The 55,258-nt window shown below is 61.1% G+C and carries 57 protein-coding genes (2 of these 57 cut by a window edge); 37 read left to right on the forward strand and 20 right to left on the reverse strand.

The genetic code is table 11. The annotated features are described in order from the left end of the window. Both V7714_RS01980 and V7714_RS01985 read left to right on the forward strand, forming a co-directional pair. On the forward strand, positions 1-1,378 hold the 3' portion of the coding sequence (locus tag V7714_RS01980) for an HDOD domain-containing protein (RefSeq protein ID WP_335387590.1). Its footprint begins 860 nt before the window's first position; 1,378 of the gene's 2,238 nt are visible here — the last part of the coding sequence; its start codon lies beyond the left edge, outside the window; its stop codon occupies positions 1,376-1,378. A gap of 285 nt (positions 1,379-1,663) precedes the next feature. Then, the gene (locus tag V7714_RS01985) at positions 1,664-2,233 is read left to right on the forward strand and encodes a phasin family protein (RefSeq protein ID WP_284196474.1); all 570 of its coding nucleotides are present in this window, start codon (positions 1,664-1,666) and stop codon (positions 2,231-2,233) included. A gap of 153 nt (positions 2,234-2,386) precedes the next feature. On the opposite strand, the gene V7714_RS01990 is transcribed toward V7714_RS01985, so the two are convergent. Beyond that, positions 2,387-3,112: a hypothetical protein gene (locus V7714_RS01990; protein WP_335387592.1), complete on the reverse strand. Its 726-nt coding sequence runs from the start codon at positions 3,110-3,112 to the stop codon at positions 2,387-2,389. Continuing rightward, positions 3,088-4,005 carry a LysR family transcriptional regulator gene (locus tag V7714_RS01995; RefSeq protein ID WP_335387594.1) on the reverse strand — a complete coding sequence of 306 codons (918 nt, stop codon included), beginning with the start codon at positions 4,003-4,005 and terminating at the stop codon, positions 3,088-3,090. Before V7714_RS01995 ends, V7714_RS01990 begins: the two co-directional genes overlap by 25 nt. A 242-nt stretch (positions 4,006-4,247) precedes the next feature. On the opposite strand from V7714_RS01995, the gene V7714_RS02000 reads away from it, so the two are divergent. From V7714_RS02000 to V7714_RS02015, 4 genes are all read left to right on the forward strand, one after another. Further along, positions 4,248-4,541 carry a hypothetical protein gene (locus V7714_RS02000; RefSeq protein WP_335387596.1) on the forward strand — a complete coding sequence of 98 codons (294 nt, stop codon included), beginning with the start codon at positions 4,248-4,250 and terminating at the stop codon, positions 4,539-4,541. A gap of 119 nt (positions 4,542-4,660) precedes the next feature. After that, positions 4,661-5,341 carry a sulfite exporter TauE/SafE family protein gene (locus V7714_RS02005; protein WP_335387598.1) on the forward strand — a complete coding sequence of 227 codons (681 nt, stop codon included), beginning with the start codon at positions 4,661-4,663 and terminating at the stop codon, positions 5,339-5,341. 23 nt (positions 5,342-5,364) lie between these two features. Then, a complete protein-coding gene (locus tag V7714_RS02010) occupies positions 5,365-5,835 on the forward strand; it encodes a DUF7931 domain-containing protein (protein ID WP_335387599.1) in 471 nt (156 codons plus the stop codon). Positions 5,836-6,278: 443 nt separating this feature from the next. Then, a complete protein-coding gene (locus V7714_RS02015; protein ID WP_284196468.1) occupies positions 6,279-6,551 on the forward strand; it encodes a hypothetical protein in 273 nt (90 codons plus the stop codon). Positions 6,552-6,718: 167 nt separating this feature from the next. Here the strand turns inward: V7714_RS02015 and aroC are convergent, their stop codons facing one another. Next, positions 6,719-7,819 carry a chorismate synthase gene (gene aroC, locus V7714_RS02020; protein WP_335387600.1) on the reverse strand — a complete coding sequence of 367 codons (1,101 nt, stop codon included), beginning with the start codon at positions 7,817-7,819 and terminating at the stop codon, positions 6,719-6,721. 263 nt (positions 7,820-8,082) lie between these two features. Here aroC and V7714_RS02025 point away from each other — a divergent pair, with 263 nt between their 5' ends. Together V7714_RS02025 and V7714_RS02030 are read left to right on the forward strand one after the other, a co-directional pair. After that, on the forward strand, positions 8,083-8,784 hold the full coding sequence (locus tag V7714_RS02025; RefSeq protein WP_284196466.1) for a CoA transferase subunit A: 702 nt from the start codon (positions 8,083-8,085) through the stop codon (positions 8,782-8,784). A 10-nt stretch (positions 8,785-8,794) separates the two neighbouring features. Continuing rightward, entirely contained in the window at positions 8,795-9,451 is a 657-nt protein-coding gene (locus V7714_RS02030; RefSeq protein ID WP_335387602.1) for a CoA transferase subunit B, read from the forward strand. A gap of 88 nt (positions 9,452-9,539) precedes the next feature. On the opposite strand, the gene V7714_RS02035 is transcribed toward V7714_RS02030, so the two are convergent. After that, positions 9,540-10,658: an ABC transporter substrate-binding protein gene (locus tag V7714_RS02035; RefSeq protein WP_335387604.1), complete on the reverse strand. Its 1,119-nt coding sequence runs from the start codon at positions 10,656-10,658 to the stop codon at positions 9,540-9,542. A 234-nt stretch (positions 10,659-10,892) separates the two neighbouring features. After that, positions 10,893-11,507, reverse strand: a complete 615-nt coding sequence (locus tag V7714_RS02040) for an FMN-dependent NADH-azoreductase (RefSeq protein ID WP_335387605.1) — start codon at positions 11,505-11,507, stop codon at positions 10,893-10,895. Between the two features lie 123 nt (positions 11,508-11,630). Here V7714_RS02040 and V7714_RS02045 point away from each other — a divergent pair, with 123 nt between their 5' ends. Further along, complete coding sequence (locus V7714_RS02045; protein ID WP_335387606.1) at positions 11,631-12,539, forward strand: LysR substrate-binding domain-containing protein; 909 nt, start codon at positions 11,631-11,633, stop codon at positions 12,537-12,539. Positions 12,540-12,694: 155 nt separating this feature from the next. Beyond that, on the forward strand, positions 12,695-13,366 hold the full coding sequence (locus V7714_RS02050) for a glutathione S-transferase (RefSeq protein WP_335387754.1): 672 nt from the start codon (positions 12,695-12,697) through the stop codon (positions 13,364-13,366). A 33-nt stretch (positions 13,367-13,399) separates the two neighbouring features. Here the strand turns inward: V7714_RS02050 and alr are convergent, their stop codons facing one another. Continuing rightward, the gene (gene alr, locus V7714_RS02055) at positions 13,400-14,467 is read right to left on the reverse strand and encodes an alanine racemase (RefSeq protein ID WP_335387607.1); all 1,068 of its coding nucleotides are present in this window, start codon (positions 14,465-14,467) and stop codon (positions 13,400-13,402) included. A gap of 109 nt (positions 14,468-14,576) precedes the next feature. After that, positions 14,577-15,881: a D-amino acid dehydrogenase gene (locus V7714_RS02060; protein WP_335387609.1), complete on the reverse strand. Its 1,305-nt coding sequence runs from the start codon at positions 15,879-15,881 to the stop codon at positions 14,577-14,579. Positions 15,882-16,024: 143 nt separating this feature from the next. On the opposite strand from V7714_RS02060, the gene V7714_RS02065 reads away from it, so the two are divergent. Further along, a complete protein-coding gene (locus V7714_RS02065; RefSeq protein WP_284196458.1) occupies positions 16,025-16,495 on the forward strand; it encodes an Lrp/AsnC ligand binding domain-containing protein in 471 nt (156 codons plus the stop codon). Between the two features lie 125 nt (positions 16,496-16,620). On the opposite strand, the gene V7714_RS02070 is transcribed toward V7714_RS02065, so the two are convergent. Next, positions 16,621-17,355, reverse strand: coding sequence for a substrate-binding periplasmic protein (locus V7714_RS02070; RefSeq protein ID WP_335387612.1), 735 nt, complete (start codon positions 17,353-17,355; stop codon positions 16,621-16,623). Between the two features lie 102 nt (positions 17,356-17,457). After that, entirely contained in the window at positions 17,458-18,714 is a 1,257-nt protein-coding gene (locus V7714_RS02075; RefSeq protein ID WP_335387614.1) for a mechanosensitive ion channel family protein, read from the reverse strand. A gap of 70 nt (positions 18,715-18,784) precedes the next feature. Here V7714_RS02075 and pcaC point away from each other — a divergent pair, with 70 nt between their 5' ends. From pcaC to V7714_RS02095, 4 genes are read left to right on the forward strand one after another with little or no spacing between them, the layout of a single operon-like run. Next, on the forward strand, positions 18,785-19,162 hold the full coding sequence (gene pcaC, locus V7714_RS02080) for a 4-carboxymuconolactone decarboxylase (protein ID WP_335387616.1): 378 nt from the start codon (positions 18,785-18,787) through the stop codon (positions 19,160-19,162). After that, positions 19,155-19,739 carry an adenylate/guanylate cyclase domain-containing protein gene (locus V7714_RS02085; protein WP_335387619.1) on the forward strand — a complete coding sequence of 195 codons (585 nt, stop codon included), beginning with the start codon at positions 19,155-19,157 and terminating at the stop codon, positions 19,737-19,739. The genes pcaC and V7714_RS02085 overlap by 8 nt, the downstream gene beginning before the upstream one ends. Positions 19,740-19,789: 50 nt before the next feature. Next, entirely contained in the window at positions 19,790-20,683 is an 894-nt protein-coding gene (locus tag V7714_RS02090) for a methylated-DNA--[protein]-cysteine S-methyltransferase (RefSeq protein ID WP_335387622.1), read from the forward strand. Continuing rightward, positions 20,676-21,566: a DMT family transporter gene (locus tag V7714_RS02095; protein ID WP_335387625.1), complete on the forward strand. Its 891-nt coding sequence runs from the start codon at positions 20,676-20,678 to the stop codon at positions 21,564-21,566. The genes V7714_RS02090 and V7714_RS02095 overlap by 8 nt, the downstream gene beginning before the upstream one ends. Here V7714_RS02095 and V7714_RS02100 read toward each other — a convergent pair. From V7714_RS02100 to V7714_RS02120, 5 genes are all read right to left on the reverse strand, one after another. After that, positions 21,563-22,540: a GlxA family transcriptional regulator gene (locus V7714_RS02100; RefSeq protein WP_335387628.1), complete on the reverse strand. Its 978-nt coding sequence runs from the start codon at positions 22,538-22,540 to the stop codon at positions 21,563-21,565. The two genes, V7714_RS02095 and V7714_RS02100, sit on opposite strands and share 4 nt — an antisense overlap. A gap of 9 nt (positions 22,541-22,549) precedes the next feature. Beyond that, positions 22,550-22,783, reverse strand: coding sequence for a DUF1272 domain-containing protein (locus V7714_RS02105; RefSeq protein ID WP_335387631.1), 234 nt, complete (start codon positions 22,781-22,783; stop codon positions 22,550-22,552). Between the two features lie 15 nt (positions 22,784-22,798). After that, the gene (locus tag V7714_RS02110; protein ID WP_335387634.1) at positions 22,799-23,356 is read right to left on the reverse strand and encodes a cysteine hydrolase family protein; all 558 of its coding nucleotides are present in this window, start codon (positions 23,354-23,356) and stop codon (positions 22,799-22,801) included. 122 nt (positions 23,357-23,478) lie between these two features. Then, positions 23,479-24,174 carry a hypothetical protein gene (locus tag V7714_RS02115; protein WP_335387637.1) on the reverse strand — a complete coding sequence of 232 codons (696 nt, stop codon included), beginning with the start codon at positions 24,172-24,174 and terminating at the stop codon, positions 23,479-23,481. 280 nt (positions 24,175-24,454) lie between these two features. Beyond that, positions 24,455-25,015, reverse strand: coding sequence for a GNAT family N-acetyltransferase (locus tag V7714_RS02120; protein ID WP_335387639.1), 561 nt, complete (start codon positions 25,013-25,015; stop codon positions 24,455-24,457). 284 nt (positions 25,016-25,299) lie between these two features. Between V7714_RS02120 and prpR the strand changes: the two genes are divergently transcribed. Continuing rightward, positions 25,300-27,201 carry a propionate catabolism operon regulatory protein PrpR gene (prpR, locus tag V7714_RS02125; RefSeq protein WP_335387642.1) on the forward strand — a complete coding sequence of 634 codons (1,902 nt, stop codon included), beginning with the start codon at positions 25,300-25,302 and terminating at the stop codon, positions 27,199-27,201. Between the two features lie 106 nt (positions 27,202-27,307). Here the strand turns inward: prpR and fdxA are convergent, their stop codons facing one another. After that, on the reverse strand, positions 27,308-27,646 hold the full coding sequence (gene fdxA / locus V7714_RS02130; RefSeq protein ID WP_284196445.1) for a ferredoxin FdxA: 339 nt from the start codon (positions 27,644-27,646) through the stop codon (positions 27,308-27,310). Between the two features lie 78 nt (positions 27,647-27,724). On the opposite strand from fdxA, the gene gluQRS reads away from it, so the two are divergent. The 12 genes from gluQRS (at position 27,725) to V7714_RS02190 (ending at position 41,550) form a co-directional block, all read left to right on the forward strand. Beyond that, positions 27,725-28,675: a tRNA glutamyl-Q(34) synthetase GluQRS gene (gene gluQRS / locus V7714_RS02135; protein WP_335387645.1), complete on the forward strand. Its 951-nt coding sequence runs from the start codon at positions 27,725-27,727 to the stop codon at positions 28,673-28,675. Positions 28,676-28,836: 161 nt separating this feature from the next. Continuing rightward, complete coding sequence (locus V7714_RS02140; RefSeq protein ID WP_442890259.1) at positions 28,837-31,590, forward strand: FimV/HubP family polar landmark protein; 2,754 nt, start codon at positions 28,837-28,839, stop codon at positions 31,588-31,590. Positions 31,591-31,688: 98 nt separating this feature from the next. After that, positions 31,689-32,471 carry a tRNA pseudouridine(38-40) synthase TruA gene (truA, locus tag V7714_RS02145; RefSeq protein ID WP_335387648.1) on the forward strand — a complete coding sequence of 261 codons (783 nt, stop codon included), beginning with the start codon at positions 31,689-31,691 and terminating at the stop codon, positions 32,469-32,471. A gap of 23 nt (positions 32,472-32,494) precedes the next feature. Beyond that, positions 32,495-33,115 (forward strand): phosphoribosylanthranilate isomerase, encoded by a 621-nt coding sequence (locus V7714_RS02150; RefSeq protein ID WP_335387651.1) that lies wholly within the window; start codon positions 32,495-32,497, stop codon positions 33,113-33,115. A gap of 23 nt (positions 33,116-33,138) precedes the next feature. Next, positions 33,139-34,362 carry a tryptophan synthase subunit beta gene (gene trpB / locus V7714_RS02155; RefSeq protein ID WP_284196441.1) on the forward strand — a complete coding sequence of 408 codons (1,224 nt, stop codon included), beginning with the start codon at positions 33,139-33,141 and terminating at the stop codon, positions 34,360-34,362. Positions 34,363-34,413: 51 nt separating this feature from the next. Continuing rightward, a complete protein-coding gene (gene trpA, locus V7714_RS02160; RefSeq protein WP_335387653.1) occupies positions 34,414-35,217 on the forward strand; it encodes a tryptophan synthase subunit alpha in 804 nt (267 codons plus the stop codon). Between the two features lie 79 nt (positions 35,218-35,296). Then, entirely contained in the window at positions 35,297-36,166 is an 870-nt protein-coding gene (accD, locus tag V7714_RS02165; RefSeq protein WP_335387655.1) for an acetyl-CoA carboxylase, carboxyltransferase subunit beta, read from the forward strand. A gap of 69 nt (positions 36,167-36,235) precedes the next feature. Beyond that, a complete protein-coding gene (folC, locus tag V7714_RS02170; protein ID WP_335387658.1) occupies positions 36,236-37,504 on the forward strand; it encodes a bifunctional tetrahydrofolate synthase/dihydrofolate synthase in 1,269 nt (422 codons plus the stop codon). Between the two features lie 8 nt (positions 37,505-37,512). Then, positions 37,513-38,220 carry an SPOR domain-containing protein gene (locus V7714_RS02175; RefSeq protein WP_335387661.1) on the forward strand — a complete coding sequence of 236 codons (708 nt, stop codon included), beginning with the start codon at positions 37,513-37,515 and terminating at the stop codon, positions 38,218-38,220. Next, positions 38,217-38,708: a CvpA family protein gene (locus tag V7714_RS02180; RefSeq protein ID WP_335387663.1), complete on the forward strand. Its 492-nt coding sequence runs from the start codon at positions 38,217-38,219 to the stop codon at positions 38,706-38,708. The genes V7714_RS02175 and V7714_RS02180 overlap by 4 nt, the downstream gene beginning before the upstream one ends. Before the next feature lie 204 nt (positions 38,709-38,912). Next, positions 38,913-40,451 carry an amidophosphoribosyltransferase gene (purF, locus tag V7714_RS02185; RefSeq protein ID WP_290332761.1) on the forward strand — a complete coding sequence of 513 codons (1,539 nt, stop codon included), beginning with the start codon at positions 38,913-38,915 and terminating at the stop codon, positions 40,449-40,451. A gap of 376 nt (positions 40,452-40,827) precedes the next feature. Beyond that, positions 40,828-41,550, forward strand: a complete 723-nt coding sequence (locus V7714_RS02190; protein WP_335387666.1) for a DUF2306 domain-containing protein — start codon at positions 40,828-40,830, stop codon at positions 41,548-41,550. Between the two features lie 142 nt (positions 41,551-41,692). Here V7714_RS02190 and recA read toward each other — a convergent pair whose 3' ends face one another. The 3 genes from recA to earP all read right to left on the reverse strand — a co-directional run bounded on the left by recA (position 41,693) and on the right by earP (position 44,758). Continuing rightward, positions 41,693-42,739, reverse strand: coding sequence for a recombinase RecA (gene recA / locus V7714_RS02195; RefSeq protein WP_284196433.1), 1,047 nt, complete (start codon positions 42,737-42,739; stop codon positions 41,693-41,695). A gap of 229 nt (positions 42,740-42,968) precedes the next feature. Further along, complete coding sequence (efp, locus tag V7714_RS02200; RefSeq protein ID WP_284196432.1) at positions 42,969-43,532, reverse strand: elongation factor P; 564 nt, start codon at positions 43,530-43,532, stop codon at positions 42,969-42,971. Between the two features lie 89 nt (positions 43,533-43,621). Then, positions 43,622-44,758: an elongation factor P maturation arginine rhamnosyltransferase EarP gene (earP, locus tag V7714_RS02205; protein WP_335387668.1), complete on the reverse strand. Its 1,137-nt coding sequence runs from the start codon at positions 44,756-44,758 to the stop codon at positions 43,622-43,624. A gap of 98 nt (positions 44,759-44,856) precedes the next feature. Here earP and V7714_RS02210 point away from each other — a divergent pair, with 98 nt between their 5' ends. Genes V7714_RS02210 through V7714_RS02250 form a run of 9 tightly spaced genes read left to right on the forward strand, consistent with a single transcriptional unit; the run spans position 44,857 to position 52,575 of the window. After that, positions 44,857-46,155 (forward strand): NAD(P)/FAD-dependent oxidoreductase, encoded by a 1,299-nt coding sequence (locus tag V7714_RS02210; RefSeq protein ID WP_335387670.1) that lies wholly within the window; start codon positions 44,857-44,859, stop codon positions 46,153-46,155. Continuing rightward, positions 46,148-46,963: a DUF1365 domain-containing protein gene (locus tag V7714_RS02215; protein WP_335387672.1), complete on the forward strand. Its 816-nt coding sequence runs from the start codon at positions 46,148-46,150 to the stop codon at positions 46,961-46,963. The genes V7714_RS02210 and V7714_RS02215 overlap by 8 nt, the downstream gene beginning before the upstream one ends. Continuing rightward, complete coding sequence (locus tag V7714_RS02220; RefSeq protein WP_335387674.1) at positions 46,960-48,171, forward strand: cyclopropane-fatty-acyl-phospholipid synthase family protein; 1,212 nt, start codon at positions 46,960-46,962, stop codon at positions 48,169-48,171. The genes V7714_RS02215 and V7714_RS02220 overlap by 4 nt, the downstream gene beginning before the upstream one ends. Next, positions 48,171-48,665: a chalcone isomerase family protein gene (locus tag V7714_RS02225; protein WP_335387676.1), complete on the forward strand. Its 495-nt coding sequence runs from the start codon at positions 48,171-48,173 to the stop codon at positions 48,663-48,665. The genes V7714_RS02220 and V7714_RS02225 overlap by 1 nt, the downstream gene beginning before the upstream one ends. Beyond that, the gene (locus tag V7714_RS02230) at positions 48,662-49,930 is read left to right on the forward strand and encodes an MFS transporter (protein ID WP_335387678.1); all 1,269 of its coding nucleotides are present in this window, start codon (positions 48,662-48,664) and stop codon (positions 49,928-49,930) included. Before V7714_RS02225 ends, V7714_RS02230 begins: the two co-directional genes overlap by 4 nt. Further along, complete coding sequence (locus tag V7714_RS02235; RefSeq protein WP_335387680.1) at positions 49,927-50,451, forward strand: DUF3833 domain-containing protein; 525 nt, start codon at positions 49,927-49,929, stop codon at positions 50,449-50,451. Before V7714_RS02230 ends, V7714_RS02235 begins: the two co-directional genes overlap by 4 nt. A gap of 11 nt (positions 50,452-50,462) precedes the next feature. Next, positions 50,463-51,230 carry an SDR family NAD(P)-dependent oxidoreductase gene (locus V7714_RS02240; RefSeq protein ID WP_335387683.1) on the forward strand — a complete coding sequence of 256 codons (768 nt, stop codon included), beginning with the start codon at positions 50,463-50,465 and terminating at the stop codon, positions 51,228-51,230. Next, on the forward strand, positions 51,227-51,643 hold the full coding sequence (locus V7714_RS02245; protein ID WP_335387686.1) for a nuclear transport factor 2 family protein: 417 nt from the start codon (positions 51,227-51,229) through the stop codon (positions 51,641-51,643). Before V7714_RS02240 ends, V7714_RS02245 begins: the two co-directional genes overlap by 4 nt. Beyond that, positions 51,640-52,575, forward strand: coding sequence for a MerR family transcriptional regulator (locus V7714_RS02250; RefSeq protein WP_335387688.1), 936 nt, complete (start codon positions 51,640-51,642; stop codon positions 52,573-52,575). Before V7714_RS02245 ends, V7714_RS02250 begins: the two co-directional genes overlap by 4 nt. 50 nt (positions 52,576-52,625) lie before the next feature. Here the strand turns inward: V7714_RS02250 and mltA are convergent, their stop codons facing one another. Next, entirely contained in the window at positions 52,626-53,822 is a 1,197-nt protein-coding gene (gene mltA / locus V7714_RS02255) for a murein transglycosylase A (RefSeq protein WP_335387690.1), read from the reverse strand. A gap of 170 nt (positions 53,823-53,992) precedes the next feature. After that, a protein-coding gene (locus V7714_RS02260) for a porin (RefSeq protein ID WP_335387692.1) crosses the window boundary here: on the reverse strand, positions 53,993-55,258 show its 3' portion. 375 nt of this gene lie beyond the right edge of the window; the window shows 1,266 of its 1,641 coding nt (coding positions 376-1,641); the start codon falls outside the window, past its right edge — the gene reads right to left on this strand; the stop codon is at positions 53,993-53,995.

The following is a 55,258-nucleotide window of genomic DNA, read 5'->3' on the forward strand; positions in this document are numbered from 1 at the left end:
CAACAAAGTGCTGCGCCTGGCCAATTCGGCCAGCTATGGCCAATTTGGCGGCGCCATTAGCACTATCTCCCGGGCCGTGATGGTGCTGGGATTTGGTACGGTGAAGTCACTGGCCATGTCGCTGGTGCTGATAGAGCAGTTGAGCAACCATACCCATGCCATTGAGCTCAAGGATGAAGTGGCCAAGGCCTTCTTCGCCAGCTTGCTGGCGCGCAAGCTGGCCGAGAAAAGTGGCTACCGTGATGTGGAAGAGGCTCGTGTATCGGGCATGTTTCATCTGCTGGGCCGTTTGCTGACCCTGTTTTACTTCCACGCCGAAGCGCTGGAGATACAGCAGTTGGTGCGCGAAGGTGAGCGTGATGACATTGCCGCCCGGCGTATTCTGGGTATCAGCTATGAGGAGCTGGGCATGGGGGTGGCCAAGGGCTGGAACCTGCCCGGTAAGCTGATCAGCAGCATGGCGACCGAAGACCCCAAGCCCAAGCCGCCCCGCCATGATGCCGATTGGCTGCGTCTGTTTGCCAATGCCGGCAGCAGCCTGATGCGGGCAACCTTGGCCGAGAGCGAGCCTGAGCGCTTCAAGGGTTTCTTGCAGGCGCGTGATCAGTATGGCGAGCCCATGCGCCTCAGCGAGCGTGAACTACGTGTTGCTGTGGATGATGCAGCGCGCGAGGCATTGCGCGAGGCGTCGATTTTTGGCCTGGAGGCACAGGGTTCGGGCGCGCTGGCCCGTTTGCGTCAGTTGGCGGGGTTGCCGGTCGCGGGTGCGGCTGTCGCTGCGGCCGGGGCGGGCCAGCCATCGGCGGCGGCCACGGCCGCAGAGCCGGCAGTGTCACCCCCCCCTGTGCCCGACCGCCCCGAAGTGCTGGAAGCGCTGGCCAGTTGTGTGCAGGACGTGACGGAAACGCTGGTGGCTGATTTTCGCCTGAACGATCTGCTGCGCATGATATTGGAGACACTGTTCCGCAGCCTGGAAGTGGACAGGGTGTTGATCGCAACACGCAGCGTGCAGCGCAATGCCATTGTCGGGCGTTTCGGTTTTGGTGAGCACATAGAGGAATTCCTGGCCCGTTTTGCCTTGCCCTTGGATGAAACGGCCGATGTGTTCAGGGTGACGCTGTCAAAAAACGCCGATGTGCTGATTGAGGATGTGGATAGCAACAGCATACGGGAGCGTATCCCCGCCTGGTTTCGCCAAGCGGGGGCGGGCAAGACCTTTTTGCTGATGCCGGTGGTGATAGACAAGAAGATAGTCGGGCTGTTTTACGCTGATAGGGCCAAGCCCGGCAGCCTGAGGCTGGGTCAGAAGGAACTGGCCTTGTGCAAGACCCTGCGCAACCAGGCGATACTGGCCATCAGGCAGAAGACACCCAGCTAGGACGGTTGTACCACTGGCTGGCTTTGGGCGGACGTGCAGTACCCGGCTTGGCCGGTTTGGGCACTGTTGTTTGCATGATGCAGTGCGCCGCCGCATTAGTTTTTTTGCTCTATTTTTTAAGATGTTGTTTCAATTGAATAAAACATTGTTGTTAAACATTTGTGCAACGCACAAAAGTGCTTGACTTGGCGTTTGCGGCTCACCATAATGGGTTCATGCTGCAGCGCAAAATTCCGTTGACTGCGGCGCATACACCGAATGAATAGTTAGCCAGGAGAAGACCTTATGTTCGCTACTTCGGATTTCGCCGCACTGGGCCAGGCCCAGCTCGAAAAGTCGATTCGTCTGTCGTCCATTGCGCTGTCTGGCGTGGAGCGCTTTGTTAACCTGCAGCTGGATCTGACACGTGACCTGCTGTCCGACAACACGGCTACCGCCAAGGCGTTTGCCGATGTGAAGGATGTGCAAGGCTTTATCGCCCTGCAGCAGCAACTGTCGCAGCCGGTGATCGACAAGGCTTTGTCGGTTGCCAAGAATGTGTACGAAGTCACCAGCTCCACTCAGGCTGAACTGGGTGCCTTCGTTGAAGAGCAGGTTGTTGAGTTCAACAAGGGCTTGGTTTCCACCCTGGACAAGGCTGTGAAGCAAGCGCCTGCTGGTTCGGAAATCGTGGTGTCGGCTGTCAAGACGGCAGTAGCGACCGCTGCTTCGGCCTACGACACCGTGGCCAAGACAGCCAAGAAGGTCACCAGCGATTTCGCTGAAGCTGGCGTGGCTGCTGCCGAGACCTCGGCCAAGGCTGCCGCAGGTGTGGCCAAAAGCACCGCCCGCAAGACTGCCGCTGCTGCTGCTTGATCTGCTGCTGGAGCCGTAGCAAGAAAAAACCACGCCTAGGCGTGGTTTTTTGCTTTTGGCGGCAGTGATGAACTTGCAAGCAGGACTTGGGGGACGCTTCCTTGTGTGCAAACAGCGCGGGCCGGTACTGCCGCCAGTGTCGATAGGCCCCGGTTACCTTGGTTTACTGGCGCTCTCCTGCAGCCATACCAGCAAGCAGGCAAGCTTGCGGGCAGGGGAGTCGGTCTCTGCTGCATTGGGTGGCGTCAGCCCAAACAGGGGAGGGAGGGGGAGGTGGGGTTGATAGTGTTCGCCCTCGCTGGCTGCCAGATAGTGAGCTGCTTGCTCGGCAAGCTGCGCCAGCAATGCCTGCTGGCCTAGCCAGATGGGATTGAAGCCGGCGGTGGCCGTGGTGGCCATCAGGCTGGCAAGGCCGGCCATGCCATTACCCAGTTGCTGCATCAGGCTGGCCAGATAGGCTGGCGCGCCGTGACCGCCGGCATGCAGCCAGCCACCAGGCGCGGGGGATAGGGCGTCCAGCACGGCTTGCGCGCGCTGCAAGCCGGTAGGCGAGCCCCCAGCCGCCAGCAGGAAACCGTGTTCACCGGCATAGGGGCTGTCCTGCCAGTGGATGCCTACCCAGCTATCCGCCGCACAGGCGGGGGCTGCCTGGGTAGTGAGCAGGAGATCGTGCTCGCCCAGCTGCACCGGAGTGACGCCATTGCTAAGCCAGCAGCGCGGGCCTGGCAGGCTGCCTGCGGCTTGGGGATCGGCCAGGCCGGTCCAGCCCGCAGGGGGCGGCGTCGCTACGGTGTGACCAGACCAGCCTTGGCGTTGCAGCCGCTGTGCCAGGCTGGGCGGGGTGCCCAGCAATATCAGCTGCACAGGCTGCCCTGACATAGACGCTGCCTGACTCCTTCGCTTGCCAGGTGATCAAGAAACCAGCGCAAGGCATTGCCACGCGATTTGGAGGGCCAGGCGACGTAAAGCCTGGCCATGGGCTTGTCTTCCTCTACCTGCAGTTGCACCAGTGCCCCGCTGTTGAGGTGGGGCTGTGCCAGGCGGCGGGGCATGAAACCGACGCCCAGGCCTGCCAACTGGGCGGCCAGCTTGTCGCGCTGGGTGGAGACGGTCAGGGTGGGCTGGCCGGTGAGCAGGCCAGAGGTGCGTGGCGCCAGGCTGCGTGAGCTGTCTGCCACGCTGACTGCGCGGTGTGCCCTGATGGTCTGCATGGGTATGGGCTGTGGCTCCTGGGCCAGCGGGTGATTCGGGGCGACCACCAGCATGAACTCCACATCGCCCAGCAACTGGCTTTTGTATCCGCCGCCGGGTGGTGCGTCGTCCGGCGCGCCGATGGCAAGATCCGCGCGGCCGGTATAGAGCGCATCCCAGGCGCCGCCATAGGCCTCGTGCGAGAAGCGTAGCCGGGTGGCGCCGCCTACCCGGTCAAAGGCGCAGACGGATTCCAGCAGCACATCAAAATCGACCAGATCACCCACGGCAATGCGCAGCTCAGGTTCCCAGCCGGTGGCAACCCGTTTGACCCGCGCTTCCAGTGCTGCTGCCGCGTCCAGCAGGGGGCGGCCCTCGCGTAGCAGCTCCTGGCCAGCTGGCGTGAGGCGGGCGCGATGGCCACTGCGGTCGAAAATCAGCACATCCAGATCTTGTTCCAGCTTCTGTATGGTGTAGGTGATGGCTGAGGGAACGCGATGCAATTCGGCTGCAGCGGCGGCAAAGCTGCCTTTGCGCTCAATGGCATCGAGCACGATCAGGGCATCCAGCGAAAGGCGCATGTCAAGGAATCCGAAGGTGGGTGAGCGGCCCTATGGTGGGCTTGATTAGCGAATTATGGTGCAAGCGAGGGGGGATGCCGACTTATTCGCTCTATTTCTCTGAAGTAGTGGACGAAAGTATGCTGCGTTGCAACAAGCCGGACCCACCTAGGGTATTGATCAATAGGGGTTTTCGCTGCTCCAGGGCTGGAGTAGGATGTGCTGTATGTCCGGCGTTAGACCGGCAAATGGAGACATAACGCATGAAATTGAAGTCCATCCTGGTGCTTTGGCCGTCCTTTCTGGTGGCCGGTATCGTCAATAGCTTGTTTTTTACCTTGTTTGATCCCCTTGAGATGACCATGGCCGGGGAGCCCCTGTTTGAAAGCCGTGTGCTGGCTTACTCGGTTGGGTTCTTTGTGTGCTGGCTGTTCGCTGGTCTTTCCAGCGGCCTGACTTTGTTCTTTGAGCGTGATCGTGAGCAGGTGAACCGGTATTGCCCCGTGGATTTCAGCAAGCCGGAAGGTGAGCGGGATGGCGGTACGCTGGCACATTGAGTTGTGGCCTAGCCTTGATGGACACGGGCGACCCCTTGGGGTCGCCTTTGCTTTGGGGGTGCCGCCTATGAGCGCCCCGTGTCAATCGGCGGCAAAGGCGGCGGTGCTAAACTGCAGGCATGTTTGAACAGACTTTCTATCTGACGCTGGCGGCCTGGTGGCTGGCAGGCTTTGTGGGCGGCATACATTGCCTGGGCATGTGTGGCGGATTGACAACTGCATTGGGCTTGAACCTTGCCGGTAAGCAACAGGCGCTAATGCTGCTGGCAGCCAACCTGGGGCGCCTGCTCAGCTATACCTTGATAGGTGGTCTGCTGGGTGGTGTGTCAGGGGTGGTGGCGTGGCTGCCACGCGCGGCCCTGCTGCAGACGGGGCTTTACCTGGCCTCCTTGCTATTGATTGTGCTGCTGGGCTGCTATCTGGCTGGCTGGTCTGGCTGGCTGTTACGGCTGGAGCGTCTGGGCGGCCCTTTGTGGCAACGCTTGCAGCCCCGATTTGCAGCATTGCTGCCTTTGCGCTCTACAGGGGCTGCCCTGCTGGCTGGCGGCCTATGGGGCTGGCTGCCGTGCGGTTTGGTCTATACCGCAGCTACTGGCGCCCTGGCCAGCGGTAGCAGTGTGCGGGGTGGGGCCATCTTACTGGCGTTTGGCCTGGGTACCTTGCCTAACCTGCTATTGATGGGTGCGGCTGCAGGCCGGCTGCAGCGCCTGCGGGACAAGGTGTGGGTACGCCGGCTGGCCGGCGGCGGCCTGGTGGCCTATGGCCTGGTGGCGCTGGGGATGTGGCTGATGGCTCGCTGAGCCATGAAGAGGAGGGTGGGGCAATGAGCGATATACGATTCGAGACACTGGGTGACTATCAGCAGCAGCTAGGCCTTGCCTTGGCAGGCGCGACACGCCGGGTGGACTGGTTTGATATGACCATGGCCGAGGTGGGGCTGGAGCTGGCCGATAGGGCAGAAGGCTTGCGCCAGATGCTGGCTGGCTCTGCCCTGGCCAGGGTGCGTTTGCTGGTGTTCGAGGATGACTGGTTCTGGCGACATGGTGCCGGTGTGGCCGCCTTGATGACGACCTACGGCCACGTCATGGAGCTGCGGGTGGCGGACGAGTGCGACCGTTTGCCGGGCGAGCAATTCCTGCTGACCGATCAGATGGTGGTGCGGCGCTTTCACCCTGATGCGCTCAGGGGGGTAGCCAGCGATGATGCTCGTAGCCGTATCTTATGCCAGCAGCAGTTCGACAGCATGTGGCCAAGAGCGCAGCCGGCTGCCAGCGGACGTAGGCTGTATATCTGAGTGGTGGGCAGGTACAGGGGTTGGTGGATAGGTGGGTCTGTGCAAGGGGTTCTAGGCAGGCGGCCTCGAAGCGGTCACCCCGCCTTGGCAGGCTTGCAAGCCGTGCCTGAAACCCCCGGTAGATTACTGATTTACCGCGATTGTGCTTGCGGCGGTGGCGTGTGCCGCAGCCTGTATTGTGGCGGCCGATAGGGTGGCATTATTAACGTGTTGGCGCGAGAGGGGGAACTTGTGCTGCCGGGCTCGATAAGCGCATGCAAATACTGCATGTTGCAATGCAAATTACCCCTAGTTTTTTCCTTAAAAGCTGCTAGAATTTTCCGGTCGGTCGCTTTTGATACGTCAAAGGTTTTTCAAAGCCCTCGATCAACGATCGATTGTGCTTAAACTCGTGTTGAACTCACACTACTAAAGGTAAAAAACCATGATCAAGAATCTGCTCGTTGCTGCTCTGTTCGCCCTGGGTCTGGCTGCTTGCGGCGAAAAGCCTGCTGAAGCTCCTGCTGCTGAAGCCGCTCCTGCTGCTGAAGCCGCTCCTGCTGCTGCTCCTGCTGAAGCCGCTCCTGCTGCTGACGCTGCTGCCGCTCCTGCTGCTGACGCTGCCGCCGCTCCTGCTGCTGACGCTGCTGCCGCTCCTGCTGCTGACGCTGCTGCTGCTCCCGCTGCCGCTCCTGCCGAAGCTCCGAAGCAGTAATTGCTCGGTTAGCTTTTGCTAGCGAAGAAAGCCGACCTCCGGGTCGGCTTTTTCATTGCCCGTCGCGTTCCCCTGTCGTCTTTCCGATCGGGGGCGGGGCAATAAGAAAGGACGCCTGGGCGTCCTTTTTGCAGTTTTTACTGCCACAGCATCGCCATGGCAGCTGCAATACGGCCTTCCTGCCGCAGATTACCCGATATGTCCCGGTATGCGCGGCGTACTGACGTGTACATCGGCATTCTGTGCGCGGTGGCGCAGGGCGTGATCCATCAGTACCAGGGCCAGCATGGCCTCGGCAATGGGGGTGGCACGTATGCCCACGCAGGGATCATGCCGCCCGGTGGTCTGCATCATGACGGGCTCGCCCTGCTTGTCGATGGAGGCACGCTCCTGCGGGATGCTGGAAGTAGGCTTGATGGCCATGCTGACGCGGATGTCCTGCCCGGTGGAGATGCCACCCAGCACACCGCCGGCATGGTTGCTGGCAAAGCCCTTGGGGGTCAGTTCGTCGCCATGCACGCTGCCACGCTGGGCAACCACACCGAAGCCATCGCCAATTTCCACGCCTTTGACGGCGTTGATGCTCATCATGGCGTGGGCAATATCGGCATCCAGCCTGTCGTAAACCGGCTCGCCCCAGCCTACGGGGACATTCTCGGCCACGACGTCGATACGGGCGCCGATGGAGTCGCGCTCCGCCCTGATCTGATCCATATAGTTTTCGAGCTGCGGCACGACCTCATCATTGGGGGCGAAGAAGGCGTTCTCGCTGATGTGCTGCCAGCCCTTGAAGGGGATGGCGATTTCACCCAGCTGGCTCATATAGCCGCGGATGACGATGCCGAAATGCTGCTGCAGCCATTTCTTGGCGATGGCGCCTGCCGCAACCCGTACGGCAGTTTCGCGGGCCGAACTGCGGCCACCGCCCCGGTGATCGCGGATGCCGTACTTGTGCCAATAGGTGTAGTCGGCATGACCAGGGCGGAAGGTCTCAACGATCTTGCCGTAATCCTGGCTGCGCTGATCGGTGTTGCGTATCAGCAGGGCGATGGGGTGGCCGGTGGTCAGGCCCTCGAAGGTGCCAGACAGTATCTCTACCGTATCGGGCTCCTTGCGCTGGGTAACGTGGCGGCTGGTGCCGGGCTTGCGCCGGTCCAGTTCCAGCTGGATATCCGCTTCGGTAATGGCGAGGCCCGGTGGGCAGCCATCAACAATGCAACCTATGGCTGGCCCATGGCTCTCGCCAAAGGAGGTAACAGTAAACAGCAGGCCGAGCGTACTACCAGACATGGATGCATCCTCTTGCGTCGTGCGGGGGCCAGCAAACGGCCTCGCTGGGAGGCCGGGTTGAACCAGATAGCTGGCAGTCTATCACAGCGGGGCTGATGCCCAGCGCAGTGGCCGCGCCTCGTGCTAGAATCAGCAGTTGACGTTAACGTCAATTGCGCCGGCCCTGTATTGCATCCACTGGAGCCTGCTGCAGTCGGCTGATTGCTGCAACGCCTTACAATGGCGGGCCTGACTCGCCTTCCTAATACCAGGAGACAACACCCATGTCCGGGTTCAACAAAGTCGTACACAGCTATGAAAATGCGCTGGCCGGCTTCCAGGACGGTATGACCGTCATGGTGGGCGGCTTTGGCCTTTGCGGCATACCTGAAGGCCTGATACGCACGGTCTATGAGTCTGGTCACAAGGGCCTGACGGTGATTTCCAATAATGCCGGGGTAGACGGCTTTGGCCTGGGCCTATGGCTGGAGAAGCGCCAGATCAAGACCATGATTGCTTCTTATGTGGGTGAGAATGCCCTGTTCGAGCAATTGCTGCTGTCGGGCGAGATGGAGGTGATCCTGACCCCGCAAGGCACGCTGGCTGAAAAAATACGGGCGGGTGGCGCCGGGATACCGGCTTTCTATACGGCTACCGGTTATGGCACCAAGGTGGCTGAAGGCAAGCCCACGGCGGAGTTTGATGGCCGCCAGTATGTGCAGGAGCGTTCGCTGACTGCTGACTTTGCCCTGGTACGTGCCTGGAAGGCTGATGAGTACGGCAACCTAGTGTTCCGCAAGACTGCCATGAACTTCAACCCCATGATGGCAACGGCGGGGCGGATCACCGTGGCCGAAGTGGAAGAGATCGTACCGGCCGGCAGCCTGGACCCAGAGCAGATACACACGCCGGGCATCTATGTGCACCGGGTGATCAAGGGCGCTTTTGAGAAGCGCATAGAACAACGCACCGTGCGCAAGGGCTGAGGAGAGACAGATGGCACTATCCCGCGAACAGATCGCCATGCGCGTGGCGCAGGAGCTACGTGATGGCTATTACGTCAACCTGGGCATAGGCATACCCACACTGGTGGCCAACTACATCCCCGAGGGCATGCAGGTCATGCTGCAGTCGGAAAACGGCCTGCTGGGCATGGGGCCGTTTCCTACCGAGGATGAGGTGGATGCCGACCTGATCAATGCCGGTAAGCAAACGGTGACCACCATCGCTGGCGCAGCCTTTTTCAGCTCGGCCGAGAGCTTTGCCATGATACGTGGCGGCCATGTGGACCTGACCGTGCTGGGTGCCTTTGAAGTGGATGTCAATGGCAGCATCGCCAGCTGGATGGTGCCAGGCAAGCTGGTGAAGGGCATGGGCGGCGCCATGGATCTGGTGGCAGGCGCACAGAATATCGTGGTGACCATGCAGCACACCGACAAGGCCGGCAACTCCAAGCTGTTGCCTGCCTGTACCCTGCCGTTGACGGGTGTGAGTTGCATACGCAAGGTGGTGACCGACCTTGCCGTGGTTGAGATACGTGATGGCAGCTTCCATCTACTGGAGCGCGCGCCGGGTGTCAGCGTCGAGGAAATCCAGGCCAAGACGGCCGGCACCATGATAGTGCCTGCGCATGTGCCGGAGATGCGGGTGTAAGCCCACCCCCCGCAGCCAACAACAAAGCCACCGTGAGGTGGCTTTGTTGTTGGGGTGACATGCAGTGCTGCCGGTGTTTGAACGATGCTCAGCGTATCAGCTCGCCGGTGGGGCCAATGACGGTGACTTCGACAAATTTGGAGGCTACGCGCTGGTTAGGCCCGAAGGTGAGGCGGAAGCCCCCCATGTTGAGCGTGCCCAGTGAGTCTATGGCTGTCATCAGGCCCTCGCCAGTGATATTGCCCTTGTCTATCTTCTTCAGGCCTTCGGTCAGCACCCGTGCGGCGATGTAATACTCGAACTCGATATAGCCGAGCTTGAGCTTGTTGCGTTTGACGAAGGCCCGGTAGTCCTTCACCAACTGGGATGAATCGGTATAGATGAAGGGCATGACCTGGCTGATGCCGGTGCCACGGGCGGCATCCACCCCGGCCGAGGCGATCAGTTCTTTGGCGCCTACCACCGAGACGGTGTACATCTGCGCTGTGCCACCGGCCTTGCGGTAGGCTTTGAGAAAGGCGCCGCAGGCGTCATCGGTGCCCAGCATCAATACGGCGGTAGGGTTCTGCTCGAGGATGGTCTTGACCGCTGCCTCGACATTCATGCTGTTCTTCTCGTAGCTGCCCGTGGCAACGACTTCCAGATTGCTCTTCTTGGCTTCCTGGCGGGAGGCGAACAGGCCGAACTTGCCGTCCGGATCATTCTGGTAGAACACTCCTATGCGCTGGTGGCCCAGCGAGGCCATCTGCTGTCCCAGCTTGTTCATTTCTTCTACCCAGCTGGCGCGCAGATGATACATCCAGGGGTTGTTGCGCAGGGCAGGGGCGCCCGATATCGGTGCAATCAAGGGTATCTTGGCGTCGGACAGGATATTTTGCCTGAGCAACTCCAGCGGGCCGGCAGAACCGCCAGCGCCCAACATGGCGATCGGGCTGGTTTCCTTGATGATGCGGCGGGTTTCGTCGGCATGCTTCTGCGGATTGAAGGCATCGTCGCCATAGGCCATCTTGACCTTGATGCCATTGACGCCACCCTTGGCGTTGACCTCCTGGAAATAGGCATTGAGGGTGTCTTCCGCGCTGACCGCCAGCTCCCTGAGCAGGCTGGAAACAGGGCCGACGTGGCCGACCGTGACGGTCTCGGCCTTGCCGGGCACCAGTAGCAGGGCCGCGATAAGAGGGAGTAAATGACGTAGGGTGGTGCGCATGCGGGGAAGTCTCCAGGTTAGCCTTGTCTCGGAATCGATTTCATGAATTCGATCAAGCGCTTGAGTTAGTAATTTTATTGAAATGCACTGAAATGGTCACGGCTTTTCGAGCGAATGCTCCATATCTGTCACTTTAGGCGACAAAGGCGGCCCACCAAAGCCTTTCCTGGTAGCTGGACGGCCAAAACCCCTGTCTGGCGACAGGGGTTGGTGGGGTGACCGATAGGAGGGTTGTTAGGCGGCAATGGCCTCGAACTGCCCTGCAATCTGGCTGCGGGCGTGCTTGAACGCGGCCTCGCGGGCGTCCGGGCCCATGCTCAGGCCATGGGCGTGGATGACGGTGACGTTGCGGATGCCGACAAATCCCAGTACGAATTTGAGGTAGTCCTCATGCGCGGCAGCTGTGGCCTGGCCGGCATGCATGCCGCCTGCAGTCGAGATGATGATGACCCGCTTGTCGCCTGCCAGTCCTTCCGGGCCATTTGCGCCATAGCGGAAGGTCTTGCCTGCCACTACCACCCGGTCTATCCAGGCCTTGAGCTGGCTGGGTATGGCGAAGTTATACATGGGGGCGCCTATGACCAATGCGTCGGCCGCCAGGAATTCGTTGAGTATGTTCTCGGACAAGGCGGCCTCGAACTGCTGCGCTGCATCGCGCAGCTCGGCCGGTGTGCCGCTGGCCGCCAGGGTGCCGCCGCTGAGTTGCTGCATATTATCGGCCGCCAGATCGCGGTAGCTGATCTCGATGCCCGCTTGGCTGGCCTGCCAAGCGTTAACGACTTCGCGGCTCAGTTGGCGGGAGGCGGATACATCGCCGAGGACGCTGGAATCCAGATGCAACAGTTTCATGGCTATCTCCAATCAATGTGGCCGTCACGGTGGCGGCTGTCTTGGATTACATATTATGGATGACGCTAATTTCGGACTAGATAGCTAGAATATGACACATCGTCTCACTGATAGGACAGTGCTATGCAAGACCTGAATGACCTGCATTACTTTGCCAAGGTGGTGGAGGCCGGCGGCTTTGCGGCGGCGGGCAGGTTGCTGGGGATACCCAAGTCGCGCCTGTCCCGTCGGATTGCCGAGTTGGAAACGCGGCTGGCAGTCCGGTTGCTGCAGCGAACCACCCGCAAGCTGGCCTTGACCGAGGTGGGGGAGCGTTACTACCGGCACTGCCAGGCCATGCTGGTGGAGGCTGAGGCAGCCGATGAAGTGGTGGCTGCTGTGAGCGCCATCCCCCGTGGTCGGTTGCGGGTGTCTTGCCCGGTCGCGCTGGCACAGTCGGATCTTTCTGCCATCGTGGTGGATTTTTTGGCTGCCTATCCCGAGGTCATGCTGGAGCTGGTATTGACCAATAGGCGGGTAGACCTGGTGGAGGAGGGGCTGGATGTGGCGCTGCGGGTACGCTCGCCGGACGATGAAGACCCGTCGCTGATATCGCGGCGGCTGCGGCCGGCCGCCGCCATCCTGGTGGCATCGCCCAGCTTGTTGCAGCAGCATGCGATCACGGTGCCGGAAGACCTGTATGGTGTACCTATCCTGGGGGCGGTGGAGGCAGACAGACGGGTACGCTTGCGGCTGGAGGGCGCCGCTGGCTTGGTCAAGGAACTGGCATTTGAGCCCAGGCTGAGCGTAGAGGATTTCGAGCTGCGCAAAGCCGCAACCCTGCGCGGGCTGGGGGTGGGTACGCTACCCCACCCTTATTGCACGGCAGAGCTTGCCAGCGGCGAACTGGTGCAGGTGCTGCCTGACTGGGAAATACCAGGCGGCTTCCTGCAGGCGGTCTACCCTCACCGCCGAGGGCTGCTGCCTGCTGTCAGGGTGTTTATCGACTTTCTCGTAGAGGTATTCGGCCGTGATGCGGAGCGCCTGGTGTAGGAGTCCGCTATGAGCTTGGGCCATTGATGTCTGGTGACGGACGTCGATATGCAATCCCCTGCATTGGGCAGTATGTTCCCACCGCCCCGCCAGCAGGGTATTGTTAGCGGCGCCAGACCCCGCCTTGCACTGCCACTTACCGGAAAAAAATGCCCATGCTAGTCGTGCATCACTTGAATAATTCACGTTCGCAACGCCTGCTCTGGCTGCTGGAGGAGTTGGGCTTACCGTATGAGATCAAGCGCTATGAGCGCGACCCCAAGACCATGCTGGCGCCCCCTGCGTTACGCGAGGTCCATCCGCTGGGCAAATCGCCCGTAATCAGCGATGGCGAACTGGTGCTGGCCGAGTCTGGCGCCATCATCGAGTATCTGGTAGACAAATACGGCGGTGGCCGCCTGGTGCCGCCAGCGGGTACGCCTGCACGCCTGCGTTATACCTATTGGCTGCACTATGCCGAGGGATCGGCCATGACGCCTTTGTTGCTGAAGCTGGTGTTTGATCGGGTAGAGAGCGGTCCCATGCCTTTCTTCGTCAAGCCCATCGCGCGTGCCATCGCCAGCAAGGTCAAGCAAAGCTATGTGCTGCCGCAGATCGCCCAGCACCTGGATTACCTGGAGGCTGAGCTGGCCCAGGCGGATTGGTTTGCTGGCGAGGTATTCAGTGCGGCTGACATACAGATGAGTTTTCCGCTGGAAGCGGCAGCAGCGCGTGCTGGCCTCGATCAAAGCCGGCCCAGGCTGATGGATTTTCTGCAGCGTATCCATGCACGTCCGGCCTACCAGCGGGCACTGGAGCGGGGCGGCGAATATGCCTTATTGGGCTGAGGCGGCGGGGGTGGCTGCCCCTGCCGGTATCGCTTATTCCTGATAGATCAGGCGGGCGCGCTTGACGTTGCAGAACAGTTCATAGTCTATGGTACCGGCCGCTGCGGCTATCTCGCTGGCTGGCAGGCCTTCGCCCCAAAGGCGGACAGCGGTGCCAACAGCCGCGTCGGGATGCTCGCTCAGATCCACTACCAGCATATCCATCGAGACCCTGCCCAGGATGCGGCTGCGGCGGCCGTTGATCAGCACGGGGGTGCCTGTGGGAACGATGCGGGGGTAGCCATCGGCATAGCCGCAGGCCACCACACCCATGCGCGTGGCTTGCTCGGTTACAAAACGGGCACCGTAGCCGATGGCTTCACCGCGGCTCAACTCGCGTATGGCAATCAGCTGGCTATCCAGCGCCATGACGGGCTGTGGCCAGTCGGGCAGCACGCGATCGGTGCCGGCACCGCCATACAGCATGATGCCCGCACGGCCCCAGTCGCCATGGGTGGTGGGCCAGCCGAGGATGGCGCCGGAGTTGCAGAGGCTGGTCTCCAGCCCCAGTCCATCGATGGCCGCCTGAAAGAGCTTGGCGGCTTGCGAGGTGGCTTCTACATCCAGCTCGTCGGCGCGGGCAAAATGGGTCATGGCGATGACCTTGCCGACCTTGCCGCTGGCCTGCAGACGCTCATAGGCTGCCTTGAAGGAGGCAGGCTGTAAGCCCAGGCGGTGCATGCCGGTATCGATCTTGGCCCAGATGGTGAGCGGCCGGCTCAGCTTGGCGGCTTCGATATCGGCGATCTGTGCCTCGCTATGCAGGGCAGTCCAGAGATCATACTGGTCTATCAGTGCCAACTCGCTGGCCTCGAACCAGCCTTCCAGCAGCAGTATGGGCTTCTTGATGCCGGCCTCACGCAGTTGCAGCGCCTCTTCAATCGCCGCCACGCCAAAGCCATCGGCCATGTCTTCCAGCGCCTGTGCGCAACGCACGGCGCCATGGCCGTAGGCATTGGCCTTGACGATGGCGAGTACTCGACCGCCATGCAGGCGTTTGGCCAACTGGTAGTTGTGGCGCAGGGCGGAAAGCGTGATGGTGGCGGTTAGCGGGCGGCTCATGGTGGGGGGGCGTGTGGACAGCGTAGGGAATTATGGCGCAAAGACTGCCTGCCGGCCCGGTACAGCGACAGGGGCGGCAGGCAGTGCTGTGCGTTGGGGGACGGCGCGACTAGGCGGTGGCGGGTTGTAGGCCATGCAGGTGGCTGGCTACCGCGCGGCGACCGTAGCGGTCTAGGGCCAGGCCATCGGTGCTGATTTCGGGGCGTTGACCGATAACGATATCGGCCAGCAATTTGCCTGAGCCGCAGGCCATGGTCCAACCCAGGGTGCCGTGACCGGTGTTGAGCGACAGGTTGGCGTAGGGAGTACGACCCACGATGGGGGTGCCATCTGGCGTCATGGGGCGCAGGCCGGTCCAGAAGCTGGCGGCCTTGACGTCACCACCTTCGGGGAAGAGGTCGGTGACGACCATCTCCAGCGTTTCGCGACGGCGTGGGTTCAGGCTCAGATCGTAACCACCCAGCTCTGCCATGCCGCCGACGCGGATGCGGTCATCAAAGCGGGTGATGGCAATCTTGTAGGTTTCGTCCAGCACGGTGGAGACGGGTGCGCCATCAGGATGGGTGATGGGCACCGTGAGCGAATAGCCCTTGGTGGGGTAGACCGGCAGATTCAAGCCCAGATGCTTGACCAACTGGCGGCTGAAGCTGCCCATGGCCACCACATAGTGGTCAGCCACCAGGCGCTCACCATCAGCCAGGCTTACGGCCGCGATGCGGCCACGTTCGACTTCCAGTGTGTCGATCTCAGTATTGAAGCGGAACTTCACGCCCAACTGCTGTGCGTGGCGAGCCAGTTCGGTGGTGAAGCGCTGACAGTCGCCGGTTTCGTCGTTGGGCAGGCGCAGACCGCCGACAACACGGCCGGGCACCTTGGCCAGGGCGGGTTCGGCGCGCGCGCAGCCAGCTTCGTCCAGCAGTTCGAACGGCACGTTGCAGGCTTCCAGCACCGGGATATCGCGGGCGGCGCCATCAAGCTGTTTCTGGCTACGGAACAGCTGCAGGGTGCCGCCGGTACGTGCTTCGTACTGCAGGCCTATCTCCTGACGCAGGCTACGCAGGCAGTCGCGGCTGTACTCGGACAGGCGCATCATGCGTTCCTTGTTCACGGCATAGGCGGCGTCGTTGCAGTTGGCCAGCATCTGGGCCATCCACTGCAGCTGGAACAGGCTGCCGTCTGGCCGCACAGCCAGGGGGGCATGCCGTTGGAACAGCCATTTGATGGCCTTGGTGGGAATACCAGGGGCGGCCCAGGGTGTGGAGTAACCGGGTGAAATCTGGCCGGCATTGGCAAAGCTGGTTTCCAGGGCAACATCAGACTGGCGCTCCAGCACCGTGACATCAGCGCCAGCACGGGCCAGATAGTAGGCCGTGGACACGCCAATCACACCACCACCGAGTACGATCACCTTCATGGTTTACCTGTCTGAATATGCAAGAAGAGAATTCGCGCAGTGTATTGATCAAATACCAAAAAGTGCCGCCAAGTTATGGGTATGTAACAGGAAAAAATCGGGTTTGATATGATGTAGACAGGAATAAATCTGGATTTGCCCTTATGCGTGAGCTGGACCGTGTGGACCGCAAGATATTGACCCTGCTGCAGCAGGATGGGCGTATGGCGCTGACGGAGCTGGCTGAGAAGGTGGGATTGTCCACCACGCCTACGTCGGAGCGCGTGAAGCGGCTGGAGCGCGACGGCGTGATCGAAGGCTATTACGCCCGGGTCAACCCACGCGCGGTGGCCTGCGCCCAGCTGGTATTCGTGGAGTTGCGGCTGGCGGCCAAATCCGCCGAGATCTTCGACCAGTTTCGGCGCGAGGTGATGAAGCTGCCCAATATCGTGGAGTGCCACCTGGTATCGGGCGACTTCGATTATCTGGTCAAGGCACGTATTTCGGATATGTCGCAATACCGTACCCTGCTGGGCGATATTTTGCTCAATCTGCCCGGCGCGGTGGAATCACGCAGCTATGTGGTGATGGAAGAGGTCAAGGAGACCTTGGTGCTGCCTGTGTTGCCCAGCTAGGGCGTCGCTCAGCCTGGGTGGGAAGGCTGCGCTGGGCGTTGTTGTGCGAGCTTGCCGTACCCACACTGTCTGCTGCGCGCACCTAGCCAGAGCCGCTACGCTGGGTTTTGTTGGCGGCGCTAATGCTATTCCTTCAAGTATTTGTCATAGATGGCCTGGAAGCGGCCGCTTTCCTTCAACTGTTTGAGCCCGGCGTTGAAATCGTCACGTACCCCGGCATCGCGGAATACAGGACGGTAGTCCTGTGGGTTGACCGTGGTGAAACGGTGCTCCTGTACGGGCTTGGGCAGAAAGCCTTCGGTCTTCTTCATCTGCAAAGTGAAGTAGCGGAAGATGCTACGGTCACTCAGCACAACATCGTAGCGCCCTTTGTCCAGGGTCAGTACCTGGACTTTCTGGTCGTTCTGTTCGTAGTAATTGCCGTCCTGCTTGACTGGATTGAGCCAGTCGGGATAGCGATTGATGGCGCCCTGGAAGGAAATGACCGACAGCCCCTTGAGGTCGCTGGGCTGGCGTAGATATAGATTGCGTGACTTGAGCGTAATCAACACGTTGTCGTAGATGACTGCCGGATCACCATACTTTGCGCCGTAGGGACTCAGGTCTTCGCCCAGATCGGTCATGGCGGCGTTGACTTCACGGTTCTTGAAGGCCACCGGAATGCGGGCAAAAGGGAAGTAGACCGGCTTGAGTACATGGCCGCGATAGGCCAGTGCTTCGCCGATGACCTCCAGCTCTATGCCTGAGTTGGTCTGGGGAAAGCAGAAGGGTGGGATCTTCTCGCCGAAGGCCATGGTGACTTCCTTGGCATGGGCGGACGAGAGCAGGATCAGCAGGAGGGCAAGTTGTCGTAGCTTCATGGTTATTTAATATATTTAAACGAGTTCAAAAATCCACCGGCGAAGCCTCAGCCCTTGCAATGGGGGTTGGCGATGCTGTCCCTGCTTGGCTGCTGCGGCAACTTAGCGGCGCGGCGGCTTGGCGGGCTCGGTGTACCACTGCTCGGGCGGTGTCAGCACAGGCTGGCGTGCCCGGTCAAAGTAATGAGGCGACATGATCTGTACCCCATGGCGATTGAAACTATCCTGCACGTTGGCATTCAGGGCTGACAGTACAAACGGCAGACGCTCTGGTTTATTGGTATAGACGTTCAATTCATAGCGCACATAAAAATCCTGCAGCTCGGTCTGCAGCACAAAGGGGGCGGGGTTCTGCAGAACCTCGGGTGTTTGCGCTGCGGCCTCCAGCAAGATGGCATGCACCTGTCGCCAGGGTGTGTCATAGCCGACCGTCACGGTTGTGCTCACCAGTGCACCGCGATCTGCGCCACCGGATGAGAGATTGGTGACATGGCCTTGCAGTATCACGGAATTGGGCAGGGTGATTTCCTGGTTCCGTATGGTGTAGAGCTTGGTGACCAGGAGGGAGTGGCTGACGACCACGCCTTGCACCTCGCCTATGCGTACCAGATCGCCAGCGCGGTAGGCACGCATATAGGTGAGGATGACGCCGGCCACGATATTGGAGATGGCACCGGTGGAGCCCAAGGAAAACAGGACACCCAGAAACAGCGATACCCCCTTGAAGGCGTCAGAGCTGGAGCCCGGTATATAGGGGTAGGCCACCATCAGGGCAAAGACGATCAGCAGGAAGCTGGCGATCTTGCGGCTGGGATCGGCCCAGTCTGGATAGAACCCCTCAATGCGCAGGCGTCCACGTTCTATCTCCAGGAACACATAGCGGATGACGCGCAACAGGTAGCGTGTGACGATGATCAGCACCAGCAGGAACAGCAGCTTGGGCAGCTGCTCGGCCAGTGCCTGGCCCGCTGCCTTGAGCGGATCGAGCATCCAGCCCAGCAACTTGCCCGCCAAGGGGCGGGTGGCTTCGAAATAGCTGAGTGTCAGTTCCAGCGTCAGGTAGAACAGGCTCAGCCACAGCAGGAGCTTGCAGAAACGCAGCAGGAAGACTTCCAGCCGCAGCAGTGGCTTGGCCTTGAGTACCCGGTGGGTACGCTGTTCCAGTTGCCTGGCGCGGAGCCGGCTGCGTTTCACTATCCAGGCTTGCAGCCTGCGCCATAGCCGGTTGAGGATGACACCCAGGATGACGGCACCAAACAAGGTCAGCGCGGTGTAGACGGTGCTGAGCCAGACTGGGTGGAGGCCGGTATCAAACGCCAGGGCGAGGGGGCTGAGGACAAGCAGGAGTAGGGCGCGCATGGGCTTCGATGTTGGGAGGGCTGGCGCTATTATGGGAAGCCTTTCCGTTACCGACAAATCGGGAGATCCAATGAGTGAGCAGTTTGACCGTGGCCTGAAGGTGAGGCGCGAGGTAATGGGTGATGCTTTTGTCGATAAGGCCTTTGCCGATGCGGATGCCTTTACCCTGCCATTGCAGGAGTTTGTGACCGAGCATGCCTGGGGTACGGTATGGAATCGCGGGGGACTGGATCGCAAGACACGCAGCTTTATCACCTTGGCCATGCTGGCTGCACTTGGGCGTAGCCAGGAGCTGAAAGGCCATGTACGGGGGGCGCTCAATAATGGCGCCACGGTCGAGGAAATACGTGAAGTGCTGTTGCATTCGGCCATCTATGCGGGCGTGCCGCTATGTGTGGATGCCATGCGTGCGGCGAGTGAGGTGGTGCGGGAGGTAGCAGGTGACTGATGCCGACGAACTCAGCAGCATGCTGGCACAGCGACGCCAGGAGGGCGCCGATAAGGCGGCGATAGAGCAGGCCATTTTTCAGCGCTTTGGTTGCCAGCGGGCAGTGATGTTCACCGATCTGGTGGGGTTCTCGCGCATGGTGGAGGCGTTCGGCATCGTCCACTTCCTGCAGGTGATACAGGAGTCTGAGGCCTTGTTCCTGCCTTTGCTGCAGCAGCATCAGGGGGTGTGCCTGAAGCGCGAGGGGGATTCGCTGCTGGTGCTGTTTGAGCAGGCAGCAGATGCACTGCATTGTGCCCTTGCTCTGCAGGCCGCCTGCACGGCTGCCAATGCCGGACGGGTGGCCGAGGAGCGGATAGAGGTTTGCATAGGCCTGGGCTACGGCTCGGTGTTGCTGATTGATGACAGGGAAGTCTGGGGGGCGGAGGTCAATGCGGCTTCCAAGCTGGGCGAGGAAATGGCCAAAGGGGGCGAGATACTGGCGACGGACAGCTTCCGGCTGGCTCAGCCCGAGGCGGCCTACGCCGACCATGGGCATTTGTTCGGTAGCCGGCCGGTGTATCGCCTGCTGGGCTAACAGCAGGAATCGGGTGGGCGGGTGAGGGTTCCCCCGCCTAAGATGCCGCCATGGATACCGCTACCTACTCCCACGATGATCTGCCTGCCCGCGCCGAGGCCTATGTGACGGTGGCTGCCGCCTTGGACTGGCTGCGCACCCATGCCGACGAGCAACCCGAGCTGGCAGAGCTGGCCCGCCATGTGGGCTTGTCCGAATCGCATCTGCAGCGCCTGTTTGCACGCTGGGCGGGTCTTAGCCCCAAGCGTTTCCTGCAGCATCTGACCGGCGAAAAGGCCAGGGCGGCGTTGCTGGCGGGTGAGGATGTGATGGGTGCCAGCCTGTCGGCGGGGCTCTCCGGCCCCGGGCGTTTGCATGATCTGATGCTGAGTTTTCAGGCCGCGACACCCGGTGAGATCAAACTGGGTGGCGCGGGCTGGGTGTTGACCTGGGGGTTGGCAGTGACGCCATTTGGTATGGCCCTGCTGGCGCAGGGGCCGCATGGGGTGGTCAAGCTGGCCTTTGTAGATGATGGCCATGCGCAGGCATGGGCTGAGCTGCAACGCGATTGGCCGGCGGCACGCCTGCAGCGCGATGACCAGATGATGCAGTTGCTGGCTGAGCGGGTGTTTGGCGGTTTTCAGCGCCTGGAGCCTGTGCATCTTTTTGTCAAAGGTACGCAGTTTCAGCTCAAGGTCTGGCAGGCGCTGCTTCAGGTACCCGAGGGGAGGTTGACCACCTATGGCGAGCTGGCGCGGCGTATAGACCAGCCTGGGGCGGCCAGGGCCGTGGGCAGCGCGGTGGGGGCCAATCCCATTGCCTTGCTGATACCCTGCCACAGGGTCATACGGGGCGACGGTGGCCTGGGTGGCTATCACTGGGGTGAAACCCGCAAGCGTGCCCTCATCGGCCTGGAGCTGCAACATCGGCAGGACCTGGCCGGCGTCGAGGTGGTGCATGGGTAGGCGGGAACTGGTTGAACTGATATTGCTGGCCGCACTCTGGGGTGCGTCCTTCCTGTTCATGCGGGTGGCGGCACCTGAGTTTGGGCCCTTGGTGCTGGTGCTGGTTCGTGTGGGGCTGGCCACGCTATGCCTGCTGCCCCTGGTATGCTGGCGCGGCGAGGTGCGCGCTCTGTTAACGCACTGGCGCCCCTTGGCCGTAGTGGGATTGCTCAATTCCGCCTTGCCCTTCAGCCTGTTTGCCTGGGCGGCGCTCTCGCTTTCGGCAGGGTTTACTGCGGTGCTCAATGCGACTACCCCTTTGTGGGGTGCGGTGGTGGCGTGGCTGTGGCTGGCGACCCAACTGCCACGTGGCAAGGTGCTGGGCCTGGCATTGGGTTTTTTGGGTGTAGTGGTGCTGGTCTGGGGCAAGATCAGCTTCAAGCCTGGCGGTGATGGTTGGGCGGTGCTGGCGGCTATGCTGGCGCCCGTCGCCTATGGGATAGCCGCCAACTACACCAAGCAAAAGCTGGCCATGGCCTCACCCCTGGTGGTGGCCACCGGTAGCCAGCTTGCTGCGACCTTGATGCTCTTGCCCCTGGCTGTACCGCTATGGCCTGCCCACCCCATCAGCCTGAATGCCTGGCTTGCTGCCATCGCCTTGGCGGTAGTCTGCACGGCATGGGCTTATCTGTTGTTCTTCCGCCTAATTGCCCAGGTGGGGCCGGGCAAGGCGATTGCAGTGACCTTTCTGATTCCGCTGTTTGCCATTGTCTGGGGCGGGGTATTCCTGGGCGAAACACTGACGCCAGCTATGGTGGCGGGCGGCGGCATCATCCTGCTGGGCATTGCGCTGGCACTGGGCCTGTGGTCGCCGCGCTGGCTGGCGTCGGCAAAGACGGACTAGTGCGCCTCGACGGGGCGCCGCAGTGGGGTAGTCCGCTGTTTTTGCCATACCCGCCGCAGATCACGGGCCGAGCCAAAGCCGCCGGCTTCGGCGATACGCTCCAGCGACCAGTCACGCAGCGTCAACAGGGGTTCGATCTGAGCAAGCTGTATCTGCTGGTAATAATCGAGCGGGCTGACGCCGGCATGTTGCCGGAACAGCCGTGCCAGGTGGCGCGGGCTGACGCAGGCGACGTTGGCCATGGCCTCCAGCGGCCAGGGCCTGGCGGGTTCGGCGCTGATGGCGTCTTGCACACGGTGGACGGCTGGATGCAGGTGGTTGCGGTATGCCAGGAACGGCGAGTGCTGCGGCGTGGCGCTGTCGCGTCGTAGCCAGACGACCATCTCGCGGGCCACTGCCAGCGCCAGTTGCGGGCCACATTGCCGTGCGATCAGCTCCAGTGCCAGATCTATGCCGGTAGTGATGCCGGCCGAGCTGGCGATTTCGCCATCCAACACAAACACCCGGTCATTCTCCACGCGGGCGTTTGGCGCGATCTGCTGTAATTTCTCCACCAGGGTATGGTGGGTGGTACAGCGACGGTGGTCCAGCAGGCCGGCGGCGCCTGCCAGCAGGGCCGCTGAACAGATGGTGATCAGTTGGCCGTGTGGCCAGGGGTGCCCGGCAGGACATAGCTGCTGCAGCCAGGCCACGGTGTGCCGGGCTGCAGCGGCCGATTGTGCTGCCATGGCACCTGCCAGGCCGGGGATGATGACCCAGCCCTGGGCAGGTAACTGGCCGGGCAGCGGTGCTATACCATCGAGCGCCATCCCCAGCGAGCTTTGCGGCATGGCCTCAGGCCCGCAATAGTGCAGCTCGAACCGACCACCATGTTGATTGGCAATGCGTAGCGCTTCCGCTGGTCCGGCGAAGTCCAACAGCAGAAAGCCGGGCAGCAGGATGAAATGAACCGGGATGGTGGGGAGCTGGGTCATCTGCTCATGCTAGTCACGTGGTTTATGGATGCGTTCCGTGCTGGCGGGATACTTGATCAGTTTGTCAGCTGGTCGGCGCGGACGTTGCGCCAATTCTCCGCCACAGTTGGGGCAGACACCAGCCAGCCTTGCCTGCACGCAGTCGCGGCAAAAAGTGCATTCAAAGGAACAGATAAACGCGTCAGGGCTGTCGGGTGGCAGATCCTTGTCGCAGCATTCACAGCCGGGGCGCAGGGCAAGCATGGGGTGATCCTTCGCTCACGCTGTCAGCGGCAACTGAGACAGCACATCGTCAACACTGCGCACGGTGGCAAAGCGGCCTGCCAATACCAGTTCGGTGCGCTCCTTGATCTCGGTCGGACTATAGATGCGGCCATGGGCATGGCGCATGGGGAAGGTCATTGTCGCTTCGGTCACGTAATCTACGGTGTAGCCCATGTCGGCGGCGTTGCGCGTGGTGGTTTCGCAGCATTGCTCGGTGCGTATGCCGGAGATGATCAGGTGGTGTATGCCCTGCGCCTTGAGCCAGGCGTCGAGGTTGGTACCAATCATGGCACTGTGTACATGCTTGATGACAGTGTGATCCGCCTGCGTATCACTGCCTGCCAGTGGCGTGATATGGCCGGAATCCCGAGCGAAGGCGGGATTGCCGTCGATATCGACATGAAACACCCGGACGATGGGCAGGCCGGCTTCGCGGCAGCCGGCGATCAGTTTGTTCTGTTGGCGTAGATACGCATCCAGGTCGTCAGCTTGCCAGTAGGTGGTATGGCGGAACGATTCTTGCACATCGATGACTAGCAGGGCGGCGGACATATCAGGACTCCAGCGGGTTGGGATGTCGCTACTTTATGCAACATCCCCACGAGCTACAGTGCCGAAACCTGACCAGAACAGGACAGATAGGGACAAGCACCACTGGACGCCCCTGCGGTGGCCTAGAACGTCTTGGCCCGATTGAGGCCTATCATGGGCAGATGGGTGTAGACCTCCTGCAGAATGGCATCGGCCTGGGCATTGTTGCTGGCTTTTGCCAATGCTTCACGCAGGGCCACCAGCGCCAGACGCAGTTCCTTCTCGTCATCGCAGTGGCTGATGCGGCGCTTGAGCAGCATGGCCTTGAGTCCCAGGTGCTTCTCCACCAGCTGGCGCATCAGCGCCGCCACCGGGCGCAGGTGTTCGGGCAGTTTGCTGGAAACCGGGATGTCTTCAAGCTGGGTGTCGTCGACAGCGGCTGTTGCGGGTGTCGCTACCGGCGCTGCGGTTTGTGCAACAACGGTTGCTGTAGATACGACAGGTGGCGCGGCAAGGGGAGGCGTTGGCGCCGCTGGCTTGATGGTGACGGCCACCGTGGCCATGGCAGCTGCGGCAATCTCGCGTTGGCTGGGGGCTGGGGGGGCGGGTGGCTCGACTACGCTGCCGGGCAAAGGCTCGATCAGACCCAACTCCAGCAGTTTGTCGACTGTTTCGGCCGGGCTGCCCAGCGACACGGCCAGTTGAACCAGTTGCTCGCTGTTCTTTTGACCGTCCACCTGCAGCAGCAGGGTGCGCAGGCGTACCGGCAACTTGGTACCACCTTCGCGTGCCTGCAGCGCCTGCTGGCCGGCTTCGGTCTTGCGCATAATCGCCATCATTACAGTGTTTCCCTCGTGTCATGTCTCGCCGCATCGTCTGCAGCGGGGCAAAGTTAGCACAAGAGTACAAGCTCTGTGTTTTAGATGAATTTCAGCATTTACTTACGTTCCATCAGCCGTGCAGGATATATCGATATCGGGTATGGGCCGTACCGCCAGGGTCGTGCGCTCCTATCGCGTCGCTGTCTTGCACTACCTGGGTTTGTCCCTGCAGGGCGGGCCCAAGTTCAGGGTTGGGCCAACTAATAATAGGTTGGCCAAACACCGGTGTGCCAGCAGATCAGGCCTGCATCTGCCGTCTGTCTTGCCGCTTGATTCGGTAAAGCAGGTGGGGTCGCAGGGGGTGGCCTGCTTCCAGCCTGGGGTGGTCGAAGTCATCGGCCGGATTGCGCTGCATGCCCAGGCGTTCCATGACGGCGTGCGAGGGCAGATTGGTCAGGGTGGCCAAGGCGACGATTTCATCGATGCCTTCCTGTTGAAAGCCCCAATCCAGACAAAGCCGGGCGGCTTCAGTGGCGTAGCCCTTACCCCAGTAGGCTCGCGCCATGCGCCAGCCTATTTCGACGCAGGGCGTGAAGTGGGTGGAGTAGGGGGTGCGCAGCAAGCCGGTAAAGCCGATCAGTTCGGCTACGCCGGGCACTTCCACCGCCCAGAAGGTAAAGCCCTCGCGCTGGCCGTGTTCGCGGATACGGCCGAGCTCCGCAAGGCTTTGTTCGCGGCTGAGTACGCTGGGGAAGAAGCGCCGTACTTCGGGGTCGGCGTTGAGGGCGACGAAGGCCTCTACATCACTGTCGCGCCATTCACGGACGATGACGCGGTCGCCATGCAGGGAGAAGGACATTGCTGTTTTCCTTTCTTGGGTATTGCCAGCCAGACCGCCCGCTGCGGAGGAGCCAGGTCGGCCTGCGCTTTGCATGCGTTTGGCGGGAGCTGGGTACTTGCGGGCGTAGGGGGCAGATCAAGCGACGACCGAGGGCTAGGTTGATCGCACCTGGCACAGATTGCTGCCGCGCAGGTAGGGTTTCAATTTTAACCTTGCGTTGTTGCAATAATGAAATAATTGCCGCCGGGGCTCTGCGCACAACGGTGCAGTCAGAACACAACAATCTGCAGGAATGGCAAACGATGGCAAGGCAATCGATACCCCGGTTGGCTGTGGTGGCAACACGTGCCCTGGCTGAACTGACACATGGTGTGCTGGCAGGGATAGGGCAGCGCTATGAGCTGCAACTGATAGAAATGCCTGCCGAGGCGGCCTTGCCCAATGTGCGTGAGCTGGTGCGGCAAGGCAGGTTGGATGCCGTGATCGCAGCAGGCCGTGGGGCGGAGCTGCTGCGGAGTGCCTTGGATATCCCCGTGGTGCAGATCAAGGTGACGGGCTACGACATATTGCACGCGCTGCTTGCCGCCCGCCGGCTTAACCCGCGTGCTGTTTTGCTGACGCGCCGACGGTTGGCGGATGAATTCGAGTCGCTGAAACCGATACTGAATCTGGAGTTGACGCCGCTGATCTATGACGGTGACGAGGAGGCTCGTCGGCACCTTGATTCTTTGGCGCACACAGCTCGCCCCGTTGTGGTGGGGTCTAGCCAGATTGTGCATTGGGCGGGCCTGCATGGTTTACCTGCGGTACTGATCTACTCGGTGGATTCCATATTGGCGGCGATTGAAGCCGCGCTGGAGCTGACCCGGGTGGCCAGGCTGGAGGAGGCCAAGCGGGAGCGGCTGGACCGGATACTGGAGAGCCTAGCCGAAGGCGTGGCAGCGGTTGATATGGACGAGCGGGTGCAGACCATCAACCCGGCGCTGGCTGCCTTGGTCGGTGTGGCCGGGGAGTGGGCCGAAGGCAGGCGGCTGTCCGAGCTGGCGCCTGAGCTATCGCTGGCCAGTGTGCTGAAAAGCGGTGAAGGGCGGCGCGACGAGGTGGTAACGGTGGCCGGCCGCAGGCTGGTAAGCCAGCGCCTGCCCTTGATGGAGGCTGGGTTGCAGGTAGGGGCGGTACTGACCTTGCAGGAATCGACCGCCATTGAGCGGGCAGACCGAAAGTTACGGGCTGAAGCGCGCCGCAGCCCATTTCGTGCGAAATACAGCCTGGCCGATGTGTTGGGTGATGCGCCGTTGATCAAGGAGGCGCGCGAGTTGGCCCTGCTGTATGCGGGCACGGATTCGTCGGTGCTGATCGGTGGTGCTTCGGGCACGGGCAAGGAGTTGTTTGCCCAGGGCATACACCAGGCCTCAAAACGGGTGGACGGTCCGTTTGTTGCGCTCAATTGCGCGGCCTTTCCCGAGACCTTGCTGGAATCGGAGTTATTTGGCCATGAGGAAGGGGCGTTTACCGGCTCGCGTCGCGGAGGCAAGTCTGGTCTGATCGAACTGGCGCATCGCGGAACCTTGTTCCTGGATGAGATAGGCGATATGCCACTGCCCTTGCAGACGCGTCTGCTGCGTGTGCTGCAGGAGCGAGAGGTCTTGCGGCTAGGGGCATCGGAGCCTGTACCGGTGGATGTGCGGGTGATAGCGGCCACCCATGCCGAGTTGAAGGAGGTGATGGCGGCAGGGCGATTCCGTGTGGACCTGTATTACCGGCTCAATATCCTCAGCCTGACCTTGCCTGCCTTGGCGCAGCGTGGTCAGGACGTGGTGTTGCTGGCGAGGCGGTTGGCTGCCGATGCACTGCAGCGGTTGGGCGCAAAGCAGCCTGCCGATGCCTTGGTCGTACCCCTGGTCAGGGCGAGTCTGGGCTATGGCTGGCCTGGCAATGTGCGCGAACTGCAAAACCTGGTGGAGCGGCTGGCGGTGTTTCTGTGTGCGCACGGCAGTTTGCGTGATAGCGATATACGTCGCTTGGCGCCGGAGCTGACGGCGGCTGATGCGGTAGACGCATCGCTGGCCAAGACTGCAGATACCGCGAGACGCCAGCGCCTGCAAGCTGTCCTGGCTGAGTGCGGTGGTGACAGGGCCTTGGCGGCGGCGCGCCTGGGTATTAGCCGCACCACACTGTGGCGGATACTGCGCGAGGCCGAGTAATGACTTCGGTGGGGTAGTGGGCTGATTTGTAGGCAAAGAAAAACGCCCACCTGGGAGGGGCGGGCGTTGCCAGGCAAGTGCTTGCTTACCCTTGGTGCGGTCAGATTCAGGCGCCGTTGCGATCCAGATGCGGCAGCTTGTTCTTCACTGTGGACCACTGGTCGTGATCGGGCAGCGGGTCTTTCTTCTCAACGATGGGTGTCCAGGCCGGGTTCCGGGACAGTTCTGCGTTGATTTGGATATAGGCTTGCTGGTCGGCGGGCACATCATCCTCGGCGTAGATGGCCTCGACCGGGCACTCAGCCACGCACAGGGTGCAATCTATGCACTCGTCCGGGTCGATCACCAGGAAATTGGGGCCTTCGCGGAAGCAGTCCACCGGACAGACATCCACGCAGTCGGTATATTTGCACTTCACGCAGGCATCGGTCACCACGTACGTCATATCGCTCAGTCCTTTAATTCTTGCGACGCTGAAATTTTTGACGATTGTAACAGAAGCGCTCAAGACTCCCCGCACAGCATGGTTATTTCCAAAGACGCCACCATCATAAGCCCACCCTACATCGGGCGCTTTGCGCCCAGCCCCACCGGCCCGCTGCATGCCGGCTCGCTGCTGTCGGCGGTGGGGAGCTACCTGGAGGCGCGCGCCCGTGGTGGACGTTGGTTGGTGAGGATGGAAGACCTGGACCCGCCGCGTGAGATGCCGGGGGCGGCTGATGACATATTGCGGACCTTGGCAGGCTTCGGCTTTGAGTGGGATGGCGAGGTGATGTATCAGAGTCGCCGGCTTGATCGCTACCGCGAGGTGCTGGCCGGCCTGCAGCGCGATGGGCAGGCCTATGCCTGCGCCTGCACCCGACGCGAGATTGCAGATTCCAGCGTGCGCGGCATAGACGGGCCGGTTTATCCAGGGACATGCCGCGCCGGACTGCCAGCCGGTAAAACCGGTAGAGCATGGCGTATAAAGCTGGCCGATAATGTCACCGTAACATTTACCGATGCGCTACAGGGTTTGCAGCGGCAGAATCTGGCCCGCGACTTGGGCGATTTTGTGCTTTTGCGTGCGGACGGCTATTTTGCCTATCAGCTGGCTGTGGTGGTGGATGATGCCGAGCAGGCAATTAGCCATATAGTCAGGGGGGCGGACTTGCTGGACTCAGCCCCGAGGCAAATCTATTTGCAGCAGGTGCTGGGATATCCGCAACCGCAATACGCGCACCTGCCGGTATTGATCAATTCTGCGGGTGAGAAACTCAGTAAACAGACCCGCGCTGCGCCCCTGGATATGTCGCGCAGGTCGCTATTGTTGTGCCAGACGCTGGATAAATTGGGACAGATGCCACCTGATGCTTTATTTTCGGCTAGTCTGACCGATATCTGGTCTTGGGCCTTCACGAATTGGCGACTTGACAAAGTGCCTACGTGCAGGGACTTGGTGGAACCGTTGTGCGGCAGCGACGAACCGGTTTAACGCCAATGTCATGTATCCCATTGAAATGTAAGCGGCAAACTTTTTTCTTTTTATTTGCCGCAATCGCTGTCTAAACTCAGGTGGCACGCGAGCTTGCGTGCATAACCCCATGATGTTAATTTATTTGTCGGAATTTTGACTCCGCAAAAAAGGTGGGAGCCGTGCGAATCAGATCAAAACTTAAGGCCACTGTCGCGGCTGTTGCCTTGGCGACGTTACCCGTTGCCGTTCATTCAGCAGGCCTCGGGCGCTTGAATGTGCTGTCGGGCCTGGGCCAGCCGCTACGTGCTGAAATAGACCTCGTTGCCGTACAGGCAGCCGAGATCGAGTCCTTGCGTGCCGGGTTGGCCGCCCCCGATTCCTATCGGGAAGCCCAAATCGAATACCCTTCATCCTCGTTGGGCTTGCGCTTCAGCCTGGATAAGCGCTCAAACGGGCAGTACTTTATCTCGGTCAATTCTTCGCAAAGCGTCAATGAGCCTGCGCTGAACTTCCTGATCGAACTGAAGTGGGAAGGTGGCCGCGTATTACGTGAATACACCGCGCTGCTGGATCCGGTGGGCTACAACGCGGCTACTACCACGGCCCCTGTGGCCGCCAGCCGGCCGGCGACGCAGCCAGTGGCACAGCCGGTGCAGGCAACCGCACCCAAGCCTGTCGCCCCAAAGCCTGAGCCCGCCAAGCAGCCTCAACCTCAGCCCGTAGCCGAAGAAGCACCCGGTGATGCTGGCGCCTATACGGTGCGGACGGGCGATACGCTGGTGGGCGTAGCGCGCATGAACATGGTTGAGGGTGTGAGCCTGGAGCAGATGCTGGTTGGTATCTATCGTGCCAATCAGGGGGCTTTTGATGGCAAGAATATGAACCGCCTGCGCAAGGGCAAGATACTCAACATCCCCGACAAGGATGCCCTGAGCAGTATCACGCCATCGGAAGCGGCCCAGGAAATACGGGTGCAGGCCCAGGATTGGCGTGCATACCGCGCCAAGCTGGCCGATAGCGCTGGGGCCTCGCAGGCGGAAGCCACACCCGGTGCCGGCAAGATTACGGCCAAGGTCGAAGACAAGGTCAAGGCACCAGAGTCTGCCGGCAAGGACACCTTGAAGCTCTCCAAGGGCGAGGATGGCAAGCTCAAGGAGCGCGTGCAGACCCTGGAAGAAGAGTCGACAGCACGGCAGAAGGCCTTGGCTGAGGCCAGCCAGCGGGTCAGCGAGCTGGAAAAGACCAACAAGAAGCTGGAAGAATTGTTGGCACTGAAGAGCAAGCAAGGTGCCGATCTGCAGAAGCAGGCTGAAGCTGCCAAGGCCGCTAAGCCCGTAGCAGTGGAACCGGCCAAGCCCGTCGTAACAGCCCCGCCTTTGCCTACACCTGTGCCAGCCGAGGCTACACCGGCCCCAGGCGCCGTGACTGCTGCACCTGCAGTGGAAGCCCCGCTGAATCCGGAGGCTGGCGCACCCGTAGTGGCTGAACCGGCACCGCCGGTGGTGGCACCTGTTGAGCCGCCCAAGCCCAAGAAGAAACGTCCGCCTATCGTGATACCGGAGCCGGAACCGGAACCTTCCTTGTTGGAAGACCCGATGGTGCTGGGTGCGGGTGGTCTGGCACTGGCCCTGCTGGCCGGTGGTGGCCTCTGGTTTGCCCGCCGTCGCAAGAAGGGCAGCTTTGAAGATAGCGTGATTACCGGCTCGGACCTGAAATCCAACACCATGGTGGGCAACACCGGTGGTGCGGTTATCAGCACGGGTGTGACGGAGAACTCCTTCCTCACAGACTTCAGCCGTGCTGGCCTTGGTACCATCGATACCGATGAAGTGGACCCGATTGCCGAAGCCGAGGTGTATATGGCCTATGGCCGTGATGCCCAGGCCGAGGAGATACTCAAGGATGCCTTGACACGTGACGGCAGCCGCCAGGAAGTACGCTTGAAGCTGTTGGAAATCTACAGCGCCCGCAAGAATGCTGCGGCGTTTGAGAGCACCGCACGGGAACTGTATTCCGGTACGCAGGGACAGGGTCCGCTGTGGGCGCAGGCGGCTGAAATGGGCCGTGCCCTTGATCCGCAGAACTCGCTTTATCAGCAGCAGGCGCCGGTTGATACCGGTGCGCTGGACAAGACCATGATTCTCTCGGCGGGTACGCTGGGTGAGATGGCGCAGGAAACTGCCCGGTTTGCCCAGCCTGCGGCCGAAGCATCGGCGGCTGGTCTGGACCTGGACTTCCAGCTGGATGCGGGCGAGGCGGCGGCACAGCCGGCGGCCGGTGATTCGCTGGATTTTGATCTGGGCTTGGGCGCTGAACCTGCGGCACCTGCTGAGGCGCCGCTGGATCTGTCGGCCGGCATGCCAGACATGACGCCTCCGCCGGTAGCGGCTGAGGCCGAGATGGACTTCGACATCGGTGAGTTTAACCTCGATGCGCCGGCTGCGGCCGCTGCACCCGAGGCAGCTGCCGATGATGGCATTCTCTCGCTGGATATCCCGCTCGACCTGCCTAATGAACCTGCAGCCAAGGCTGCCGCACCGCTGGATCTGGGCTCGGACATGCCGGACTTCGCCCTGCCTGTGTCGGATGAGCCGCTGGCTGAGCTGGATACGCCGGACTTGGCGGCTGGCCTCGATTTCAATTTCGACATGGGTGAGGCCCCGGTGGCATCGCCTGACGCTGCCTCGGCAGATACGCTGGATATGGACGGTATGGGTTTGGACTTGGACATTGCGCCCGAAGCGGCTAACGGCACGGACGTGATGGATTTTGGCGCGGAACTGGATGATCCGGTGACCACCAAGATTGATCTGGCCAGAGCCTATATCGATATGGGCGACAAGGAAGGTGCGCGTGAAATACTGCAGGAGGCCATGAGCGAGGGTAATTCCGAGCAAAAGTCCACTGCGGAGTCTTTGCTGGCACAGCTGTAATTGCTAGGGGCCTGGCCCCGCTTGAGGCAAAATGGAACGTGGGTCGCTAAGCGACCCACGTTTTGTTTTTGTACTGGGATTAGAGATGGGTTGGTGCCATGCGCATTGCACTGGGTATTGAATATGATGGCCGAGCCTTCTGTGGCTGGCAGGCGCAGCCCAGCGGTAGGAGCGTGCAGGATGCGTTGGAGGCGGCGATAGGGCGTATGGCCGGTGAGAAGGTGCGCCTGCACGCAGCAGGCCGTACCGATGCGGGGGTGCATGCCTGCCAGCAGGTCGCCCATTTCGATACTGGCGCCAGGCGGCCAGTGACTGCCTGGGTACGCGGCGTGAACAGCTTTCTGCCTGAAGGTGTGGCTGTATTGTGGGCGCGCGAAATGGATGATCGATTTCATGCCCGTTTCTCTGCCACGGCGCGGCACTATCGCTATCTGTTGCTGAATCATCCGGTCCGGTCGGCCATTCTGGCAGGGCGAGTGGGCTGGCACCATGCGCCGCTGGACGTGGAGGCCATGCGCGAGGCAGGTAGCTATGTGCTGGGCGAGCATGATTTTTCCAGTTTCCGCTCATCAGAGTGCCAGGCAGCCAGCCCGGTCAAGCGCATGACCCGTTTTGAAATTGTGCGCGAGGGCGACCTGCTGCGCCTGGATGTCTCGGCAGGGGGCTTTCTGCACCATATGGTGCGCAACCTGACAGGGGCCTTGATCCATATCGGCAAAGGCGCGGCACAACCGGCCTGGATGGCGGAGTTGCTGGCAGCACGTGATCGCACCATCGCGCCGCCGACCTTTATGCCAGATGGCTTGTATTTTGCCGGTGTCAGCTATCCGGCTGACTTCGGCATTGCCAGCGAGCCCGCCTTCCGCCACTATCTGGTTTAGTCTGATTTCGCCATTGCTCCCCCATGACAGCAAGAATCAAGATCTGCGGCCTGCGTGATGTCGCGACCGCCAGGGCCACTGCCGCCCTGGGTGCCGATGCCATAGGCCTGGTGTTCCATGAAGCCAGCCCACGCCATGTGTCCATCAATACGGCGCACGAGATTGTGGCGGCCTTGCCACCCTTCGTCAGTACCGTGGGTTTGTTCGTGGATGCCGACCCCAGCCTGGTGGAAGGGGTGCTGCGCACCCTGCCGCTGGACCTGCTGCAGTTCCATGGTGACGAGCCACCGGAATACTGCCGGGCATTTGGGCGGCCCTATATCAAGGCGGTGCGGGTAAAACCCGGCCTTGATTTGTTAGAATTGGCAGACCGCTATGCGGATGCCAGAGGATTGCTGTGCGATGCCTACTCGCCATTGGCGCATGGTGGCACGGGTGAGCGCTTTGACTGGAACTTGTTGCCAGCGTCGCTGCCCCTGCCATTGATACTGTCTGGCGGCCTGGATGCCACCAATGTGGCTGAGGCAATCGGGACGGTGCGCCCGTGGGCGGTGGATGTCTCCAGTGGCGTTGAGTCTCAGCGTGGCATCAAGGATCTCGACCGGGTGGCGCAGTTCATTGCAGCCGTCCGGCAACATCATTAAAGCCAGTTTCAACCGGAAAACCGATGCATATCAACGATCTACCTGTTCCTGATGTTTACGATCTGCCCGATGCCCGTGGCCGGTTTGGCGAGTATGGCGGTATCTATGTAGCCGAAACCCTGATGGCCGCGCTGGACGAGCTCAAGCAGGAGTACGCCCGTGCCAAGGCCGACAAGGCCTTCATGGACGAGTATCGCTATGAGCTCAAGCACTATGTGGGCCGTCCCAGCCCGATCTACCATGCCAAGCGCTGGTCCGAAGTGCTGGGTGGCGCACAGATCTATCTCAAGCGGGAAGACCTGAACCACACCGGTGCGCACAAGATCAACAACACCATAGGCCAGGCACTGCTGGCGCGCCGCATGGGCAAGAAGCGGGTGATTGCCGAGACCGGTGCGGGCCAGCACGGCGTGGCCTCCGCCACGGTGGCGGCCCGTTATGGTATGGAGTGCGTGGTCTATATGGGTGCCGAGGATGTGCAGCGGCAGGCGGCCAATGTCTATCGCATGAAGCTGATGGGCGCTACCGTCGTACCGGTGACATCGGGCTCGCGCACCCTCAAGGATGCGCTGAACGAGGCCATGCGCGACTGGGTGACCAATGTCGACCATACCTTCTACATTTTGGGCACGGCGGCAGGACCGCACCCCTATCCCATGCTGGTGCGCGACTTCCAGGCCGTGATCGGTGAGGAATCCAAGGTGCAGATGGTGGAAATGGCGGGGCGCCAGCCCGATGTGGTGGTGGCGTGTGTGGGTGGCGGCTCCAACGCCATCGGCATGTTCTATCCCTATATCCAGGTGCCTGGCGTGCGCATGATAGGCGTGGAAGCGGGTGGTGATGGCGTGGAGACCGGCCGCCACGCAGCGCCGCTGTCGGCAGGGCGTCCGGGCGTGCTGCACGGCAATCGTACCTACCTGATGCAGGATGCACATGGCCAGATTATCGAGACCCATTCCATCTCGGCCGGGCTGGACTATCCGGGTGTAGGCCCAGAACATAGCTACCTTAAGGACATGGGCAGGGTAGAATATACGGCTGCCAATGATGATGAGGCGCTGGCCGCCTTCCATGAGCTATGCCGTACCGAGGGGATCATCCCGGCGCTGGAGTCCAGCCATGCCTTGGCCTATGCCAAGCGCCTGGCGCCAACCCTGCCTCGCGATCAGATCATCCTGGTCAATTTGTCCGGCCGCGGCGACAAGGATATTCCGACTGTCGCCAAGCTGTCCGGTATCGAACTGTAAGCCTTTACCTAAGCCGGCCGCGATTGCGGTCGGTGCGAGTCTTCTGACCTTATGGCCCGTATACAGACTGTTTTCTCTCGCCTGAAATCGCAGCAGAAGCAGGCGTTGATACCTTATATCACCGCTGGTGACCCGCACCCTGCTGCCACCGTGGGCCTGATGCATGCCCTGGTGGCCGGCGGTGCTGATATTGTTGAACTGGGCGTACCTTTCTCTGACCCCATGGCCGATGGCCCGGTGATCCAGAAGGCGTCCGAACGGGCGTTGGCGCATGGTGTCAGCCTGACCAATGTACTGGAAATGGTGCGTGACTTCCGCCGCCGCGACGCCGAGACCCCTGTGGTGCTGATGGGCTATGCCAACCCGGTGGAGGCGATGGGCTATGAGGTGTTCGCCAAGGCCGCCAGCGAGGCGGGCGTTGATGGTGTGCTCACCGTTGATCTGCCGCCCGAAGAGGCTGCGGCGCTGTCCGACACCCTCAAGGCACATGGGCTGGACCCGATTTTCCTGTTGGCGCCCACGACCCCCGATTGGCGTGTGGCGGAAGTGGCCAAGCATGCTGCTGGTTATGTCTACTATGTCTCGCTCAAGGGCGTGACAGGTGCGGCTACGCTGGATATCGATAGCGTTGCCAGCAAGCTGGCGCATCTGCGTGGCCAGTTGAGCCTGCCCATAGGGGTGGGTTTTGGCATACGCGATGCGGCATCGGCACAGGCCGTGGCACGGATTGCCGATTCGGTGATCATAGGCAGCCGCCTGGTGCAGGAGGTCGAGGAGCACGGCGCCGATGCGGCAGTGAGGCTGACGGCCTTTCTGCGCGAGGTGCGTAGCGCCATGGATGCGGCCCGACAATAATCCCAAACAGGGCCGCCCATGCGGCCCTTTGATTTTTCAAGCGCTTGGTTGAGATAACCAAACAGCGTAGGAGATATGCATGAGCTGGTTGCAGAAACTGCTGCCCCCCAAGATCAAGGCCAAACCTACCGGCCCCAGCAAGTCGGTGCCGGAAGGTTTGTGGAGCAAGTGTTCGGCCTGTGAGGCTGTGCTGTACCGTACTGATCTTGAGAATAATCTGGAAGTGTGCCCGAAGTGCGGCCATCACAATGCCGTAACAGCACGCCGCCGGCTGGATTTGATGCTGGATGTGGAGGGCAGGGTGGAAATAGGCGCCGAGGTGCGCCCTACTGATTTTCTCAAGTTCAAGGATTCGAAACGCTATCCGGAACGGTTGGACGCGGCGCGTGAAAACAGTGGCGAAGAAGACGCCATGGTGGTGATGCAGGGTGCTATCCATACCTTGCCGGTAGTGATAGCCGCGTTCGAGTTCAAGTTCATCGGTGGCTCCATGGGCTCGGTGGTGGGCGAACGCTTTGTGCGTGGTGCGCAGGCAGCCATAGACAATGGCTGTCCCTTTATCTGCGTATCGGCTTCGGGCGGTGCACGCATGCAGGAGGGTCTGATGTCGTTGATGCAGATGGCCAAGACCAGCGCCATCCTGACTCGCCTGGCGGATAAGGGGCTGCCCTTTATTTCTTTGCTGACCGACCCCACCATGGGTGGTGTGTCTGCCTCGTTTGCCTTCCTCGGCGACGTGGTGATAGCTGAACCGGGCGCGCTGATCGGTTTTGCCGGCCCTCGCGTGATCGAGCAGACGGTGCGGGAGACCCTGCCAGAAGGCTTCCAGCGGGCGGAATTCCTGCTGGAAAAAGGCGCCATTGATATGATCGTGGACCGCCGAGAGCTGCGTCAGCGCTTGGCGGCCCTGATTACGCTATTGAGCAAACAGCCCGCTGTGGCGGTTTGATTGCGAGACTGAGGCTTAACCAGACACGGCCGCGCGATGCGGCCGTGTCTGTTATCGGAATGGATAAGCATGCGCTTTGATGCGAAAACCCTGCCGGAATGGCTGCAACATCTGGAGCAACTGCATCCAAGCGCCATCGACATGGGCTTGGCCCGCGTGGCCCAGGTACGCGATGCCATGGGGTTGCGACCGGCATTTCCCGTCATCATCGTCGGCGGCACCAATGGCAAGGGGTCGACCTGCGCCATGTTGTCGGCCGCCTACCGGGCGGCCGGCTTCAAGGTGGGCACCTATGCGAGCCCGCACCTGCTGGATTACAACGAACGTGTTGCCATCAACCTGGTGCCGGCCAGCGATGAGGATATTGTGGCCGGCCTGCGTGCGGTCGAGACGGCGCGGGGCGATACGTCGCTTACCTATTTTGAGTTCGGCACCTTGGCGGCCATGCACCACTTTATGGCGGCGAATGTGGACGTTGCCGTCCTGGAGGTAGGCCTGGGTGGGCGCCTGGATGCAGTAAATGTCTTCGAGCCCGATGTGGCGGCGGTGGTCAGTGTGGACCTGGATCACCAGGGATTCCTGGGTGATACCCGCGAGGCCATCGGTTTTGAGAAGGCGGGTATCTTCCGGGCTGGCAAGCCGGCGTTCTGTGCCGACCCCAGGCCGCCGCAAAGCCTGTTGGACCATGCGGCCGCCATCGGGGCCGACCTGCAGGTGATAGGGCGCGACTTCAGCTATGTCAACGAAACCACGCAGTGGCGCTGGCGAGGCCGCCATGGGCAGAAGCCAGGATTGCCTTTTCCTGCCCTGCGCGGCGCTTTCCAGTTGGGTAATGCCAGCCTGGTGATTGCCATACTGGATGCCTTGCATGACCGGGTACCGGTAGGCATAGGTGATATCAAGCGCGGCCTGCTGGAAGTGACACTGGCGGGTCGTTACCAGGTATTACCGGGGCGTCCTTCCATTGTGCTGGATGTGGCCCATAATCCCCATGCTGCCGGGTCGCTGGCGCAGAATCTGTTGAACCAGGGTTTCTTCGAGACCACTCATGCCATCTTCAGTGGGCTGGCGGACAAGGATATTGCAGGCGTGCTGGCGCTGTTGCACGACAGGATCGACGTCTGGCATGTACCTGCCCTGGACGTACCGAGGGCGGAGTCGCCCGAGGTCATCGCCGGGTTGATTGCAGCCTCTGGCGCACGTGGTCGCGTACATATTTATCCTGATGTTGCAGAGGCTTATGCTGCGGCGAGGCTGGCAGCCGGGGAAAATGATAGAATCGCGGCCTTTGGATGTTTCAAGGTCGTGGCCGATGTACTTGCACTGAAGCCGCGCTGAAGACAGATATGGCCGACGCCCCGATCAGCGAAGAACTCACTACCCTCAAGAAACGTGCGCGCCGCCGCCTGGTAGGGGCTGTTGCCCTGGTGCTCGTGGCGCTGGTGGTGTTGTGGACGGTGATGGATGACAAACCGCCGCAAAGCCTGGCTAGCGAGCCCGTGGCCATCGTCAGTACGACACCGGGGCTGGCCGGAACGGTGACACCGACGCCAGCGCCAGCACCGTTTCCGCCGCTGCCGGAAGTGGCGGCAGCCAAACAGGCGCAGCCGCCGTTGACGCCTCCGGTAGTCGAAACCACACCACCTGTCGCCAAGCCTGAGCCCCAGGCCAAGCCGGTGGCAAAGCCCGAGCCCAAACCAGAAGCCAAGCCGGTGGAGAAAAAGCCCGAGAGCAAGCCTGCCGAGGTGCACAAGGACCCTGCCAGGATACTGGCTGGCATGGAGGAAGAGGCTGATACTGCAGCCAAGCCCAAGCCGGCTGCCGATACACGGTTCTTTTTGCAACTGGGTGCTTTTGCCGATAAAGACAAGGCGCTGGGGCTGGTCGCCAAGGCCAAAGGTACCGGGGTGACAGTACAGACCGAGGCGATCAAGACCGACAAGGGGGCGCTGACGCGCTTGCGGGCAGGGCCTTATGACAACCGCGATGCTGCCGAGAAAGCCCATGCCAAGCTGGCGGGGGCCGGCATATCCAGCAGCATTGTTGGCAAATGACAGGGTTTGACTACGCGGTTCTGGTGATAGTCGGGATGTCAGTCCTGCTGGCGGTGCTGCGCGGTGGCGTATCCGAGATACTATCGCTGGCCGCCTGGATACTGGGTTTCTGGCTGGCGCAGCGGTATGCCGCTACGGTTGGCGCCATGCTGCCGGCAGATGTGCCCACGACCGAATTGCGCCTGATTGCGGGCTTTGTCGGCATATTGCTGGGTGTGTGGTTTGTCTCGGCTATCGTACGCATTACGGTGGCCCAGTTTCTGAAAGCCAGCGGCATGGCGCCGCTGGACCGGTTTATCGGGGCCTTGTTCGGCTTGGCCCGAGGGGTGTTGATCGTACTGGCCATGGTGATCGTGGCTGGCCTGACTAGCCTGCCGCGCGAGAACATCTGGCGCGATGCCATGTTCAGCCCGCCTTTCGAGGCCCTGGCGGTCACGATCAAACCCTGGTTGCCGCCGCAGTTGGCGGCCTATATTAAGTTTGAATAGAGGGACATCAGGGACCACTTTTTGTTGTGATGCGGTGTCACTGGGAGAGTGCCGGTTAGCCTAGCCTCAAGGGGCTGCGCCGATGTTGTACTCATAGTCGCCGTCTTCACCCGCAAACAGTGGTATCTGGCGATCCTCCGCAGGGTCTGTCTGGTCGGGAGTACCCGGGACAGGCCGTACTGGTTTGTAAAGCAAGGAAGCATCATGTGCGGCATTCTCGGTGTGGTGGCAAAGACGCCTGTTAACCAACTGCTCTATGACGGTCTGCTCGTCCTGCAGCATCGCGGCCAGGATGCCGCAGGTATCGTGACGGCGGAACAGAGCGGCGTGATGCATATGCATAAGGGACAGGGCCTGGTGGCGGACGTGTTCCGTACCCGCAATATGCGCTCCCTGATGGGCAATATCGGCATAGGCCATGTCCGTTATCCCACGGCGGGTTCGGCATCCAGCCTGGCGGAAGCACAGCCGTTTTACGTCAACAGCCCTTTCGGCATTGTCCTGGCGCACAACGGCAACCTGACCAACCACAAGGAACTGAAGGAGGCGATGTACCGCAATGATCTGCGCCACATCAACACCAATTCGGATTCCGAAGCCCTACTGAATGTCTTTGCCTACGAGCTGCAGAAGCGAGCCATTGGTTTCGCGCTCAAGCCCGACACCATATTCGACGCCATTGCCGCCGTGCATCGCCGGGTCAAGGGTGCCTATGCCGTGGTAGCCATCATCGCCGGTTACGGCCTGGTGGCGTTCCGTGATCCACACGGTATCCGGCCACTGGTGCTGGGTGAGCATGAGACGGCCGAAGGTACGGAATACCTGGTGGCCAGCGAGTCGGTGGCGCTCGATACCATAGGTTTCAAGATGGTGCGCGACGTGGCCCCTGGTGAAGCCCTGTTTATCACCATGGACGGCCAGTTCCACAGCCGGCAATGCGCTGACAAGGCGACCTTGATCCCGTGCATTTTCGAGCATGTCTACTTTGCCCGCCCCGATTCGGTCATGGACGGTATCTCGGTGTACCAGGCACGCCTCAATATGGGCGACAACCTGGCGGAGAAGATACGCCGCGAACTGCCTGAGATGGATATCGATGTGGTGATACCCATCCCCGATACCAGCCGCGCCAGTGCCCTACAGTTGGCCAACCACTTGGGCCTGCCTTATCGCGAGGGTTTTCAAAAGAATCGCTATATCGGCCGGACCTTCATCATGCCGGGCCAGGCTACCCGCAAGAAGTCGGTGCGCCAGAAGCTCAATGCCATAGGTGTGGAGTTCAAGGGGCGCAATGTACTGCTGGTGGACGACTCCATTGTGCGCGGCACGACCTCCAAGGAGATCGTGATGATGGCGCGTGAAGCGGGCGCCAATAAGGTCTACTTCGCCTCGGCGGCGCCACCGGTGCGCTTTCCGCATGTGTACGGCATTGATATGCCCACCCGTGCCGAGCTGATTGCGACCGGACGTAATGATGCTCAGATCGCCAAGGAGATCAGCGCCGACGCGGTGTTCTACCAGGATCTCGATGCGCTGGTACAGGCAGTCAGCGATGCCAGCCAGGGTAGTATCACGGTGTTCGAGACATCCTGCTTCTCTGGCGAGTACATTACCGGTGACGTGGATGCCGCCTACCTGGATGAGATGGAAAACCGTCGCGCCAGCCCCTTGTCCAAGGACAATGACGGTGGTAGCCGCGTGCTGGACATGAATGTCGGTGTGGCGGAGCAAAATCTGATCTAAGGCAGCTTGTAGCTTGCATGAGCCATTGCTTGCGTTTGGCGCAGGCCCGCAAAAGCCCACCGTTTGGTGGGTTTTTGCATTTTACGGCGGTTGCCGAGGGATATTGCACCGTATCGGCTTGAGCTGCATTTCACCTCGCGCCTTCCGCGTTCTGTCGGATGGGTCTGTCTATCTGCGAATGGCTATTCCACAGTGCTGGATATCCTAAGGCATTGGAGAGGCACCGATGACTACGCAAGCGTCTGTTATATCGCGTGAAACAGCAGTTACAGCGGCAGTGGGGTCGGCAGGGCTGGCAGGCAGTGCTGACTTTTCCCGGCGTATGCTGGCTTGGGCTGGGCGGCTCTGGTTTGGTGTAGTGGTGCTCGGGCAGCTTATGTTCGTGGCCTACTTGCTGGCATTCTACGGCCGGCATGGTGTGGCGGGCGACTTCGAAGCCTGGAACCGAGTGGTGCCGCACGCACACCGGGCGGGGGATACGCTCGGCAATACGGCCATGGCGCTGCATGTTGCCTTGGCTGCGCTGGTGATTGCAGGTGGGCTACTACAGCTGTTGCCCTGGCTCAGGCAGCGGTTAGCAGGCGTACATCGCTGGAACGGACGGATCTATATGTTGGGGGCGCTGGTGGCCAGTGGCGCAGGGCTTTACATGGTATGGATGCGTGGCGCGGTGGGTGATATGGGGCAGCATCTTGGGCTGACACTCAATGCCGTCCTGATCTGGGGTTTTGCGGCACTGGCCTGGCAGGCTGCCAGGCGACGGCAGTTTGTCGCGCATCGTCGCTGTGCCATGCGCTTGTTCATGGTTGTCAGCGGTGTATGGTTCTTCCGGGTAGGCTTGATGTTCTGGATTCTGGTGAACGGTGGTCCGGCAGGTTTTGACCCGGATAGCTTTACAGGGCCTTTTCTCACTATGCTGGCATTTGTAGATTACCTACTGCCCTTGGCGGTACTCGAGCTGTACTTTCTGGCCGAGTCACAGGCGGGCGCCAAGCTACGACTGGCTGTGGCCACCTTGCTGGTGGGATTAAGTGTCGCCATTGGGGTGGGGGCTACGATGGCGGCGATAGGTATGTGGTTTCCTCGAATGGTGGGTTGAGCGGTTTAGAGGCTGTTCCAAGTCTTGTAGCTGCGTGGCACCTGCTGGACTTGCAATCTTGCCGGCGAAACCGCATGGCAGCGCACAAGCAAAAGCCCACTGAGCGTGGGCTTTTGCTGTACTGGCTGACGCAGGGGCGGGATCAGGCGAGATCCAGGTCAGCCTCGTCCTCTTCCTGCTGTTCGACCGGCAGCGGTGCGCTGATACCCACTGCTGCGCGGATCTTGCCTTCGATTTCGCGGGCGATGGCCTGGTTTTCCTTCAGGTACTCACGGGCATTATCCTTGCCCTGGCCTATCTTGTTGCCCTGATAGGCATACCAGGCGCCGGACTTGTCCACGATCTTGTGCAGTACGCCCAGCTCGATGATTTCGCCTTCGCGGCTGATACCCTGGCCGTAAAGGATGTCGAAGTTGGCTTCGCGGAACGGGGGCGAGACCTTATTCTTGACGACTTTGACGCGGGTTTCGTTGCCGGCGACTTCTTCGCCTTTCTTGATGGCGCCAGTACGACGGATATCGAGTCGGACCGAGGCATAGAACTTGAGCGCATTACCGCCGGTAGTGGTTTCGGGGTTGCCGAACATCACGCCTATCTTCATGCGGATCTGGTTGATGAAGATGACCAGGGTATTGGTGCGCTTGATATTGCCGGTCAGCTTGCGCAGTGCCTGCGACATCAGGCGAGCCTGCAGGCCGACATGGCTGTCGCCCATTTCACCTTCGATTTCGGCCTTGGGTACCAGGGCGGCGACGGAGTCGACTACGATGATGTCCACGCCGCCGGAGCGTACCAGCATGTCGGCAATTTCAAGGGCCTGTTCACCGGTATCGGGCTGCGAAATCAGCATGTCGGCCACGTTGACACCCAGCTTGCCGGCGTAGACGGGATCGAGTGCGTTTTCAGCATCGATATAGGCAGCAACGCCACCCAGCTTTTGAATCTCGGCCACAACCTGCAGGCAGAGGGTGGTCTTGCCCGAGGATTCCGGGCCGTAGATTTCCACCACGCGGCCACGGGGCAGGCCGCCAACGCCAAGTGCCAGATCCAGGCCCAGCGAGCCGGTGGAAACCACCTGCAGATCGTTTTCGATCTGTGCTTCGCCCATCTTCATGATGGAGCCCTTGCCGAACTGCTTTTCGATCTGAGCCAGCGCGGCCGCGAGGGCCTTGCTCTTGTTGTCGTCCATGGTGTTTTCCCTTTGCGTGGAGAACGTTCGTTCACCGATAAGAATGGGCGGAATATAGCACATGTGCCGATGCTGTAAAGCACCTGCGTGCAGATATTCAGGCTGGGTGGCCTAGGCCTGTTGCAAATACAAAAGGGCAGCCCTGGGGCTGCCCTTTGCTAAGAGCCGTTCTCGATTTTTTCACCCCGGGGCGAAAAGACCATGAACAGGCCCTAACGGCTCTGAAGGCTTAGGCGCGCTTCTTGAACTCGTTGGTGCGGGTGTCGATTTCGATCTTGTCGCCGATTTCGATGAAGGCGGCAACTGGCAGCTCGAAGGCGGTGCCCTTGAGCTTGGCAGGCTTCATGACCTTGCCCGAGGTATCGCCACGCACGGCGGGTTCGGTGTATTCCACTTCGCGCACGATGGTGGTGGGCAGTTCGACCGAGATGGCGCGACCGTCGTAGAACACCACTTCGCAAACGTCATCCATGCCGTCGACCAGGAAGTTCATGGTGTCGCCGAGGTTTTCGGCTTCGACTTCATACTGGTTGAATTCGGTATCCATGAAGACATACATGGGATCGGCGAAGTAGGAGTAGGTGCATTCCTTCTTTTCCAGCACGACCACGTCGAACTTTTCATCTGCCTTGTATACGGATTCGGAGCCCGAACCGGTCAGCAGGTTCTTCATCTTCATCTTCACGACCGAGGCATTCCGGCCGGACTTGCTGTATTCAGCCTTCAACACGACCATGGGCTGACCATCGACCATGGCCACATTGCCGGCGCGGAGTTCTTGTGCGGTTTTCATGCTGGTAGATCCTGCGAAAAAGATAAGCGTTTGATAAAACGCGGCATTATAGCTGCCCGCAGGCTGTTAGCGCCACCTCGCCGGAAGGCTTATTGCGGCAGGGTACTTTTTTCTGTAGCAAATGCTGCAAGTTGTTGCATCAGGTCGGGCCGTTCGGCCTGTTGCGCGCACCAGCGTATCGCCTGCTGCTGCAAGGCCGGGCCGTGTGCAGCGAGGGCTGGCCAGGCGGCGCTGCAGGCGTTACCGTCACCACGGTTCCAGGCACGCCAGAATGCCCTCATGTTATCGGCTACCGGGGCGGCTAGTGTCTCGCTGTAACGGTGCAGAAAGGCTTCCAGCTTGACCATATGGGCGGCATCGTCCTGCGGGTAGATATGCCAGACCAGGGGCTGACCGGCCCACTGTGCCCGCACAAACGAGTCCTCCCCCCGCACGAAATTCCAGTCGCAGGCCCAGAGCAGCTTGTCGTAGTCCGGCTGTGGCAGAAATGGCAGGGCATGCAATAGCAATCGACCCAGGCGGATGCTGCTACCCACGGCAAACGGTTGTTCCAGCCAGGCTTCGACCTGCTGCCTGGGTTTGCCATCCGCCACCAGCAAGGTGAGGCACTGGTTCAGGTGCCAGTGCTGCAGCAGTGTGGGCAGGGCAGGGTTGTCGTAGCAAAACAGGGAAACCAGCGGCTGTGCCGGCTGGGGTGGGCTGATGCCCAGGTCTTGCAGGAACTCATCACGGTTGAACGCCGCCCGCTGGGTGAGCAGCCCGGCCTCGCGTAGTAAGCCACCGGTCGCCGGGGTAAAGCCAGGGAAGAAGAAGTAATGGGTCAGCGGCAACCTGGGGTGGCGGGAGCCCAGCTTGTGGCAGCCCTCGATCCAGTCTTCGGCCGAGAGGTAATCGAGATTGATCCAGACTGGCTTGGGCTGGCTTGCGGCCATGGCGGCCAGAAAGGCCTCTGGTGGATTGCAGGCAAATGCCTCGATCACCACCGCATGCGGTACGACTGCCACCCAAGGGCTGCACCAGTGCCGTACTTCTACGCCATCGCAGTGCTGCAGGGATGCTGCAGCATCTATTGCCGGATTGAGGCTGGCAAACGCAGTCAGGTCGTCTACCCACAAGCGCACCGGCTCCCTGCGTTCCTGCGCCAGTTGGCGAGCCAGGCGCCAGCAGACGCCTATGTCCCCATAGTTGTCTATGACGGTGCAGAAAATATCCCAGGAGAGTCGCATAGTTCGATTTTACCTTGCTCACCGTAGCCGCAAGATGGCTTTATAAACGTACTGTACAAAGCATTGACATAAACGAAGCGCCGGCCTAGAGTGCAGGCATGGAAACCACCCCCCACCCCTTGCCTGCAGGCGCCCGGATTGCTGTTGTCGGCGCGGGCATTGCCGGCCTTGCATCTGCCTGGTTGCTGGCCCGGCGCTATCGAGTCACGTTGCTGGAGGCTGGCGATTATTTTGGTGGCCATACCAATACGGTGGACGTGACCCTGGAAGGCCAGACCTATCCAGTGGATACCGGCTTTCTGGTACATAACGAGCTGACTTACCCCAATCTGATAGCCATGTTCCAGCATCTGGATGTGGCCGTGTTTCCCAGTGATATGTCTTTCGGCGTGTCCATCAGTGACCCTGATATCGAATGGGCCGGCACCAGCCTGGCTACGGTGTTTGCGCAGAAGCGCAACCTGTTGCGGCCTGCCTATCTGGGTATGCTGGCTGACATCATGCGTTTCAATCGCACCGCCCCGGCATACCTGGAAGAATCCCGCCAAAAAAGTTGGACACTGGGTCAGTTACTGGCTGCACATGGTTATGGCAAGCCCATGCGGGATTGGTATCTGCTTCCTATGGCGGCGGCCATCTGGTCGTCTTCCGTACAGGACATCCTGGGTTTTCCGGCGGAAACCTTCCTCCGCTTCTGCCTGAACCACCGTCTGCTGCAGGTGGCCGGTAGGCCGCAGTGGCGTACGGTACTGGGTGGGGCGCGGGAGTATGTAAAGAAGCTGCTGGAAGGGGTGCAGGACGCGCGCCTGGCCTGCCCGGTCAGCAAGATACAGCGCGATGAATTCGGCGTGTGCCTTACCTTGCCCGCTGGCGAGGAGCGGTTTGATGCGGTGGTGTTGGCATGCCATGCACCGACCAGCCTGGCCATGCTGGATGCAGACGACGCGGAGCGCCAGGTGCTGGCCGGTTTCAGCTATCAGCCCAACCGTGCCTTGCTGCATACCGATCGTCGCTTGCTTCCACGTCGGGAGAAGGTCTGGTCTGCCTGGAACTACCTGGCGGCAGCGGGTGATGCACAGGCGCGGCCGGTGGCGGTGAGCTATTTGCTCAACCAGTTGCAACCGCTGCCGTTCAAGACCCCTGTAGTGGTTACGCTGAACCCGCATACCGAACCTGCGCCAGACTCCTTGATTGCGTGTTTCGACTACGAGCACCCCGTCATGAATCAAGCAGCGATAGCGGCGCAGGCTCGATTGCCACAGATACAGGGGCGCCGCCATGCCTGGTTCTGCGGTGCCTGGGCAGGGTATGGCTTTCATGAAGATGGCTTGAAGTCCGCCCTGCGGGTTGCTCGCGATCTGGGCGTTACGCCTCCCTGGGAGGCGGTCTATGACTAAGCCGACAGAACAGGGAGCGATACAGTTTTGCCGGGGCAGGGTACTGCATGCCCGTAGCCGCCCGCGCCACAATCGTTTTGTCTACCCGGTTTTCTTCCTGCGCTTGCGGCTGACCGACACGGCAGGTTTGCGGGCGGCCAGTAGCCCCTGGTTTGGCTACCAGCGTGCGGGCCTGCTGAGTTTCCATGATCGCGACCACGGTGGGCGCGATGGCGGCAACCTGCTGGCCTGGCTGGATGGCCGTCTTGCGGCTGCGGGACTGCAGCGGCCCGATGGCGATGTCTGGCTACAGACCTTTCCCCGCCTGATGGGCTATGCCTTCAAACCGGTCAGTTTCTGGTTTTGCCATGACCGCAGCGGCGCGCTGACATTGCTGCTGGCCGAGGTAAACAACACTTTTGGCGAGCGACACCAGTACGTGCTTGTCCCGCCGGATGGTGGGGTGATCGATAACGATACCTTGCTGAGCTGCAGCAAGGTGTTTCATGTCTCGCCCTTCTGTGAGGTCAAGGGCAGTTATCGGTTTCGGATACGCCGGCACGGCGATCTGCATATGGCTGGCATCGACTATTACGACGACCAGCATCAAGCACGGCCCCTGCTCAAGACGGCGTTGTGGGGCAGGGCCGAGCCCTTGCGTGCTGGCCGCCTGCTGACCGCCGTACTGGCCATGCCCTTCATGACGCTGGGCGTGGTGGCAAGGATACATTGGCAGGCGCTACGCCTGTGGGGGAAGGGTGTGCCTTTCTTCCGCAAGCCCGCTGCGCCTGAGCGAGAAGTCACCCATAACATCGAGGTAATACGATGAACCGTAACGATCTGGCGCTGCCATACCGAACTGAAGGGCTACCGCTGAGTGCCCGACTTTTTGTTGGCATGCTGCAAAAACTATCATCGGGTTCGCTGACCCTGGTGGACCCCCAGGGTCAGGTTGCCCATTTTGGCATGCTCGGTGCCAGCCCCCATGCCGAGCTGCAGGTGCATGACTGGCGTGCCGCTGCTGCCATACTGCGGCAAGGCGATATCGGTTTTGCCGAGAGCTACAAGCAGGGTTGGGTGGACAGCAGCGATATGCTGGCCTTGTTCACACTGGCCCTGCGCAATGAGGCTGCCATGAGCCAGGCCGTCAACGGCCGCTGGTGGGCGCTGCTACTCAAGCGTCTGGCGCATCTGGTCTTGCGTGACAACAATCGTCGCGGTAGCCGTCGCAATATCTCGGCCCATTATGATCTGGGCAATCCTTTCTACCAGCTGTGGCTGGATCCCTCCATGTCTTATTCGGCAGCGCTGTTCCAGCCCGGCGCAGAGCAGACGCTGGAAGCGGCACAATGGGCCAAGTACGACCGCATTCTGGATCAACTGAATGCGGTACCGGGGCAAACAGTGCTGGAGATTGGGTGCGGCTGGGGGGGCTTTGCCGAACGTGCTGCCCAGCGTGGCCTGAAGGTGTATGGGGTGACCCTGTCAACCGAGCAACTGGCCTGGGCACAGGCACGTATGGCGCGCCTGGGGCTGAGCGAGCAGGTCAGCCTGACGCTGACCGACTATCGCGATATCGAGGGGCAATTCGACCATATCGTCTCCATCGAGATGGTGGAGGCGGTTGGGGAGCGCTGGTGGCCGACCTATTTTGGCAAGCTGGCCAGTTTGCGCAAGCCGGGCGGACGCGTGGTCATACAGTCCATCGATATCGTGGATGAGCGCTTTGAGAGCTACCGTAGCGGAACAGACTTCATCCAGCAGTACATCTTTCCTGGCGGCATGCTGCCCAGCCCGCAGCGCTTTGAGGCGCAAGCCCGTGCAGCGGGTCTTTCTGTCCTGAATCAGCTGGAGTTTGGCCTGGACTACGCGGCAACCTTGCGCCTTTGGCGCATGCGCTTTGAACAGGCGCTGGAGGCGGTACGTGCCCTGGGCTACGACGAGGCGTTCATCCGCCTGTGGCGCATGTACTTCATCTACTGCGAAGCGGGTTTCCGTGAGGGTAGAACCGGGGTAAGGCAATGGACACTGGCTTGATGCGACTGCTGCTGGTGCTTTTGTTGTCGGTTACCGCACAGGCAAGCTGGCGCGATGCCTTGCCTGGTGCGCGGATGGTAGGGCAGGGAGAGATGCGCTGGTTTGGTCTCAAGCTTTATCGTGCCGAACTGCTTAGCCACAGTGGTAAATACGATCCCCAGCAAGGCCACGCCCTGGTGCTGACCTATGCACGTAGCTTCAAGGCGGATCGCATCATTGATGCCAGCCTGGAGCAGATGGCGAGGTTGGGTGCGCCCAAGGCACGCTTTGACGATTGGGCTGCTCACATGCGACGCGGTTTTGTCGATGTCAGCGAGGGCGATGCCTTGGTGGGCGTGCTGCAGCCCGGCAAGGGCATACGCTTTTATGCGGGCGAACGGCTTACGGCTGATATTGATGACCCGGAGTTTGCCCGTTGGTTCTTTGCCATCTGGCTGGATGCGCGTACCAGCGAGCCTGGCCTGCGCAAGCAGTTACTGGGCGGCGCGCCATGAAAACCACCGGCCTGCTCGCCTACGCCGCACTAGGGTGGCCATTGGCGATGGCGGCCTTGCCGGTCTATGTGACTGCGCCTCAGTTCTATGGTGCGGAGCTGGGGCTCAACCTGGCCAGCCTGGGTCTGGTGCTGCTTCTGGCGCGACTGGTTGATACCGTTCAGGACCCCTGGCTGGGCCGACTGGTAGACGCCTGGCAGCATAAGCCTGCAGGCTGGCGGCGATTGATGCTGCTGGGAGGCGCTATGCTGGCGGCTAGTCTGTTTGCCTTGTTCACGCCGCCGCAACTAGCCAGTTGGGGCCTTCATGCCTGGCTGGCTGTCTGCTTGGTGGTGGTCTACACGGCCCACAGCCTGGTCAATATCTGCTACCTGGCCTGGGGCGCCAGGCTCACCGACGACGTGGATGCGCGCTCGCGGGTTACCGCATGGCGTGAGGCAGCGGGTCTGGCGGGGGTACTGCTGGCCTCGGTACTCCCGGTTTGGCTGGTGCAGCAGTATGGGGCGCGACAAGGCTACAGTTTTTACGCCTTGGTGTTTGCGGTCGTGCTGTTGCTGGCCCTGGCCTACACCCTGCGCTGCACCCCACAGCCCTTGCTGCCACCGAAACGGGCGGGCGCCGATTGGCGCTTGCTGCTGCAACCGCCGGCCATACGGCGGTTGATGCTGGTTTACCTGATCAACTCCCTGGCCGTGGCACTGCCCGCCACGCTGGTGCTGTTCTATATCGCCGATGTATTGCAGGCGCCTGCTGCTGCTGGCGGCCTGCTGCTGGTTTATTTTCTGGCGGGTGCCCTTACCTTGCCCTGCTGGGTACTGCTGGCCGACCGCATAGGCAAGGCCAGGGCCTGGTTGGTGGGCATGGTGCTCGGCAGCTGCGCGTTCTTCTGGGCGGCTAGCCTTGGGAGTGGCGATGTCTGGCAGTTTGGCGTCGTCTGCCTGCTGTCTGGCATGGCACTGGGCGCTGATCTGGCATTGCCGCCCGCCTTGCTGGCCGATCTGATTCCGTCTGGGCAGCGCCAGGATACCGGCCTTTACTTCGGCATCTGGGCCATGCTGGGCAAGCTGGCGCTAGCCTTGGCCGCCGGCTTGGCGTTACCCCTCTTGCATGGTCTTGGCTATGTGCCGGGCAGCCCTGCAGCTGCCGGTGCACTCGCCATGATCTACGCCGGTGTGCCTTGTGTGCTCAAGCTGTTCAACGGCTTGCTGCTCTTAGGCTGGAGCCCTGCATTCCGCCCTCAACCCCTGCCGGAGCCTACCCCATGAAACGCTTGCTGGTCCTGTTGCTTGCTGGTCTCCTGCTGGGCTGTGCCGGGGTGGATGTCAACCACTACGCACGCCAAAAGCCCACCCTTGATCTGCCCAGTTACTTCAACGGCACCATTGATGCCTGGGGCGTGTTTCAGAAGCGTAATGGTGAGGTGGCGCGGCGATTCAAGGTGGAAATGCGCTGTAGCTGGGTGGGCGACACGGGCACCCTGGATGAGCGTTTTGTCTACGATGATGGCGAGACGCAGCGGCGCGTCTGGACCCTTACCCGACAGGCGGACGGCAGTTGGCAGGGCCGTGCCGACGATGTGCAGGGTGTGGCGGTGGGCCGTGTGGCCGGTAACGCCCTGCACTGGACCTATACCCTCAAGCTGCCCGTAGATGGAACAGTTTATGAGGTGGCTTTTGACGACTGGATGTGGTTGCTGGATGAGCAGACCATGTTCAACCGTTCAACCCTGTCCAAGTTCGGCGTGAACCTCGGTGAGGTCTCGCTGTTCTTTCGCAAGCGGTCGTGAACATGGCCAGCATGAATCGACCGATACAGGACTGGCGCACGCAACGGGTGTGGCTGGTGGGCGCTTCCAGCGGGATAGGGGAGGCCTTTGCCCAAGCCTTGCTAGCGGCAGGGGCCAGGGTCGTCTTGTCTGCCAGGCGGGAGAGCGAACTGTGGCGGGTGGCGGGTTCGCATGAGCTGGCGGCGGTCGTGGCGTTTGACGCTGCCACCGAGGCAGAGTGGCCTGCGGCCCATGCCAAGGCGGAGGCCGCCTTTGGTGGCCTGGACCTGGTGGTGTTCCTGGCGGCGCGCTATGAGCCCCAGCGCGCCTGGGAGCTGGATGCTGCCGCCGCGGCACGTAGCTTTGAGCTGAATGTGCTGAGTGTGTACCGGGGTTTGACGCTGGTATTACCTGCCATGTTGGCCAAGGGCTGTGGCGGTGTCGCGCTGGTGGCCAGCGTGTCGGGCTATACCGGTCTGCCCAAGGCTTCGGTCTATGGCGCTACCAAGGCTGCGCTGATCAACCTGGCCGAGACGCTGTACTTTGACTTAGCACCCCGGGGCTTGGCCATCTACCTGGTCAATCCTGGCTTTGTCGCCACCCCCATGACCCGTGCCAACGATTTCAGCATGCCGGAGCTGATGACGCCGCAAGCCGCTGCCCAAGCCATGCTGGCGGGCATGGCGGCCGGACGATTCGAGATTCGTTTTCCCCGTCGTTTCACCAGCATGTTGTGGTGGCTGAGCAGGCTGCCCTATAGCTGGCGCTTTCCCTTGCTGCACAAGGTTACTGGATTATGAAACCCCGTTTTGAAGAGATCATCCGCTGGTTTGAATCGCTGACGCCGGCCAGCCTGACCGCCATCGCAAGCTGTTACGCCCCACAGGCGCGTTTCAAGGATCCGTTCAATGATGTGCGGGGCCTGCCTGCCATCGAACGTATCTACCAGCATATGTTCGAGACGCTAGAGCAACCCCGCTTTGTGGTGGAGAGCTGTATTGCCGAAGCAGAACGCGCTTTTGTTGTCTGGCGTTTTGAGTTTGGCTTGCGTGGGCGTGCCATGGTGATACGCGGTGGCTCGCAGCTGGAGCTGGATAGCCAGGGCTTGATCGTGCTGCACCACGACTATTGGGATGCCGCCGAGCAGCTCTATGAGCACGTGCCGGTGTTGGGTGCGGTGTTGCGCATGATCAAGCGAAGGCTGGCGATATGAGTGCATCTGACCAGCATGAGCACGGCTTGCAGATGCCGATTGGGGCGGTCGAGAAGGAAACCAGGGTATCCAAGGAGCTGCTGCGAATGTGGGAGCGGCGCTATGGCTTTCCTTTGCCCGACCGCGATGAGAGTGGTGATCGGGTCTACAGCCGGGAGACGGTGGAGAAGCTCAAGCTGATACGCCTGTTGATAGACCGGGGATATCGCCCCGGTCGGCTGATGAATATGCAGCTGGCGGCCTTGCGTGACTTGCAAGCAGGGGCGCCACGGCAGGGTGTGCCGGTGGCTGCGTCCCTGCCCGTGGGGCCTGGGGATGAGCTGGTTGCCCTGCTGCAGCAGAACGATGTGAACGGGATGCGGCGCTGGTTGAGCCAGCAACTGATAGACCATGGCTTGCGCAGGTTTGTGACGGTCAGCCTGCAGCATGCCAACCACGCTGTTGGCGCGGCATGGCAGCGAGGGGAGTTGGCCATCCATGCCGAACACCTTTACACCGAGCAAGTACAGATGATGCTGCGGCATGCGTTGCTGCAACTGCACCCGATGGGACAGGCACCACGCGTATTGGTGACCACGATGCCGGATGAGCCGCATCAGCTTGGGCTGCTGATGGCAGAGGTCATGCTCTGGCTGGAGGGGTGCTCCATCCTGGCTATGGGCACCGAACTGCCGCTGGCGGATATCGCCGCTGCAGCCATTGCCCACCAGGTGGACGTGGTGGCATTGTCCTTCAGCGCTGCCTATGGCGAGCAGGCGGCGCGCCAGATGCTGAATAGCCTGGCGGGCAGGCTACCTGATGGCATGCAGGTTTGGGCCGGGGGTAGCGGTGTGCGCCCAGACGACGGGCTGGCCAGCAGCATTCGTATCGTGCCCAGCCTGGACCAGATAGGTGCCTTGGCCAAGGCGTGGCGTATGGCACGATCGGTTTAGCGGTTTGGTGTGAGGCGGGGGCTTGAGCTTGGCATTCAGCCCCTTGCGCGCTATCCGCCAGCAGGTAAAGCCAGCGCCTTGGGCCACAGCAACCACACCTGTCCCTGCTGTTTCATGCGCCCGGCCAGTTGGCCGGCTTCATGGCCATAGCCCCAGAAGAAGTCTGCTCGTATGGGGCCGCGTATGGCGCCACCGGTATCCTGGGCCTGCATCAGCCGGGTAAGCGGCTTGCTGTCGTTGGGCCAGGTGGTGGCGAGATAGATGGGGCTGCCCAGCGGGACGAACTTGGGGTCTACCGCCACGCTGCCGCCATCCGTCAATGGTACGTTCAGCGCACCAATCGGGCCGCCGTCTGCGTTGGTCAGCAAGCGGAAGAAAACGAAGCTGGGATTGGTATCGAGCAATTCCTTCAAGCGCAGCGGGTTGGCCCGCGCCCAGGCTTGTATGCCCTGCATGGAGGCCTCGTGCGACTTCAGTTCTCCCTGGTCTATCAGCCAGCGGCCTATCGACTTGTAGGGATGTCCGTTCTGATCGGCATAGCCCACCCGTATGATGCTGCCATCCTCCAGTTTGATACGGCCGGAGCCCTGTATCTGCAGGAAGAAGGCTTCAATGGGATCATCTGCCCAGGCCAAGGCCAGGCCGGCTGTCGGTGCCTTGCCGGCATCGATATCACTACGGCTCCAGTAGGGTACGACCTTGCGGCCATCCAGACGGCCGCGTAGGCGCATACCTTTCAGCTCGGGGTAGAGCTCGCCCATGTCTATGGTCAGGAGATCATCGGGTACGCCATGGATGGGGGCACCGCCCGGCTTGGCTTCCCTGCTGCCCGTCAGCAGGGGTTCGTAGTAACCGGTGATCAGGCCGCTCTGGCTACCATCACTGCTTTCTACTCGCCACGGCTGGAAGTGCCGCTCATAGAAACCCCTTACCGTCGCATCATCGCGTGGATCGAGTGCCTGTGCTTCGCTGCAGATTTCCTTCCAGCCGGTACGGCTGGCCAGCCGCTTGCAGGAATTGAGCAAGGCTGGCCAGTTCTCCAGCAATCTGTCGCCAGGCCAGCCGGGCAGGGCGGTCCAATCTGCAGGCTGATAGCGGGCGGTGATGGGCACGGGCTTGCTGGGGGCTTCGGGGCACTGGCAATCGACAGGCTTGGTCGGTGTTGCGGTGACGGTTGGTGCGGGTGCTTGGGTGGCACAGCCAGCCAGCAAGGCCATCAGGCAGGAAGCAGTAAGGAGGCGGCGCATGGCGAATCGCGTTCTGGACAAGGGCTTGAGCTTACCGCAACTGGCTGGGTTATTGGGTACTTAAGCGCCACTAACCGGTACGCAGGATAGTTGCGGGCGTGCTGTGCACACCGTAATAAAAACAGGGTGCCTCGGCACCCTGTTTTTACTTTCAGTTCACCACAGGCTCTTTAGAAGTTGTGGTTGATGCCAACCTGGAAGCTGGTTGGATCGGAGCCGCGGGAGGTGTACTGCGCGCTCTGGATATCACCATTGGGGTGAGCCGCACCGCTGACATAGAAGTTGTAGGCCGCTTCGCTTTCGTTGGCGACCTTGGCTGCCGTGGCGAACAAGTTGGTGCGGGGGCTCAGTGTCACGACACCGGTCAGCTGAGCGTAGCGGGCGCCGGAGTTGGCCTGCTTGGCTCCGTGCATTTCGGCATCCAGGGCCTGGGCGTAGGTGGCGATCAGCTCGATCTTGGGGGTGACCTTATGGCTACCGGACAGTACCCAGGCGTCGCGTACATTGTCGCCATAGCCCAGCGCGCCGTTGTACTTGTTGACCTGGCGCTCAAACACCAGGCCTGCGCGCGTTTCGGGGCTGAAGTACATGCCGTAGGCGGCCTTGATGCCATAGGCGCTATCGAGGGCGCCACCCATGGAGTACGGGTCGTTGTCACGCATCATGGACAAGCTGGCGAAGACGCCCTTGTTCATGTAGTGGAAGGTCAGCTCGGCACCCCAGGAGTTGAGCTTGCGTTGGGCGGCCGAGTTGGTCAGGGTTTTGTCCAGTGCGTACTCGACACCCAGTTCGTCCTTGTTCTCACGCGTGTGGACGGCACCCAGCACGGTCAGGCCGTTCATGGCAGGGCTGCGGTACTGCACTACGTTGTTGTAGCGGTGGCCGACGAAGTAGAAGCCGTTCTGCACCGTGTAGGCACGGGCCTGATTCAACACCTGGGTGTTGAGTGCGCTACCTGGGGTAAACACCTGGGTCGCGGCGGTGCCCAGCGCGGCCTGCAGCGAAGCACCGGCCTGAACTGGATTGACACCGGAAGCAATCAGGGCGCTGGCGATCTGCGGGTTGCTCAGCAGTGCCTGAACGCCACCGCCAGCCTGAGCCAGGATTTGCGCTGGGGTCAGGCCCTGTGCATAGGCTGCGCCTATGCCATTGCCCAGCGTTGCGGCAATGGTGGCGTTAACGGGTGTGCTCTTGCCGATGGCAGCATCGACGATGGGGGCCAGGGTGGTGCTGAAGGTACGCTGGGCTACCACGGTATCGTTGGCGCCTACGGCCAGCGACAGCTGGTTGCTACCCAGCACGGCCAGGGCGGTGGTGTTGAGGCCGGTACGCAGCAGGTGCAGTTCGTTCGGCACATGCTTTTCGTAGTACATGTCCATCCGGCCCATCTGGATCTGGCCCCAGGAGCCGCGCAAACCGACAAAGGACGGGCGGTT

It is taken from the genome of Chitinimonas sp. JJ19, assembly GCF_036961565.1.
Lineage (GTDB): Bacteria > Pseudomonadota > Gammaproteobacteria > Burkholderiales > Chitinimonadaceae > Chitinimonas.

Bases quoted from the DNA above. Each gene is read 5' to 3' on its own strand.
- V7714_RS02100 (WP_335387628.1), bottom strand. From the start codon at position 22,540: ATGACCCAGCTCCCCACCATCCCGGTTCATTTCATCCTGCTGCCCGGC.
- V7714_RS02230 (WP_335387678.1), top strand. From the start codon at position 48,662: ATGAAAACCACCGGCCTGCTCGCCTACGCCGCACTAGGGTGGCCATTG.
- V7714_RS01995 (WP_335387594.1), bottom strand. From the start codon at position 4,005: ATGCGCCTTTCGCTGGATGCCCTGATCGTGCTCGATGCCATTGAGCGC.
- trpA (WP_335387653.1), top strand. From the start codon at position 34,414: ATGGCCCGTATACAGACTGTTTTCTCTCGCCTGAAATCGCAGCAGAAG.
- V7714_RS02225 (WP_335387676.1), top strand. From the start codon at position 48,171: ATGCGACTGCTGCTGGTGCTTTTGTTGTCGGTTACCGCACAGGCAAGC.
- V7714_RS02115 (WP_335387637.1), bottom strand. From the start codon at position 24,174: ATGATGGCGATTATGCGCAAGACCGAAGCCGGCCAGCAGGCGCTGCAG.
- V7714_RS02070 (WP_335387612.1), bottom strand. From the start codon at position 17,355: ATGAAGCTACGACAACTTGCCCTCCTGCTGATCCTGCTCTCGTCCGCC.
- alr (WP_335387607.1), bottom strand. From the start codon at position 14,467: ATGAGCCGCCCGCTAACCGCCACCATCACGCTTTCCGCCCTGCGCCAC.
- V7714_RS02120 (WP_335387639.1), bottom strand. From the start codon at position 25,015: ATGTCCTTCTCCCTGCATGGCGACCGCGTCATCGTCCGTGAATGGCGC.
- V7714_RS02240 (WP_335387683.1), top strand. From the start codon at position 50,463: ATGAATCGACCGATACAGGACTGGCGCACGCAACGGGTGTGGCTGGTG.
- V7714_RS02005 (WP_335387598.1), top strand. From the start codon at position 4,661: ATGTTTGAACAGACTTTCTATCTGACGCTGGCGGCCTGGTGGCTGGCA.
- truA (WP_335387648.1), top strand. From the start codon at position 31,689: ATGCGCATTGCACTGGGTATTGAATATGATGGCCGAGCCTTCTGTGGC.
- V7714_RS02090 (WP_335387622.1), top strand. From the start codon at position 19,790: ATGGATACCGCTACCTACTCCCACGATGATCTGCCTGCCCGCGCCGAG.
- V7714_RS02025 (WP_284196466.1), top strand. From the start codon at position 8,083: ATGTCCGGGTTCAACAAAGTCGTACACAGCTATGAAAATGCGCTGGCC.
- V7714_RS02250 (WP_335387688.1), top strand. From the start codon at position 51,640: ATGAGTGCATCTGACCAGCATGAGCACGGCTTGCAGATGCCGATTGGG.
- V7714_RS02045 (WP_335387606.1), top strand. From the start codon at position 11,631: ATGCAAGACCTGAATGACCTGCATTACTTTGCCAAGGTGGTGGAGGCC.
- V7714_RS02035 (WP_335387604.1), bottom strand. From the start codon at position 10,658: ATGCGCACCACCCTACGTCATTTACTCCCTCTTATCGCGGCCCTGCTA.
- V7714_RS02095 (WP_335387625.1), top strand. From the start codon at position 20,676: ATGGGTAGGCGGGAACTGGTTGAACTGATATTGCTGGCCGCACTCTGG.
- V7714_RS02150 (WP_335387651.1), top strand. From the start codon at position 32,495: ATGACAGCAAGAATCAAGATCTGCGGCCTGCGTGATGTCGCGACCGCC.
- V7714_RS02050 (WP_335387754.1), top strand. From the start codon at position 12,695: ATGCTAGTCGTGCATCACTTGAATAATTCACGTTCGCAACGCCTGCTC.
- V7714_RS02175 (WP_335387661.1), top strand. From the start codon at position 37,513: ATGGCCGACGCCCCGATCAGCGAAGAACTCACTACCCTCAAGAAACGT.
- gluQRS (WP_335387645.1), top strand. From the start codon at position 27,725: ATGGTTATTTCCAAAGACGCCACCATCATAAGCCCACCCTACATCGGG.
- earP (WP_335387668.1), bottom strand. From the start codon at position 44,758: ATGCGACTCTCCTGGGATATTTTCTGCACCGTCATAGACAACTATGGG.
- V7714_RS02075 (WP_335387614.1), bottom strand. From the start codon at position 18,714: ATGCGCGCCCTACTCCTGCTTGTCCTCAGCCCCCTCGCCCTGGCGTTT.
- V7714_RS02245 (WP_335387686.1), top strand. From the start codon at position 51,227: ATGAAACCCCGTTTTGAAGAGATCATCCGCTGGTTTGAATCGCTGACG.
- folC (WP_335387658.1), top strand. From the start codon at position 36,236: ATGCGCTTTGATGCGAAAACCCTGCCGGAATGGCTGCAACATCTGGAG.
- trpB (WP_284196441.1), top strand. From the start codon at position 33,139: ATGCATATCAACGATCTACCTGTTCCTGATGTTTACGATCTGCCCGAT.
- purF (WP_290332761.1), top strand. From the start codon at position 38,913: ATGTGCGGCATTCTCGGTGTGGTGGCAAAGACGCCTGTTAACCAACTG.
- V7714_RS01985 (WP_284196474.1), top strand. From the start codon at position 1,664: ATGTTCGCTACTTCGGATTTCGCCGCACTGGGCCAGGCCCAGCTCGAA.
- V7714_RS02235 (WP_335387680.1), top strand. From the start codon at position 49,927: ATGAAACGCTTGCTGGTCCTGTTGCTTGCTGGTCTCCTGCTGGGCTGT.
- V7714_RS02210 (WP_335387670.1), top strand. From the start codon at position 44,857: ATGGAAACCACCCCCCACCCCTTGCCTGCAGGCGCCCGGATTGCTGTT.
- aroC (WP_335387600.1), bottom strand. From the start codon at position 7,819: ATGTCTGGTAGTACGCTCGGCCTGCTGTTTACTGTTACCTCCTTTGGC.
- V7714_RS02060 (WP_335387609.1), bottom strand. From the start codon at position 15,881: ATGAAGGTGATCGTACTCGGTGGTGGTGTGATTGGCGTGTCCACGGCC.
- V7714_RS02180 (WP_335387663.1), top strand. From the start codon at position 38,217: ATGACAGGGTTTGACTACGCGGTTCTGGTGATAGTCGGGATGTCAGTC.
- accD (WP_335387655.1), top strand. From the start codon at position 35,297: ATGAGCTGGTTGCAGAAACTGCTGCCCCCCAAGATCAAGGCCAAACCT.
- V7714_RS02105 (WP_335387631.1), bottom strand. From the start codon at position 22,783: ATGCTTGCCCTGCGCCCCGGCTGTGAATGCTGCGACAAGGATCTGCCA.
- V7714_RS02220 (WP_335387674.1), top strand. From the start codon at position 46,960: ATGAACCGTAACGATCTGGCGCTGCCATACCGAACTGAAGGGCTACCG.
- V7714_RS02040 (WP_335387605.1), bottom strand. From the start codon at position 11,507: ATGAAACTGTTGCATCTGGATTCCAGCGTCCTCGGCGATGTATCCGCC.
- V7714_RS02000 (WP_335387596.1), top strand. From the start codon at position 4,248: ATGAAATTGAAGTCCATCCTGGTGCTTTGGCCGTCCTTTCTGGTGGCC.
- efp (WP_284196432.1), bottom strand. From the start codon at position 43,532: ATGAAAACCGCACAAGAACTCCGCGCCGGCAATGTGGCCATGGTCGAT.
- V7714_RS02030 (WP_335387602.1), top strand. From the start codon at position 8,795: ATGGCACTATCCCGCGAACAGATCGCCATGCGCGTGGCGCAGGAGCTA.
- V7714_RS02010 (WP_335387599.1), top strand. From the start codon at position 5,365: ATGAGCGATATACGATTCGAGACACTGGGTGACTATCAGCAGCAGCTA.
- mltA (WP_335387690.1), bottom strand. From the start codon at position 53,822: ATGCGCCGCCTCCTTACTGCTTCCTGCCTGATGGCCTTGCTGGCTGGC.
- V7714_RS02190 (WP_335387666.1), top strand. From the start codon at position 40,828: ATGTTCGTGGCCTACTTGCTGGCATTCTACGGCCGGCATGGTGTGGCG.
- pcaC (WP_335387616.1), top strand. From the start codon at position 18,785: ATGAGTGAGCAGTTTGACCGTGGCCTGAAGGTGAGGCGCGAGGTAATG.
- V7714_RS02110 (WP_335387634.1), bottom strand. From the start codon at position 23,356: ATGTCCGCCGCCCTGCTAGTCATCGATGTGCAAGAATCGTTCCGCCAT.
- recA (WP_284196433.1), bottom strand. From the start codon at position 42,739: ATGGACGACAACAAGAGCAAGGCCCTCGCGGCCGCGCTGGCTCAGATC.
- fdxA (WP_284196445.1), bottom strand. From the start codon at position 27,646: ATGACGTACGTGGTGACCGATGCCTGCGTGAAGTGCAAATATACCGAC.
- V7714_RS02215 (WP_335387672.1), top strand. From the start codon at position 46,148: ATGACTAAGCCGACAGAACAGGGAGCGATACAGTTTTGCCGGGGCAGG.
- V7714_RS02065 (WP_284196458.1), top strand. From the start codon at position 16,025: ATGCGTGAGCTGGACCGTGTGGACCGCAAGATATTGACCCTGCTGCAG.
- V7714_RS01990 (WP_335387592.1), bottom strand. From the start codon at position 3,112: ATGTCAGGGCAGCCTGTGCAGCTGATATTGCTGGGCACCCCGCCCAGC.
- prpR (WP_335387642.1), top strand. From the start codon at position 25,300: ATGGCAAGGCAATCGATACCCCGGTTGGCTGTGGTGGCAACACGTGCC.